Raw genomic sequence first — 57671 nt, forward strand, 5'->3', positions numbered from 1 at the left:
CGGGTGTCGTCCCCGGCGCTGCCTCCGGCGCTGTCTCCGCGCGCGCCGTCTCGGCGTCGGCTGGTGCCGTGCGGCTCGAGTCGACGTCAGGGGCGTCGGCTGCGGGGACGACGGCGTCGTCGCTGGACTTCTTGCGGCGGGAGAAGAGGGCCATATGAGCCAGCCTAACCCGCTCGCGAGACCTAGATCTTCTCGATCGGCGCGACCTTGATGAGCAGCTTCTTCTGCCCGGCGCTGTCGAAGCGCACGTGCGCGATGCGCTTCGCACCCTCACCGGTCACGGCGTCGACCCGCCCCTCGCCGAAGTCGACGTGCCGGATGCGATCGCCGGCCGTGAGCTCGAGATCGCCGTTGTCGCGCATCTTGGCCGTGACGCGATTGGGGAACTTGTCCATCGCGGTCGAGAGCGGCTTGAGCGACTCTCTGCCGGGCAGCGCCTTGACCGCGAACCTGTCGCCGGAGCCGGAGCCGGACCCCGAGCCGCCGAATCCGCCACCGCGTCGGGCGTTGAGCGCCCGCGACTGCATGCCCCCGCGCGAGTTGACGTCGCCCGGCGACTGACGCCAGTCGATGAGCCCGGCGGGGATCTCCTGCAGGAAGCGGCTGGGCATGGCCACCGTGACCTCGCCGAACTGCGCACGGGTCATCGCGAGCGACAGGTGCAGTCGCTTGCGGGCGCGGGTGATGCCGACGTAGAACAGTCGACGCTCCTCCTGCGGACCACCGGGTTCTCCCGCCGAGATGCGGTGCGGGATGAGGTCTTCCTCGACGCCCGTGACGAACACGGCGTCGTACTCGAGGCCCTTCGCCGTGTGCATCGTCATCAGCGACACCGTGCCGGATTCATCGTCAAGGTCGTCGGCATCCGACACCAGCGCGACCTCGGTGAGGAAGTCGACGATCGTGCCCTCGGGGTTGTTGCGGGCGAAGTCGCGGGCGACGGCGACGAACTCGTCGAGGTTCTCGACACGCGCCTCGTCCTGCGGGTCGCGGCTCGCGCGGAGCGCATCGAGGTAGCCGCTCTTGGACAGCAGCAGGCTCAGGCCGTCGGCCACCGTGGTCGGCGCGGGCAGCTCGCCGGATGCCGGGAGCATGATCGCGGTCGCCTCGGCCAGCACCGCATCGAGCTGCGCGATCGCGCCTTGGATCTTCGGGCCGAAGCCGAGTTGCGCCGAGTTCGCCAGAGCGTCTCGGAAGGTGATGTCGTGCTCTTCGGCGAACCGCGCGATCGCGGTCTCGGTGACGTCGCCGATGCCACGACGAGGCTTGTTGAGGATGCGTCGCACCGACATCTCGTCGGCCGGGTTCGCGACCGCCACGAGGTAGGCCAGCGCATCCTTGATCTCGGCGCGCTCGTAGAACTTCGTGCCGCCCATGATCTTGTACGGCACGGCGGAGCGGATGAAGATCTCCTCCAGCGCACGCGACTGCGAGTTGGTGCGGTAGAACACGGCCATCTCGGAGTACGGCATGCCCGCCCGGCGCAGCACCTCGATCTCGTCGGCCACGAACTGCGCCTCGTCGTGCTGCGAGTAGCCGGTGAAGCCGATGATGGCGTCGCCGTCGCCCTTGTCGCTCCAGAGCTTCTTGTCTTTGCGGTCGAAGTTGTTGCCGATGACGGCGTTCGCGGCCGACAGGATGTTCTGCGTCGACCGGTAGTTCTGCTCGAGCAGCACGACGCGCGCACCCGGGAAGTCGCGCTCGAACTCGCTGATGTTGCGGATGTCGGCGCCGCGGAAGGCGTAGATCGACTGGTCGGAGTCGCCGACCACGGTGAGCGAGGCGCCGGCCTCGTCGGACCCCGCCGAGGGCTCGGGCTCGAAGATCATCATGCCGTTCGAGGCATACGGATCAGCACCCTGACCGGACACCGGTCGGGTCAGCTCGTGGATCAGCGCGTACTGCGCGTGGTTCGTGTCCTGATACTCGTCGACGAGGATGTGCCGGAAGCGGCGCCGATAGGTGTCGGCGACCTGCGGGAAAGCCCGGAAGAGGTAGACCGTCTGCCCGATGAGGTCGTCGAAGTCGAAGGCGTTCGCCTTCTGCAGCTGGCGCTGGTAGTCGGCGAAGAGCTCGACGAAGATGCGCTCGGCGGGGTCGCTCATGTTGGCCTGACGCGCGTACGACTCGGCATCGGACAGCTCGTTCTTGAGCTTCGAGATGCGCCCCTGTACAGCTGCCGGGGTGAGGCCGTAGGCATCGGCCTCGTGTTCTTTCACGAGTCGCTTGATGAGTGCCCGCGAGTCGCCCGAGTCGTAGATCGTGAACGACTTCGTGAAGCCGAACTGCTCGGCCTCGCGGCGCAGGATGCGCACGCACGCGGAGTGGAACGTCGAGATCCACATGCCTCGCGCCGCGTCTCCGATGAGGCCCTGCACGCGCTCGCGCATCTCGCCCGCGGCCTTGTTCGTGAAGGTGATCGCGAGGATCTGGCTCGGCCATGCCTCGCGTCCGCGCAGCAGCGACGCGATGCGGCGGGTGAGCACGCTCGTCTTGCCCGATCCGGCACCCGCGACGATCAGCAGCGCGGGTCCGCGGTAGGTGACGGCTTCGAGCTGCTGCGGGTTCAGTCCGGCGAGGAGATCGTCCTGCCCCTCGGCTCCTGCGGAGCGGGGGCCGACGGTTCCGGGAACGATGAGAGGGGCTTCGGTCATGGCGTTATGAGTCTAGGCGGCGGCACCGACACAGGGTGCCGGCCTCCTTCGAATCGCGCACCTGGTCGACTTTCGGGCCGGAAAGGGACCAGGTGCGCGATTCGAAGAGGGTGAGGCCGCCGTCAGGCCGCGCGGCGACGGCGTCGCACGGCGACAGCGCCTGCGGTGAGCAGCATCAGCGCCAGCGCCACAGCCGCGATCGGCAGCTCGGAGCCGGTGGATGCCAGGCCGCCCGCTCCCGCCGTGACGCGGATGTCGGCCCACCCCAGCAGCGTGCCGTCGGCCGCGTACACCGCGATCCGGTGGGCGCCCAGCGCGGCATCGGTCGGGATCGTGACGGTGAGGGCGCCGGATGCCGTGAGCGTGCCGGTGGCGAGGCGCACCGGGTCGGAGTACATCCAGACCGCGACGTCCGCGCCGGCATGCTCCTTCCCGACCGCGACGGTGACCTTCTGCCCGCGAGCCGCGACGGCCGGGTCGACGGTCGCACCGCCGCGGTTGTCGTCGGTCAGCCCGGTGCCGGGCAGCGGAGGCGTCTCGCCCCCAGGGTTTTCCCCCGGGTTCTCCCCACCGGGGTTCTCGCCGTCGACGCCCGGCAGCGTGCCCGTGCGCAGCGCCTCCGCGGCGAAGCCGTCGGCGAACCACCACACCGGACGCTGTCCGTCGACCGACAGCGAGGCCGGCGCCGTGGCGAAGCCCTCGTTGTTGATGTCGGGCATGCCGGCCGGACGCGCGTAGTGCGCGATGCCCGGCTCCGCGGTGCCGTTCAGCGTGATCTCGGCCGAGCGGCCCTGGCATCCGTCGTCGCAGACCGCCCAGAGCGTGTTCCGCACGCTGTCGTAGTCCAGCGCCATAACGCCGGCGAGACCGGGAGCGATCTCCGACACGAGCGTCGGCGTGCCGTCGTCCGCCAGCGAGAAGGCGTAGACGTGTCCGTTGTCCTCGACGGCGACGAAGAACAGGCCGTCGCCGTGACCGGCGTAGTCCGCCGGGTCGTAGCCCGCGCCGGTGTTGTCGTCGAAGAGCGTGCCGGCGAGCGCCGAATCCGGTACCCACTGCACGGCCTCCATGCCGAGGTTCGCGCCGACAGCCGGGAGCAGGGCCGTGAGGTCCCACTCCTGCGTGGCGACGAGGTCGCCGGCCGCGGCATCCGGGTCCACCTTCAGAACGACGTTCTGGTTCACGCCCTTCGCGTTGTTGTCGCGCTCGGAGGCGACGTAGACGCTGCCCGCGCCGTCGACCGTGATGCCCTCGGTGTCGGGACCCGCAGCACCCGGGTCGGCGGCGTCCTTCTGGAAGCGCACCCGCTTGCCCTCGTCCCAGCCGTCGACCTTCTCGACGGAGCCGTCGGCGTGCGCCTCGAGCTTCCAGATGCGTCCCTCGCCGTTGTCGACGGCCCAGAGGAAGGCGCCGTCCGCGGTCTCCTGCACGTCGAGACCCGAGCTGTCCTCGAGGAACGTCGGCACGCTGTCGAGCACCCGCACGTCGGCGGAGCCGGGCCACGCCGACACGGCGACCTCGCCGTCGCAGACGTTCGCGGCGCCCTTCGTGGATTCGGCAGTGACGGCGAACACCCCGGTGGCGTCGGGGCAGCGGCCCCACGTCGTCGCGGCGTGTCCTTCGCCCCACGTGGTCTCGTCGATCAGCAGTTCGCCGTCGAAGAGCCGCACGGCGTCGCCGCCGCCGAGGCCGAAGCCCAGCGCGTCGCGCTCGATGACGAGGTATCCGCCGGCGTCGATCGTGGTGCCGGCCGGAATCGCGGAGGCGTGCGCGTCGTCGTCGTCCTTCACGACGATGCCCGAGACGTCGAGCTCCGCGGTCGTCGGGTTCACGAGCTCGATCCAGTCGTCGGGCGATCCGCCGTCGGACTCGACCTCGTTGATGCGCACCGGGTTGCCGCAGGCGTTGCGCAGTCCCTTGGTCGAGACGGCGAGGTCGACGAACTCTCCGGTGCCGTCGGCGCAGCGCGCCCAGACGCCGTCCGCGTGCGCCGCATACACGTGCTCGTCGACGGTGTTGCCGCTCGCGTCGCGGATCGTCACGGTGTCGCCGTTGCCGAGCCCGAACACGAAGTCCGCCGGCTGATCGAACACGAAGAAGGCGCCGGGCGCGAGGGTCGTGCCGACCGGAAGGGGCGTGGTCTCGGCCGCGTGGCCGTTCGGGTCGTTGTCCATCACGGACCATCCGGAGAGGTCGACCGCCGTGGTGCCGGTGTTGACGACCTCGACCCAGTCGGTGGTGTCGCCGTTCGACTCGATCTCGTTGATGACCACGTCGGGGATCACGCAGGAGTTCGCGGCGCCGGGGGTCGGGTGGGCGAGCAGGAACGCGCCCTCGCCGTCGGGGCAGCGCGCCAGGGTCGCGGCCGCGAAGTCGCCGTCGATCGCGGCGTGCCCCGACCAGGGGAGGGTGTCGTCGATCATCGTCCCGCCCGCGTCGTAGAGGCGGATCCGGTCGGCGCTGCCGATGCCGATCGGGTCGCGGAACGCCGTCTCGACACCGTCGACGAGGCCGATCGTGCCCTCCTCGACGACGAGGAACGCGCCCGCCGCGATCGTCGTGCCCGGAAGGAACCGCCAGCGGTGGTCGTCGGAGTTGTCGCGGATCTCGTAGCCCGAGATGTCGAGCGCGTCGTCGCCGGGGTTGTGGAACTCGACCCAGTCGGCGGGCTGCGAGTCGACCTCGTTGATGACGATCGAACCGTCGACGGGGGGCACCGAGCAGTCGTTCGCCGCTCCCGGCGTCGCGGCCGTCGCGTGCGCCCACTCGCCCGTGCCGTCGGGGCAGCGCGACCAGTCCGACAGCGGCGCGGTGTTCTCGTACGCATACGCGTCGACCTCGGTGCCGGCCGGATCGAACAGCACGACCTCGTCGCCCTTGCCCAGCCCGAACGCGAAGTCGACGTCCTTCACCAGCACGAGGAACTCGCCGGGAGCGAGCGAGGTGCCCTCCGGCGCATACCCGAACGTGTCTCGCTTCTCGTCGGAGATGTACCAGCCGTCCAGGTCGACCGCCTCGGTGCCGGGGTTGTAGAGCTCGACCTGATCGGAGAGTCCGGTGGCCGCGTCGTCGTAGACGATCTCGTTGAGCACGAGGCCCGCGGCGGCGGGTGCGCCCAGGGCTTCCTCGGAAGGACGGATGCCGGAATCGGCGCCGACGGCGGCGACCGGTGCGGCGAGCAGGGCGGCGGCGCTGAGGGCGCACGCGGCCGTGACCGCCGCTGCGTAGTGCAGGCGGGGCATGGAGGACTCCTGGGTGGGGGTTCAGACGGGTAGGCCTCCAGACCACCGAGTCGGCGTGGCCGCACGTCGACTCGCGGATGCACGGGAGGTGAACGCCAGGTGGCCGTTCATCTCCGCATGACACAATCGGCGGATGCGCACGATCCTCAACATCATCTGGGTCATCCTGGCCGGATGGGCCCTCTTCCTCGGCTACATGCTGGCCGGCATCCTGCTGTGCATCCCGATCGTCACGATCCCCTGGGCCATCGCCTCGTTCCGCATCGCGCGCTACGCGATCTGGCCGTTCGGCCGCGAGGTCATCAGCAAGCCGACGTCCGGAGTCGGCTCCTTCCTCGGCAATGTGCTCTGGGTCATCCTCGCCGGCTGGTGGCTCGCGATCGGGCACATCATCTCGGGCCTCGCGCTGTGCATCACCATCATCGGCATCCCGATGGGCATCGCCGACTTCAAGATGGTCCCGGTCTCGCTGATGCCGCTCGGCAAGGAGATCGTCTCGACCCGCAAGGGCGCGTTCGACCGCACCCTCGGATCCTGACGCGCGATTTCTGCGGCCGATGGGAACTTCTGCGGCCCGAACCGCCGTCAGAGGCCGCAGAAGTTCGGATCGGCCGCAGTTCTTGATGCCCCAGGCCGGCCGCCCGACCCGACGTCAGCTGCGGAAGAAGCTCACGCCGAGGTCGGGATGGTCGACGAACACGCCGTCGACGCCGGTGCGCGCGATCACGCCCCACTCCGACTCGTAGTCGCCGAAGGCGCCCTTGCCGCCGGGACCGCGGAACTCGGCCGCGAGGAACGCGTTCTCGGGACGGCACGTCCACGTGAAGACCTTGAGCCCGCGCGCATGCGCATCCGGGACGATCGTGTTGCCCCGGGCGAGCAGCATCTTCTTGTTCACGCTGATGCCGTCGACCTTGCCGACCAGCTCGTCGAGACCGTGCGGCGTGACCGTGGCCTTGTAGGTGAGCGCCTGCTTGCCCTGGGCGACCAGCAGGTCGGAGGGCCGCCCGGCCGCCTCGATCAGGTAGACGTACGATGCGGAGATCCCGCGTGCACGCAGTTGGCCGAGCACGGTCGACTCGAAGCACTCGATGATCAGCGGCAGCTCGCCCTCGGCCCAGCCCGCCTCGCGGAGCTCCCGGTCGATGAGCGGCGCGAGATCGAGGCCGATGCTGGCGAAGTACGTCGCGTGCTTGACCTCGAGCACGACGCCGATCTCGCGGCCGTGCTCGACCGAGCCGTCGCGCACGATGTCGAGCACGTCGCGCAGCCGGAGGATGGCCTGGGAATCGTCGAAGCTGGCGCTGGACGCACGCATCTCGGGCAGCCGCTCGCGCCCGCGAAGAGTCGACAGCTCGTCCCAGGTGAAATCCTCGGTGAACCACCCGGTCAGCGCCTGTCCGTCGACGCGTCTGGTCGTCTTGCGGTCGGCGAACTCCGGATGCTGCGCCACATCGGTCGTGCCGGAGATCTCGTTCTCGTGCCGGACGACGAGGACGCCGTCCTTTGTGGCGACGACGTCGGGTTCCACCGCATCGACCCCCATCGCGAGCGCCAGCTCGTACGACGATCGGCTGTGTTCCGGGCGGTAGCCGGGCGCACCGCGATGCCCGATGACGAGGGGGGATTTCCTGGGCACGCTCTCAGCGTAGAACACCCCGCGGCCCGCCCACCGCGAGTATCGTAGAGGAAAGCGACCTACGACCCCCTTTTGGAGTGAGGCCCACCAATGAGCAACTTCGCCTTCAACAACCCGGCGTTCAAGCAGCAGGATCCGCGCAATGTCGCGACCTACCCGGGCGGACCGCAGGCCGCTCAGGGCGCGCAGACCGCGTCGTTCCAGCACGGTGCGATGGACGTCGCCGCCAACGCGCAGCTCGAGGGAATGTACGCGGCTCCGCCCGCGGGCGCCATCGAGACCGACCGGATGTCCGTCGAGGACACCGTCTGGAAGACCGCCGGCCTGTTCGCCATCCTTCTCGTCACCGCAGCCGTCGGCTGGGTCTGGACGCTGGGCGGCGTCGCCGCTCCGGAGCGCGACCCGTACAGCGACTTCGCGCCGAACATGCTGCCGTGGATCGTCGGCGCCCTCGGCGGCTTCGTCCTCGCCATGGTCATCACGTTCACGTCGCGCCGGAAGGTGCGCCCTGCGCTGATCTTCGCCTACGCGGCCTTCGAGGGCCTGTTCGTCGGTGGCATCTCGGCGTTCTTCGAGGTGCTGTTCCCCGGCATCGTGATCCAGGCCACGCTGGCCACCGTTTCGGTCGTCGGTGTGACGCTCGCCCTCTTCGCCAGCGGCAAGATCCGCGCATCGAAGAAGGCCACCAAGGTCTTCATGATCGCCATGGTCGGGTACCTGGTCTTCTCGCTGCTGAACCTGGTCCTCATGTGGACCGGCATCAACCAGAACGCCTTCGGTCTTCTCAGCCAGGAGATCATGGGCATCCCTCTCGGACTGATCATCGGCGTCCTCGTCGTGATCATGGCGGCGTACTCGCTGGTGCTCGACTTCGACCAGATCCAGCAGGGCGTCCGCAACGGCGCTCCGCGTCAGTTCGGCTGGATGGGTGCCTTCGGCATCATGGTCACGGTCGTCTGGCTCTACGTCGAGATCCTCCGCATCATCGCGATCGTGCGCAGCAACTGATCACGAGCGCCTGCTGACCGCAGCGCGTCTCGAGAGGCCCGTCTCCTTCCGGAGGCGGGCCTCTTGCCATATCGGGACAGCCTGCGCAAGGGGATGCAGGAAATTCTCAACTCGTGGATAGTGGATTCACGAACCCCCGGCACCCCGGGATTCCTACACAGCAAGTAAGGAGCAGACCATGAGTTTCCTCGGATTCCTTCTTCTCGGCCTGATCGCCGGCGCCATCGCCAAGCTCATCCTCCCCGGCAAGCAGGGTGGAGGCTGGTTCATCACACTCCTGCTCGGTGTGGTGGGAGCCCTTCTCGGCGGATGGCTCGGTTCCGTGATCTTCGGCGTCGGACTCGAAGAGTTCTGGAGCCTGCAGACCTGGCTCGTCGCCATCGGCGGCGCGATCATCGTGCTGCTGATCTACGGCCTGATCGTGGGTCGCGGCAGCAAGGTGCGCGACTGACACACCTCCGTCACTGACGGACAGCAGTCCCCAGATGCCCGTCCTCTTCGGCAGCGAAAGCTCGCCGAAGGGGGCGGGTCATTTCTTTTCGCCGTGCGCCTTGCGCTCCAGGATCGCCCGCTCGCGATCGTTGCCGGCCAGGTTCGCGGCGACCGCGAACTCGCTGCGCGCCTCGTCGTCGCGTCCGAGCCGCAGCAGCAGCTCGCCCCGCGTCGCCGGCAGCAGGTGATAGCCCCGCAGCGCGCCGGACGACGACAGCTGGTCGATGATGCGCAACGCGGATGCCGGCCCGGTCGCCATCGCGACGGCAGCCGCCCGGTTCAGCTCGACCACGGGTGAGGGCGCGATCCGGCCGAGCGCCTCGTACAGCAGCACGATCCGGTCCCAGTCGGTGTCATCGATCGTCGCCGCGACCGCATGGCACTCGGCGATGGCGGCCTGCAGGCTGTACGCGCCTCGACCTCGACCGATGGCATCCGCGGCGGCCAGCGCCGCGCGTCCGCGCATGATGCGGCTGCGATCCCAGCGGCGCCGGTCCTGATCGGCGAGCAGCACCGGCTGCCCGTGCGCGTCGACGCGGGCGGGGAATCGCGCCGCCGTCAGCTCCATGAGGGCGAGCAGTCCGTGCGCCTCGGATTCACGCGGCATCAGGGCGACGAGGACCCTGCCCAGGCGAATGGCCTCGTCGCTGAGCTCGGGACGCATCCATTCCGGACCGCTGCTGGCAGCATGCGCCTCGTTGAAGATCAGGTACAGCACCCCCAGGATCGCTCCGAGTCGCTGAGCGTGCTCCTCGCGCGGCGGCAGTTCGAAGGGCGCGTGCGCGGCGGCGAGGGTCTTCTTCGCCCGCACGATCCGCTGCTGCACGGTCGCCGTCGGCACGAGGAACGCCCGGGCGATCTCCTCGCTCGACAGTCCGGCGACGACACGGAGCGTGAGCGCGACCTGGGCCTCCTTCGAGAGCACCGGGTGGCAGGCGATGAAGATGAGCCGCAGCACGTCGTCGTCGACGGCATCCGGGTTCCAGAGCATGTCGTCCGCCTCCGCCTGCTCCCGCTCCAGGTCGTGCCCGAGCGAGGCGATACGGTCGTCGAGGCGTTCTCGGCGGCGCCAGCCGTCGATGGCCTTGCGCTTCGCGACGGCGGTGAGCCAGGCCCCTGCGTTGTGCGGCACGCCGTCGATCGGCCATTGCCGCAGCGCATCCAGGAGCGCCTCCTGCGCGAGATCCTCGGCGAGACCGAAGTCGCCGACGATGCGGGTCAGCGCACCGACGATCCGGGCGGATTCGATGCGCCAGACCGCGGCGACGGCGCGTTCCGCGGACCCCTGATCGGGGGCGGAACGCGCCGTCTCGCTGTGCGAGGAATCGCTCATCACTGCCGTGCTCTCACTGCTGGGCGCGCTGAGCCTGCTCTTCGCGCCAGCCCTCTTCCTTCTGGATCCACTCGTTGTCGGCGGGGAAGTCCTCGACGCCGGTCACGCGACGCACCTCGAGGAAGTTGCCCGCAGTGAGGGGCGCACGACTCGCCCACTCGGCGGCCTCCTCACGGCTGGAGACCTCGATGATCCAGAAGCCGTTGAACAGCTCCTTGGTCTCTCCGTAGGGGCCGTCGGTGATGAGCGGAGTCTCGGCGCTGAAGTCGACCACGAAGCCCTCGGCGGCGTCGGTGAGCCCCTCACCGGCAGCCAGCACGCCGGCCTTGATCATGGACTCGTTGTACTTTCCCATCGCCTCGATGACCTGCTCGAACGGCATCTCCTTGTAGGCGTCCACTGCTTCGTCGGTCGCGCGCATGATGAGCATGTACTTCATGATGTTCTCCTTGTTCGAGGGGCCGTCTCTCGACCCTCTCATTACAGACGTCGAACGGGAACGCCCCGGATCGACATCCTCGAGAACTTTTTTCTGAATCTCTTTTTCGACGTGTTCCGGTCGCACTTTCGGCCGCCTCTCGCGCCCTGAAGCGGCAGGAACTGCGACCGGAACAGACGCAGGCGGCAGGAACTGCGACCGGAACGGACGCAGGCGGGCTCAGCGGCGGGAGGGACGCGAGACGGCGTCCCTGATCACCGCGGTGAGGGCGGCGAGCGAACGCTCCGGGCTCCACGCTGCGGCGACCGTCGGAGCCTCGGCGCTCAGTCGTGCGCGCAGCCCGTCATCCGTGAGCACTCGGCGCAGGGCCACGCCGAGCGCGTCGATGTCGCCGGCGGGCACCAGGACTCCCCCGCCCTGCTGCAGCACGTCTCGGATGCCGTAGCGCACGTCGTACGACACGACAGGGGCGCCGTGCAGCATCGCCTCGACCACACCGAGCGGCTGACCCTCGAAGGCCGTGGACGTGACGACGAGCGACGCGCGGTCGAGCACGCCGCCCGGATCGTCGGTGTATCCGGCGAGCACGACGCGGTCACCGGCGTCGAGCTCGTCGATCAGCGCCTGAAGCCGCTCCTGCTCGGGCCCGCCGCCCCAGATCTCCATCCGCGACCCCGGCACGTCTGCGCGCAGGAACGCCCGGATCGCATGATCGACCCGCTTGCCGGGAGCGAGCCGTCCGAGCATCACGACGAGACCGGGCTCTCGCACGTCGTCCAGGCCGTCGACGGGCGTGATCGGGTTGGGGACGACCGCGTGCGAGGCTGACGAGCCGAACCGGGCGACGACGTCGTCCCGCTGCGTCGCCGTCGGCCAGACGACGGCATCGAAGCGATCGGCCAGTCCGAACCAGCGCGTCCAGAGGGCGTTCGTCGGAGCATCGGGCGTGTACGGCGCCTCGAGGTGGATGGTGTGGATCGTGTGGACGATGCGCACGCGCGGGTCGGACCAGTCCGCGATGAGCTCGCCGATCTGACGCGACTCGCAGATCACGACGATCGTGCGATCGCCGAAGGATGCCGTCACGTGCGCGAGCCAGGCGCGGTACAGGCCGCGGAAGCCGCGCACGCCGCCGACGACCTCGCCGGATGCACCGTGGACGAGGACCGGTTCCTCGGTCAGGTGCCAGTCGGGATTGCCGGGGATCACCGGCAGCGCCGCGAACGCGCGACCCGCGGCATCCTCGAGCACGCGGTACTCGACGCCCGGGTCGGGCTTCGTCGCAGCATCCGCCGCCGCCAGCAGCCATTCCGCTGCTCCCCCGCCGGGCGCGACCGCCTCATCGAAGAGATTGCGCATCCGCGAGGGATCGGTCAGCGCACCCTGGGCGGCGAACGTCGCCCGGTGCTCCGCGTGCGCCGCGATCGTGCCGGGATCGAACGTGAGCAGCTGCGGCCCCGCACCGTCGGCGATGCCGGCACCGGCGAGCTGCCGGGCACGCGCGAGCGTGGCGATCGTGTACCCGCCGTCGAGCCCGGGGATCAGCCGGCTGGACAGCACGAGGTATTCGGCGTCCGGGAGTCCGGCCGCCGCGTCCGGGGACAAGGCGTCCCCTACTCCCACTCGATCGTCCCCGGCGGCTTCGACGTCACGTCGAGCACGACGCGGTTGACGTCGCGGACGCCGTTCGTGATGCGGTTCGAGATCTTCGACAGCACGTCGTACGGCAGTCGGGTCCAGTCGGCCGTCATCGCGTCTTCGCTCGAGACGGGGCGCAGCACGATCGGGTGACCGTAGGTGCGGCCGTCGCCCTGCACGCCCACCGAGCGGACGTCGGCGAGGAGCACGACCGGGCACTGCCAGATCTCCTGGTCGAGGCCGGCCTTGGTGAGCTCCTCGCGGGCGATCGCGTCGGCCTCACGGAGGATCTCGAGACGGTCGGCGGTCACCTCGCCGATGATGCGGATGCCGAGACCGGGGCCGGGGAACGGCTGGCGGCCGACGATGGCCTCGGGGATGCCGAGCTGGCGGCCGATCGCCCGCACCTCGTCCTTGAACAGGGCGCGCAGGGGCTCGATGAGCTCGAAGTCGAGGTCGTCGGGGAGGCCGCCCACGTTGTGGTGCGACTTGATGTTCGCGGTCCCTGCGCCGCCGCCGGACTCGACGACGTCGGGGTAGAGCGTGCCCTGCACGAGGAACTTCACCGGAGCGCCACCCGAGGCCTTCGCCTCGGCGACGAGGTCGAGCTGCACCTTCTCGAACGCGCGGATGAACTCGCGGCCGATGATCTTGCGCTTCTCCTCGGGGTCGGTGACGCCCTTGAGGTGACCGAGGAAGGTGTCGGCGGCGTCGACCGTGATGAGCCGGACGCCGGTGGACTCGACGTAGTCCTTCTCGACCTGCTCGCGCTCGCCCTTGCGGAGGAGGCCATGGTCGACGAAGACCGCGGTGAGCTGGTCGCCGATCGCCTTGTGCACGAGGGCGGTCGAGACGGCGGAGTCGACACCGCCGGAGAGGGCGGAGATGACGCGGGCGTCGCCGACCTGCTCGCGGATGCGCTCGATCTGCTCGGCGATCACGTTGCCGCTGTTCCAGTCGGAGGCGAGGCCGGCTCCCTTGTGCAGGAAGTTCTCCAGCACCCGCTGCCCGTGGTCGGAGTGCTTGACCTCGGGGTGCCACTGCACGCCGTAGAAGCCGCGCTCCTCGTTCGCGAAGGCCGCGACCTTGGTGGCATCGGTGGTGGCGAGCACCTCGAAGCCCTCGGGCGCCTTGGCGACCTGGTCGCCGTGGCTCATCCACACGTTCTGCTCGGCCGGCTGCCCGCCGAGCAGGGTTCCGCCGTCGCCCGAGATGACGGCATCCGTCGCCCCGTACTCGCGCAGGCCGGTGTGCGCGACCTCGCCGCCGAGGGTCTGCGCCATGTACTGGAAGCCGTAGCAGATTCCGAGGGTCGGGACGCCGAGGTCGAAGACGGCGGGGTCGAGGCGCGGAGCGCCCTCCTCGTAGACCGACGAGGGTCCTCCGGAGAGGATGATGGCGACGGGGTTTTTGGCCGCGATCTCTTCGGCCGTCGCGGTGTGCGGCACGATCTCGCTGTAGACGCCGGCCTCACGCACGCGGCGGGCGATCAGCTGCGCGTACTGCGCGCCGAAGTCGACGACGAGCGCGGGACGCTGCTCGGTCTCGGAATGCTCGGTCAACGGACACCTTCCGGGGCGGTGGCGGGGGCGGCCTCGGCCGCCTCCCTGGTGGCGAGATAGGTCTTCACGTCGCGGGCGACGATCGTCTCCATGATGAAGGAGAGCAGCGGGATGACTCCGCCGAGCGCGAGCAGGATGAAGCGCAGGAACGGCCAGCGCATCAGGCTCCACATGCGGAAGCACGCGAAGAGGTACACGACGTAGAACCAGCCGTGCGCGACGAGGATCGACAGCGACAGGTTGACGCCGTCTCCGGTCGACTCGAGGCCCTCAGGACCCTCGACGACCGGCGCGAACCAGAGCGCCCCGCCGGAACCGCCGGCGAAGAGCTCGAGATGGATCGGCGTGTACTTCAGCACCATCTCGGCGACCAGCAGGAGCAGCATGATTCCGGTGATGATCGACGCGATCTGGTAGAACTTCAGCGCACCGCGGATCGCCGGAAAGCTGGCGACTTTCGGTTCGGGCATGAGTCCAGTCTAGACGGCGTGAAAGGCGGATCGACGCCCGGGGAGAGCGCTCACGGCGCCGGCGGACGAGCGACCAGCAGCTCGCCGGCTCCGCTGACCTCGAGACGCCCGGCCGCCGCGGGCACGAGCACCGTCGCCCCGGCGGCGAGCGCCTGACCGGCGAGGGCGACCGCGCCGCTGACCACCACCACGATCGCGAATCCCGGCTCGATCACCGCGGCGCCGTGCACCGGCATCCGCATCAGACGGAAGTATCCGTCGGCATCGCGGGGGAACACCGAACCCGACGGCGGCGCCGCGTGCACGAGCGCTCCCATCTCGGCGGGACTCCGGGCCGTCCTGGTCACTGCGGCGAGCGCGAGATCGAAGCCGAGGCCGAGGTGGCCCTCCCCCGGTCCGTCGATCTCGAACCCCTCCCATTCGAGCAGGATCGACAGGTCCTCCGGCTGCTGCAGTTCGAGCAGCAGCACGCCGGCGCCGATCGCGTGCAGCTCGCCGGGCGGCACCCAGACCACATCGCCGGGCGCGACCTCGATGGGATGCAGCAAAGCGAGGAGACCGTCGACGTCCTGGCGCGCGACGAGGTCGGCGAGCGTCTCCGCCGCGACGTCGTCCCGCAGGCCGACGTGCACCGTGCCGCCCTCGAGGATGTACCAGGCCTCTGCCTTGCCGTGCGCACGCCCCAGGTGGGAGGCGGCGAAGTCGTCGTGCGGATGGGCGTGCACGGGCAGACGCTGCCCGGCATCGAGGATCTTCACCAGCAGGCGGGCGTCGGAGCCCCAGCGCTTCGCGTGCGCCTCGCCGAGCCACCCCGCGGGATCGGCCTCGATCGCGTCGCGCAGCAGCCGTCCGTCCGGGAGGGTGGTCAGACCGAGCGACTCCTCGCCGCGGATGGTCGTCGTGGAGCCGACCCAGTCCTCCGGCTCGCGCGGCGCGGATGCCGGCTCGCCGCGGAACGCGGAGATGCGGGCGCCGCCGCGGTAGAAGCGCTCGGGCGGACGATTGCTCGGCAGGACGATGGGGTTCACGACGGCGCTCCGTTCCGGGAGTGGGCGGCGAGGAATCCGCCCACGAAGGTGTCGCCGAGTCCGATGGTCGTCGGCGAGGGAACATCGAGCGAGAAGGCGGCGACCCCGACGGCATCCATCATCGCGTCTTCGACGGCCTCCACGAGAGCGGCTCCTCGCGCGTGGCGGTTCATCGCGGCGGTCTGCGCCGCGTCGGCACGCGTGAAACCGTCGCCGAGGCGGAAGCGGGTGGCCGCCACCCGCACCGCGCTGTCGAGCGCCGCACGGTGGCGCGCGGCATCCGGCCCGACGGCGAGCGCCCAGTACCGCGTGTGCACCACGAGCGCGGGGACGGGGATGAGCGCACGGATCTCGCCGAGCGCCCCGATCACCTCATCGGGATCGAGCAGGTCGACCGCTCGACCCAGGTACTCCTGCAGCTCGTCCTCGTTCATTCCGTAGACGTGGATGCCGGACAGCAGACGGCGCCGCACGGTCTCCGCGAAGGCGCGCGTGTAGAAGCCGGCGTCCTCGTAATAGACGAGGGCATCGCCGGGGAGGTCGCGCATCGCCGCCGCCAGGTCGTCCAGCCGCTGCACGAGGAGGTCGTGGTCCTGCATGGTGTTGAACCCGGAGATGAGGAACGCGGATGCTCCTTCGAGCGCATCGGCCAGCGCCGGGGCGATGGCCATCGCCCTGTTCGGCGGGTCGTTGGCGAAGATGAGCCGGTTGGCTCCGGGAGAGACGACCTCACCGTCCGCGAGCCGTACGCGGGCATCCGCCGGGAACTGCACGATGAGGTGCGGATCGAGCGTGTCGCGCTCGGCCGACGACACGATCGAGATGCTCTCGGGCAGCAGCCGACGCACGTTGTCGTCGATGCTCACCAGATGCTGCACGCTCGGGATGCCGAGGCTGTCGAGCACCAGCCCCGCCCGCACGCCGGTGCCGCCGAGGGTCACAGCGACCTCGAAGTGCGCGGCGAAGCGTTCGATGACGTCGGACGACGCGACGAACCGCTCCGCCCCCGCGCCTGTCGCCGCGAAGGCGAGGACCGTGAGCAGGAGAGAGCGCTCGTCGTCGATCGATGCGGTGGTGGTCAGATCGCGCATGCGCACATCGTGTTCGCGGGCGAGCCGTTCGAGCACGGCGGAATCCCACCGCAGCTCGTAGTCGACCGTTCCCCCGAGCCCGAGCACCAGCTTCCTGTCCACGCCGCCGATCATCCGCTGAGCGCCCTCCCCGTCGAATCGTGTGCGTCAGTACAGAGAGGCCTTGCCGTCTGCACCGAACAGCTTGATCTTCTCAGCCGCCGTGGCCTTCATGGCGGCGATCGGCTCGGGCTGGATCGCGTTCGGCTCGCGCAGACGCTCGTCGGTGCCGAGGATCTCACGCATGCGGTTGTGGTACGCCACCTTGATGTCGCTGGAGATGTTGATCTTGTTGACCCCCAGCTCCACCGCGCGGCGCAGCTCGGAGTCGGGGTTCGACGAACCGCCGTGAAGGACGAGCGGGATGCCGACGGCCGCCTTGATCTGCTCGAGCAGGTCGTGGCGCAGCTCGGGATTCTTCTCGGCCGGGTAGAGCCCGTGCGAGGTGCCGATCGCGATGGCGAGGCTGTCGACACCGGTCTCCTCGACGAAGCGCACGGCGTCGTCGGGGTTCGTGTAGATGATCTCGGCCGCGCCCGACTCGCCGTAGCTGTCGTTGGCGCCGATCGTGCCGAGCTCTCCCTCGACCTGGATGCCGACGGCATGCGCGGCTTCGACGACCTTGCGGGTGAGCGCGACGTTCTCGTCGAAGGGCAGCAGCGACGCGTCGATCATGACCGAGGTGAAGCCGGCCTGGAATGCCGTGATCATCTGCTCGTACGTGCCGCCGTGGTCCCAGTGGATCGCGACCGGCACGCTCGCCCGGTGGGCACGCGAGTGCATCGCCGGGATCAGATCGGTCGTGATGTGCGAGACCTCGTCGGGGTGGATCGCGATGATGACCGGGGCGTTCAGTTCCTCGCTGATGTCGATGATGCCGTTGAACATCGCCCAGTCGCTGATGTTGAACGCCGGGATCGCGAAGTTGTGTTCGTTGGCGACGTCGAGGATGGATTTACCGGTGTAGAGCACGTGTTTCTCCTGTTTTCGTGTTGGTCGTGGGTCCGGTCGGACGGCGGTCAGCTCTTCACGGAGCCGGCGGTCAGCCCGCTGATGAAGTAGCGCTGGAAGAAGAGGAAGAGCAGCAGCACGGGGATGGAGCCGAGCACGCTCATCGCCATGATCTGGTTCCACTCGTAGGAGTGCTGGCCCATGAGCAGCTGGATGCCGATCGGGACGGTGCGCATGTCGATCGTGCGCGTCAGAGTCAGCGCGAACAGGTACTCGTTCCACGCGATCATGAACGTGTAGATGCCGACCGACACGATGCCCGGCACCGAGATCGGGACGAGGATCCGCCACAAAGCGGTCATGGATCCGGCGCCGTCCACCCGCACGGCCTCGTCGAGCTCGCGCGGCAGCGTGTTGAAGTAGCCCGTCATCATGATGATCGCGTAGGGCAGCGTGAACACCATGTAGGTGAGGATGAGCCCCGCGTAGGAGTTGTAGAGACCGAGAGCCACCATGAGCCCGAAGTACGGGATCAGCAGCGTGATCGGCGGCACGGCCTGCACGCTCACGATCACCACGTTCAGGATGCGCTTGCCGCGGAACTCGAATCGGCTGAAGGCGTACGCCGCCTGGATCGCCACGATGAGCGTGAGGATCGTGACCGCCCCGGCGACGATGTAGCTGTTCAGGAAGAACCGCATCGTCTCCGGGTTCGTGAAGATCGCGGTGTACGCGTCGAACGAGAACGTGTCGGTGAGCAGCCGCGGGGGCAGCTCGAAGATCTGCGTGTTCGATTTGAACGAGCTCGACAGCATCCAGAGCACCGGGCCTGCGGCGAAGACCGCGCCGATGATGAGGCCGATGGACACACCCGCGGTGGCGACCCGGCGCCGGCTCTTGACGGTGAGAGCCATGGTCAGTCCCTCGCTTTCTGGTGACGGACGTAGAACACGGCGAGCACCATCGACATCAGCAGCACGAGCACGGCCGAGGTCGCGGCGAGCGAGAAGTCGTACTTGGCGAACGCGAGCTTGTATGTGAAGGTGCTGAGCACCTCGGTCACGTCGATCGGTCCGCCGCCCGTCGTCATCCAGATGAGGGCGAACTGCTGGGACGTCCAGATCAGGTCGAGAAGCACGAGGCTGATGATGATCGGCCGCAGCTGCGGGATGGTGACGTTCCAGAACCGCTGGATCGCGCTGGCTCCGTCGACGGTCGCCGCCTCGTTCAGCTCACCGGGGATGCCCTGCAGGCCGGCGAGCAGGCTGACCATGAAGAACGGGTAGCCCGCCCAGATGTTGATGAACGTGATCGTGCCGAGCGCGAGCTGCGGCGACGCGAGCCACTCGATGTCGGTGTTCAGCAGGAAGTTGATGACGCCGTTCGGCGCGAGCAGCATGCGCCAGAGGACGGCGATGACCGCGACGGTGAAGAGCCACGGCAGAACGTAGAGGGCCCGGAAGATCGCGCGGGCCGCATGGTGCAGGAGCGTGCTGTTCAGCATCATCGCGAAGCCGAGGCCGAGGATCAGGTGCGCGATCACGCTGCCGATGGTGAAGACGAGGGTGTTGCCGGTCGCCTTCCAGAAGCCGGGATCGCCGAGGATCTCGACGAAATTCGCGATGCCGACGAACTCGGGCGACTTGTTCAGGATGACGTTGTCCTGGAACGAGTACCCGATCACCATGATGATCGGCACGATCATCAGCACGAGCAGCAGGATGATCGTGGGCGAGAGGAAGGCGTAGGACTCGGTGGTCTTGCGCAGCTGACGTCGCCGGCGCGACAGCGGCACTCCGGTGACGATCACCTCGGTGTCGTCGGTCGTTCTGAGGCTCATGGGAACCGGTGCTCCTTGGTTGGTCGGGTGCCGCACCGCCGTGGCGGTGCGGCACCCCGTTCATGCGGGAGGCGGGAGGTGGGAGATCAGAACTCCGCCTTCCAGGCCTCCTGTGCCTTCTTGAGCGCATCGTCGATCGACTGCTGTCCGTCGAACGCGGACTGCAGCTGCTCGCCGAGCTGGCGCATGAGCTCCTCCGCGACAGGGAGACCGGTGAACTCGTTCGCCGGGTAGCCCGCCTGGTAGATCTCGAACGCCTTCTTGAACAGCTCGTCGTCCTCGACGAAGGCCGGCACCGATTCCGAGTTGCCCGGGAAGGCGTTGGCCATGGTCGACAGCTCGGAGTTCGTCTCCTCGCTCATCAGGAACGACACGAGCTTGAACGCGGCGTCCTTGTGCTCGGAGTTCTCGGCGACGCCGATCCCCCACGACGCGTAAGGGATGCCTCGTTCGCCGTCGTAGCCGTCCTCCGCGGGAAGCGCGGAGATCGAGAACTTCAGGTCGGGGTTGGTCTCGCGGATGAGGTTGATGTGCGCGAGCGAGTCGATCATCATGCCCGCGCGACCGTTGGTGAACTCCTCGACCTTGTCCTGCTCCTTCATCGTGAACGATCCGGAGGCGATGACGCCGTCGTCCCAGAGGCCGCCGATGTAGTCGACCGCGGAGGTGACATCGTCGTTCGTCAGGTCGGGCTGACCGTCTTTCAGCATCGATCCGCCCGATGCCCACACCCACGACATCACGTCGTTCTGCACGCCGTTCGGCGTCTCGAGCGACAGCGGGAGCACCCAGCCGGAGACGTCGCCGCCGAGCGCGGAGACCTTGGCCGCGGCATCCGCGAACTCGGTGCGGTTGGTCGGCGGCGCGTCGACGCCGGCCTGGGCCAGCAGATCGTCGTTCGTGAACATCGGGTAGACGAAGTTCACGACCGGGATCATGTAGGTGCTGCCGTCGACCTGGATCTGGCTCGCGAGCTGGCTGTCGTCGTAGTCGTTCTCCTCCATCAGCGCGGTGAGATCAGCGATGACGCCCTGCGAGGCGAAGTCGTTGACCCAGGCGCCGTCGAGACCGACGACGTCGGGCATGGTTCCGGATGCCGCTCCGGCGAAGAGCTGCTCCTTGGTCGAGGCGTACGGTCCGCTGACCAGCTTGACCGTGATGTCGGGGTTCGCCTCCTCGAACTTGTCGATGAGCGCGCGGAACTCGCCGTCGGGCAGCTCCGGTTCCCACCACTGGGCGAACTCGATCGTGACGTCTCCGCCGTCGTCGCCGCCACCATCGCCTGTCGTGCTGGGCGCGCAGCCCGCCACGGCCAGAAGGGTAACCGCTGCGGTCGCGGCGCCGACGATGTTCCGGGTTCGTCTGCGCCCTCGTCCCACTGTGCTCATCACTTCTCCTCTTCGAGATCGTGCCGCATCACGCGCTTCAATGCTTGTTCATGCGGTTTTGAGCCATGTTATGCCGACATCTGCATGGTCGTCAAGGAGGAGTTTGGGGTGTTTTCCGCGTTCAGGCCTGGAATGCCACGTCACGGCGCGGACGGGGACCACCCGCTTGAGTTGCTGTTTTCTGCATGACTATGCCGTGTTCATGCGGCGAATGTGCTAAAGATGAGGGCATGGATGCTTCAGGAACGGCGCGACGCCGACTCCCCGCGGGCAGAAAAGCCGATCTCGCCAGCTACGTCGAGCAGACCGGACAGGTCACCGTCGGCGATCTCGCCGAGCACTTCGGCGTCTCCATCGACACGATCCGCCGCGATCTCGATCAGCTCGATCGCGAGGGCGTGCTCGTGCGCACGCACGGCGGTGCCGTCAGCTCGGCGAGCGGACCGCTGAAGGATCGTGCGCTCGACGTGCGCATGCGGGTGCAGACCGAGGAGAAGGAGCGGATCGCGCGCCTCGCGGCGGGACTTGTCGAAGACGGCTCGGTCATCATGCTCAACGCCGGCACGACGACCCTCGCGGTCGCCCGCGCCCTGCGGAACCACCACGACCTGACGATCGCGACGAACAATCTCCGCATTCCCGGCGAGCTCTCGCCGTCGGCCTTTCGCGACCTGTACGTCTTCGGCGGAGCGGTGCGTTCCATCACGCAGGCGACCACGGGCCCCGTCACCTTCACGATGACGCCGGGAGGGCCCGAGGTCGACATCCGCTGCGATCTGGCGCTGATCGCCGTGGGAGCGATCGACGAGGCAGGGTATTCGACGTCGAACCTCGGCGATGCGGCGATGATGTCCGAGATGATGCAGCGCGCCGAGCGCACGGCCATCCTCGCGGACTCCACCAAGCTCGGGCGCCGCTTCTTCGCGCAGATCGCTCTGCTGGAGCGGGCGGACTACCTGATCACCGACGCTCCCCCGCCGCCGCGCATGGCCGCCGCCCTCGCACAGGCCGACGTGCAGGTGCTCACGCCCTGAGCGCTGCGGGTCCGCCATCCGATCGGTCAGGATTCGAGAAGTGCTCTCTGCGCGGCATCCGTAGCGTCGAGGACATGAACACCATCATCGATTCCGTCACCCTCGACGTCACCGACGTCGAGGCCGCCCAGTCCTTCTACGCAGCCGCCTTCGATCTGGGCGACCGTCTGCGATTCCGCGCATCGGATGCCGCCACATCCGGCTTCCGCGGATACACCCTCTCCCTGGTCGTATCGCAGCCCGGCGACGTGCATGCCCTCGTGAACGCCGCCGCCGCTGCGGGGGCGACTGTGATCAAGCCCGTCTCGAAGTCGCTGTGGGGCGTGGGCGGCACGGTGCAGGCGCCCGATGGGGCGATCTGGAAGATCGCCACCTCCGCCAAGAAGGACACCGCTCCCCCGAGCCGCTCCGTCGACGAGATCATCCTCCTCATCGGCGCCGACGACGTCGTCGCGTCGAAGACCTTCTACACGGAGCGCGGCATCCCCGTCGCGAAGAGCTTCGGTCGCAGCTACGTGCAGTTCGACACGGGGACGAGTCCTATCGGGCTCGGACTGTATCGTCACGCCTCTCTGGCGAAGGATGCCGGCGTGCCCGCTGCCGGCTCCGGCTCGCACCGGCTCACGGTCAACGGCGCGCTCGGAGCAGCGGTCGACCCCGACGGATTCGCCTGGGCACCCGTGGAGGTGTACTCCTGAGCCGTCCGAACAGCGGCAGAGGCCGTCCGGATCTCTCCCGACGGCCTCTGCCCTGTCATCCCACGAGCAGGATCACCACCATCCGGTGAGCAGATCCCACAGCCAGTCGAGGATGTCGCCGATGATGCCGCCGATCCCTCCGGCTCGGTTGACCGTGACCGACGCTGTCGCCTCGTCACCGTCGGCCTGCGAGACCGCGACCGTGTACTTGCCCGGCTGCGTCTTCTTCGGAACCGTCACCGAGGCGGTGAACGAGCCGTCGTCCCCGACCCGGATCGTGCCGACCTCGACGGCCTGTCCCTTCTTCGGGCGCAGCTCGACCGTCACGGTCTCGCCGGGCTCGTAGCCCTCACCCGTGATGGTGAGCTTCTTGCCCGCCGTCACCTTGGAGGAGCCCAGCTCGATCGTGCCCGCGAACTCGGCGGGCTCTTCGTCGGCGATCGTGAACGGCACCTGCACGGTGGTCCCGGTGCTCGCGACGGCGACGGTGAGCTGCTGCTCCCCGAAGACGCCGGACGGCACCGTGAACGTGAGCGTCGCACGCCCGACCTCGTCGGTCGTGTCGACGATCGTGGGGTCGACCGCTCCGGCCGCGAGCTGCGCGCCGCCCAGCGAGAGCGTCACCTCACCCGGAGCCGGCTCTCCCGCGCTGAACGCGAGCGAGGACAGCGACACCGTCACCTGGTCGCCGGCGCTGTAGCCGTCGGCATCCGCCGGGCTGACCGCGACGCCGACCGCACGCTGGGCGTAGTCGGGGGTCGCGGTCTTGTTGGCGTCGAACCAGTCGACCATCGACTGCAGGTCGATCTTGCCCGTGTCGCGCTTGCCCGTGCCCTCCTTGAACGTGAGGAAGTTGTCTCCCCCCGCGGCGAGGAACGAGTTCGCGGCGACGTTGTAGCTCGCTGCGGGATCGATCGGCGTGCCGTCGAGAGTGATCGACGTGATCCGCGAACCCTGCGCACCGGCCGGGTCGTAGGTGTACACGAGCCCTTCGGAGACGCCGAGCTTCAGGAACGGACGCGCCGAACCCGCAGGCTGCCACTGCTCCTCGAGCACGCCCTTGAGCTGAGCACCCGTGAGCGTCAGCGTCACCAGCGTGTTGGCGAACGGCTGGACCGTCGCCGCCTCGCGGTAGGTGACGTTGCCGTTCGGATCGGATGCTCCGGTCGAGGCGTACGCGAGGTTCGCCCGGATTCCGCCCGGGTTCATCAGCGCGATGTCGGCACCGGTCGACCACTTCTGCACGTCGGCCACGAAGTTGCCGATGGTGGACTCGCCCCCGCGGTTCTCCGACCCGTTCGTCTGTCGTGCGCGGTTGAAGTCGGCCGTGATGTCGCCGACCTTGACCGCACCCAGCACGTCAGCCTCGGCCTTCGCCTGGGCGACGATGGCAGCGACCTCGGGATCCGCCGGGTACAGCGGAGCTCCCGCAGCGGTGAGGGGCTTGATCTCGTTGGTAATCGAGAGCAGCTCCTTCGTCTCGGGGTCGACCTGGAGGTTCATCAGACCCAGGTTCTCGCCGTACTGACCCGCCGACACGACCGGGCGGCCGTCGATGACGTGGTTGTAGGCGAGGTGCGTGTGCGCCGACACGATCGCGTCCACGTCGTCGTCGACGCCGTAGACGATCTCGCCGAGAGGCGAGTCCTCCGTGATGCTGGAGAGCTCTGTGCTCGACGCGCCCTCGTGCACCAGCAGGATGACGACGTCCGCCTCGCCGTTGGACTCGTCGCCGTCGCGCAGGTCATCGGCCACCGCGTTCACGGAGTCGACGATGCTGCGCACCTCGAGGTCCGCGATGCCTTCCGGCGACACGAGCGAGTCGAGGTCCTCGGTGACGGCGCCGACGAAGCCGACCTTGACGCCGTCGAGCTCCTTCACCCAGGCCGGTGCGAGCGCAGGCTCGCCGGTCTCGGTGACGAACACGTTCGACGAGATGTACTCCCAGTCCGCGCGGTCCTGCACGCGGTCGCGCAGGTCTTCCCAGCCCTGGTCGAACTCGTGGTTGCCCGCGGCGCTGACATCGAGACCGGCCGCGTTGAGAGCGTCGATGGTCGGGTTGTCGTCGTTGATGAACGAGGTGAACGTCGACGCGCCGATCAGGTCGCCGGCTCCGGCGAAGATCGTGTTCGGGTTCTCCGCACGGAACTGATTGACGGCGCCCGTCAGGACGGCCGCACCGGCTGCCGCACCGTCGGCTTCGATCCGACCGTGGAAGTCGTTGACCGTGACGACGTCGATGCTCACCGGCGGGATCTCCGAGGAGACGCCGACGATGATCGGGTCGTGGTCGCTGGAGCGGTAGGGCGTGCCCGCCTCGGAGGCGCCGAACGCGTAGCCGCGGTCGCTCCACTCCGGCGAGTTGATCCCCCACACCCCGGCACCGGTGATGGATGCGGCCAGCGACGGAGACGCGATCACGTGGTCGAGCGAGCCGAGCTCGCCGTCGAACGTGTACGTGTACTGTCCGGCAGCCTTGTCGGCGACGAGATCGCTCCAGCCGTTCGAGGTGAAGACGTCGATCGGGTCTTCCTTGCCGTAGGCGTTGAAGTCGCCGATCAGCAGCATGTCGCTGCTTCCGGTGGTCTCCTCGAGCTCGGCGGTGAAGGCCAGCACCGCGTTCGCCTGCGCGACGCGGTCGGCGTTGAAGAAGCCCTGGCCGTCGGCCGGCTCGGCACCGGCACCCGAGGGCGGCGACTTGGACTTGAAGTGGTTCGCGACCACCGTGACGACGCGGCCGTCGATGTCGAACGCCTGGGCGATCGGCTCGCGAGCGTTGCCCCAGACGGTCTCATCCGAGATCGTCGCGCTGTCGCCGACGGTCGAGACGGCGTCCTTCTTGTAGATGATCGCGTTCGTGATGTAGTCGGTCGTGGCCGCGTCGTTCAGGGCGTCCGGCGTGGGCACGTAGTCCCACACGTCGCTGCCGGCATCCTCGTTGAGACCTGCGACGAGGTCCTCGAGAGCCGAGTCGATCGGCTTGCCGAGCTTCACCGAGTTCTCGATCTCCATGAGCGAGACGATCTCGGCATCCAGTCCGTTGATCGCGGAGACGATCTTCGACTTCTGGATCGCGAACTCCTCGGCCGTCTCCGCTCCCCGGGCGTCGGGGTTCTCGGACGTCAGGGTCGTGAAGTAGTTGTACACGTTGAACGACGCGACCTGGGCGTCTCCGCCGACCTCGGGGGCCGACTCGGTGCGCGGGTTCGTCGCCTCGAAACCGACCTTGAGGTCTGCCGGGGAGGCGTCGTCGATCGGCACGACCGGCTGCAGCCGCCAGTCGTCGAAGCCCCACTGGAGCACGTAGCCGTTGTCGCCGAAGTCGACGGTGTCGCCGTTGCGGACGACCGTCTCCTCGGTGAAGTACGGCTGGTCGCCGGGGTGGCCGTTGTTGCTCACCTGGATCGACCAGCCGTCGTCGAGCAGCACGCGGTTAGCGCGGTTCGCCGCGGTGATGGCGGCAGCGGCGTCGCCGGGACGTGTGGTCTCGGTGCTCTTGACGTTGAGGTCCGATCCGGCGTTGAGCCAGAGCGTGCCGAAGTTGAAGAGCTGGTGGCTGGAGGCCAGGCGGTAGGTGCCCTCCGGAGCGACGTACATGTTCTCGTACTGCTCGCGGTCCGCCCCGCGCACGGTGTCGGGGAGCGGCGTGACGGCGGGGACGCCCGCGCCGACGGCGAGAACCTCGACGTCTGCGACGGCGGCGGGGTTGACCTGCGTCTGGCCGAAGTACTCGCTGACCGAGCCGGTCACCGAGACGAGGTCGCCGATGGCGAGTGTCGGGGCCAGCGCGTTGAGGAAGACGAAGACGCCGTCGGACGCGCCCGGTGTCGCGTCGGATGCACCGCCGGAGCCCTGCGTCTGGATGACGATGCCCTTGTAGCCGCCGGTGCGGTAGTCGGCGGTGACGACGCCTTCGACGGTGACCGTCTGACCGCTCAGCGGCGAGATGTCGGTCGTGCCCTGGACCTCGGCGATCGTGGCCGCGGTCGGCTCGGGATCGGGGTCCGGATCCGGATCAGGACCGGTACCGCCGGTGCCCTGCGGGGTGATGGTCGCGGAGAGCGTGAAGTCGGCGCTGTTGACGTCAGTGTCGACGCCACTCGTGCGGTTCAGCGACTTGACGTCGGTGTTCCCTGCCGGCGCCGTGGCGGCAGACGTCTCGAACGTGTTGGAGGTGCCGTAGCCGAGCACGTCGATCACACCGTCGACGCCCGCGACCGAGCCGGGCGTGAGCGTGACGGCGGCGGTGCCCTCGACGAGCGCGAGGGTGCCGGTGGTTCCGCTCGGCGTCAGCGTGCTGACGACGTCGGGGGCCGGAAGCTCGGCGCCGTTCGCGCCGTTGCTGTTGCCCTGCACCAGGTAGTAGCCGCCCGCGGGGATGACGCCGGTGAGGGGTGCCACGCCGTTCGACGCGCCGGTGCCGGTCGCCGACCGGTACTGCAGCGACATGCCGTCGAGGGTGATCGGGGCGGACGTCGGGTTGTACAGCTCGACGAACTTGTTCTTGAACGCGGCTCCCGCGCTTCCGCCGGAGAGGTACGCCTCGTTGATCACCACCCCCGTTCCGGCAGGATCCGCGAACGCGGGCACGGCGGTCAGCGAGCCGAAGCCCAGCGCTGCCACACAGGTCACGGCGAGAGCGCCGACGCGCCCCCTGTTTCTACGGTGCGCGACGGGAGCCATGCGGTTCCCGTCCTCTGGAGCGGACATCATCGGTGCGGTCTCCTCGGTCGGTGGTGCGACATCTCTCATGAATCTGTCACGGCGCGTACCGGGAACTCCCAGCCCGCACACATGTGAGCGAGCATACGGAGCGGTTCGGACATCCTCAATGGAGTTTTCCGATTGGTCACCCAGCGCTCACCGGACGTCCGCGACGACCCCCGACGAAGGTCCATATGCCGGCATTCCGGTGCGCACGTGCGCGGGCGAAGACGCGCAGATGCGCGCGTGATCAGGCGGTTTCCGCGCCCTGCGCGTCGTCGAACTCCTCGACCTCACGCTCCCAGGCGTCCTTCGCGAGGCGGTACCACAGATAGAACGCGAAGCCGGCGAAGATCGCCCACTCGACCGCATAGAAGATGTTCAGCCAGTTGACCGGGGACTGCTCCTCGGGGGCCGGTGAGGAGATGTCGACGAGACCGGCGATCGCGGTCGTCGACGCGAGGTACGGACGGTACACGTCGAGCTGCTCGGTGTCGTGCCAGCGGCTGAGGAGCGCCGCCGTCGACATCCGGTCCATCTGCTCGGGGTCCGTGCGCGGCGGAACCGATGGCCCCTCGTCCGAGATCACCCGGCCGCTGATCCGCACCTCGGCATCAGCGGCGTCGGCGTCGAGCTGCGCGACCGCGGCATCCGCCGACTTCCGGTCGGGCGCCCAGCCGATCGCGACCGCGATCGAGGTGCGCTCCGCCACGCGCAGCTGACCCGTGACCCAGTAGCCCTCGACGTCGTCGTTGAAGCGACTCGACACGATGAGGAAGTCGCCCTCGACCCAGGTCCCCGATGCCTCGACCCGCTGACCGACGAGGGGTTCGGGGAGGTACTCGCCGGGTTCCACGACCTCGGCGAGAGGGCGCACCTGCTCGGTCGCTCCTGCCGGCGGCGGATCCGTCTCGATCGCGCGCTCGAGCTGCCACTGCCCGAGCCATGCGAACACGCCGGCGACGACCAGGCACAGCAGCAGCATCCCGATCCACCGTCCCCGGAGCATCACCTCGCGGAGGGTCGGCGGGAACAGTGCGGGAGTGGTCACGGTGACGCGCGGGACCTCAGGCCTCGTACGGAGCGAGGACGACCTCGACCCGCTGGAACTCCTTGAGGTCGGAGTATCCGGTCGTCGCCATCGACTTGCGCAGCGCGCCGATGAGGTTCGCGGTGCCGTCGGCGACGGGCGCGGGGCCGTAGAGGATCTCCTCGAGCGTGCCGATGCCGCCGACCTCGACGCGACGGCCGCGCGGCAGCTTCGGGTGGTGCGCCTCGGGACCCCAGTGGAATCCGCGACCGGGCGCATCGGTGGCGCGGGCCAGCGCGACGCCGAGCATGACGGCATCCGCTCCCATCGCCAGCGCCTTGACGATGTCGCCGGACGTGCCGACGCCTCCGTCGGCGATGACGTGCACGTAGCGTCCGCCGGACTCGTCGAGGTAGTCGCGACGTGCAGCGGCGACGTCGGAGACCGCGGTCGCCATCGGCGCGTGGATGCCGAGGGTGGCGCGCGTCGTCGACGCCGCTCCCCCGCCGAAGCCGACGAGCACACCGGCGGCGCCTGTGCGCATGAGGTGCAGGGCGGCGGTGTAGGTGGCTGCGCCGCCGACGATCACCGGCACGTCGAGGTCGTAGATGAACTTCTTGAGGTTCAGGGGCTCGTCGACGCTCGACACGTGCTCGGCCGAGACCGTAGTGCCGCGGATGACGAACAGGTCGACGCCGGCGGCGGCGACCGTGTCGTAGTGCTCCTGCGTGCGCTGCGGGGTGAGCGAACCGGCAACGGTGACGCCCGCCTCGCGGATCTCGGCGAGACGGCGCGTGATGAGCTCGGGCTTGATCGGCTCGGAGTACAGCTGCTGCATGCGCACCGTCGCGTCGGCGTCGGCGAGGCCGGCGATCTCGGCCAGCAGCGGCTCGGGATCTTCGTAGCGCGTCCACAGGCCTTCGAGGTCGAGCACGCCGAGTCCGCCGAGCTGCCCGAGCATGATCGCGGTCTGCGGGCTCACCACCGAGTCCATCGGCGCTCCCAGCACGGGGATGTCGAACCCGAAGGCGTCGATCGTCCACGCCGTCGAGACGTCCTCGGGATTGCGGGTGCGGCGGGAGGGCACCACCGCGATGTCGTCGAACGTGTACGCGCGGCGCGCGCGCTTTCCTCGGCCGAGCTCGATCTCCATGGTCACCCGTCCAGCCTACCCGGCGCCCGGACGAGCCTGCGGCTGGGAGACTGGAACCGACCACAGGAGGAGCGCATGACCAGGGATCCGGCGGACGTCGTCGTCGTGGGCGGCGGGGTCATGGGATTGGCGACGGCGTGGGAGCTGACGCGGCGCGGCATCCGTCCGCTCGTTCTCGAGCGCTTCGCCCGCGGGCACCGCGAGGGGGCCTCGCACGGCGCGACGCGCAACTTCAACAACGCGTACGACGAAGAGCACTATCTCGACCTGCTCGTGCGGTCCCGCGAGGGGTGGGACGCGCTCGGTCGTGTCGGCGGCGAACCGCTGGTGCGCCTGCACGGGCTGGTCACGCACGGCGACGTCGACATCGCGTCGGTGCGCGCGCGCCTGGTCGAGCGGGGAATCGCCGCGGAGGTCCTGACCGCCGCGGACGCCGCCGTCCGCTGGCCGGGCATGCGATTCGACGACGACGTGCTCTGGTCGGCGGATGCCGGCGTCGTGCGGGCGGCCGACGCGCTGGTCGAGCTCGAACGGCGCATCGTCGCCGGCGGAGGCGAGGTCCGCTGGAGCACGCCGGTCGCCCACATCGGCGAGGACTCGGCCGGCATCATCCTCGATCTCGCCGACGGCGGCCGACGGCGGGCCGACACCCTCGTCGTCACGGCCGGCGCGTGGACCGCGAAGCTCCTCGGCCGACTCGGACTCCCCCGGCTCACGGTCACCGAGGAGACGCCCGCGCACTTCACCCCGCGGACGGATGGCGCCTGGCCCTCGTTCAACCACTACATCGATCCTGCGGCGTACCCCGGGACGGTGTACGGCATGCCGACACCGGGCGAGGGCGTGAAGGTGGGCTTCCACCGCGTCGGCGGCGAGGTCGACCCGGACGCGCGCCCGCACCGCGCGACCCACCAGGCGGCGCTGGCCGCGTACGTGCGCGAGTGGATGCCGGGCCTCGACGCGGCATCCGCCGTGCCGATCAGCTGCACCTACACCTCGACAGACGACGGCACCTTCGTGCTCGACCGCCGCGGACGGATCGTGGTCGGCGCCGGTTTCTCGGGTCACGGCTTCAAGTTCGCGACCGGGATCGGGGCGGTCCTCGCGGATCTCGCCCTCGACCCCGGCGCGCGCGCCGCAGAGGCCTTCCGGCTGCGCTGACGCTCAGCGGGCGCGCAGGACTCGCCGCTCATCCCACACCGGCACGTCGGACTCGTAGACCTCGGCGTCCGTGCCGAACACGAGGAACCGATCGAACGACCGCGCGAACCAGCGGTCGTGCGTGACCGCCAGCACCGTCCCCTCGAACCGAGCGAGCGCGTTCTCGAGGGCCTCGGCCGATTCCAGGTCGAGGTTGTCGGTCGGCTCGTCGAGCAGAAGCAGCGTCGCCCCGGAGAGCTCCAGCAGCAGCACCTGGAACCGGGCCTGCTGTCCGCCGGAGAGCGACTCGAACGTCTGCTGCGCCTGACGGACGAGGCCGTAGCGGTCGAGGGCCGAGCTCGCGGCATCCCGCGGCATCCCGGCACGTCGATCGTCTCCGCGATGCAGGATCTCGAGCAGCGTGCGCCCGACGAACTCCGGGTGCGCGTGCGTCTGCGCGAAGAGTCCGGGCACGACCCGGGCGCCCAACGTCACCGCACCCGTGTGGGGCACCTCTGTCAGCTGCTCCCCGGTGGACGTGACATGCCCGAGCGTCGCGTCGGGGTCGCTGCCCCCGCGGGCCAGCAGCCGAAGGAAATGCGACTTGCCCGATCCGTTCGAGCCGAGCACCCCGACCCGGTCGCCGTACCAGACCTCGGCATCGAAAGGCCTCATCAACCCGGTGAGCTCGAGCGCGGATGCCACCACGGCCCGCTTGCCGGTGCGGGCGCCCCGCAGGCGCATGTCGAAGTCCTGGCTCGGCGGGCGCTCCTCGGGCGGACCGGCCTCCTCGAACTTTCGGAGCCGGGTCTGGGCCGCCTGATACCGCGACGCGAAGCCGTCGTTCGCGGACGCCTTGACCTTGAGGTTCGCGACGAGGGTGCGCAGCTTCTCGTGCTGCTCGTCCCAGCGCCGACGCAGCTCGTCGAGCCGGTCCATCCGGTCGGTGCGCGCCTGGTGATAGGTCGCGAACCCGCCGCCGTGCACCCACGCGGTGGATCCGGCGCCGCCCGGCTCGAGCGTGATGAGCCGGTCGGCGGCGCGCGCCAGGAGCTCACGGTCATGCGATACGAGCAGCACCGTCTTCGGCGTCTGCCGCAGCTGCTCCTCGAGCCAGCGCTTGGTCGGAACGTCGAGGTAGTTGTCCGGCTCGTCGAGCAGGAGCACCTCGTCGGGTCCGCGCAGCAGCGCCTCCAGCGCCAGCCGCTTCTGCTCGCCGCCGGACAGGGTGGTGAGTTCGCGATACCGGGCACGCTCGTAGGGCACGCCGAGGGCCGCGACCGTGCACTGATCCCAGACGGTCTCGTGCTCGTAGCCGCCGGCATCCGCGTACTCCGCGATGGCCGAGGCGTACGCCATCTGCGTGTCGTGCTCGTCGCGTTCGATCAGCGCGTTCTCGGCGGCTTCGAGAGCATCGGCGGCCGAGCGGATGCGCGCGGGGGCGACCCGCACCAGGAGCTGGTGCACCGTCTCCCCCGCCTCGCCGTGGCCGACGAACTGGTCCATGACGCCGAGACCGCCGTCGATCGTCACCACCCCGTCGTCGGCGGCCTGGTCGCCGCGGATGATGCGCAGCAGCGTCGTCTTGCCGGCGCCGTTCGGTCCGATCAGCGCGCTCGTCGAGCCCGCGCCCACCCTGAATGTCGCTTCGTCGAGAAGCGGTCTGCCGTCGGGGAGCGTCAGCGACACTCCGGAGACATCGATGTAGCCCACTGTTCGAGGCCGTCCTTCCGCCCGCGAACAGCGAGCCGACCAGGCTATCAGTCCGCGCGGCTCAGCGTCTGCAGCACCTCGGTCCGCGGGGCCGAGGGGAGCACGAAGCGGAACTCCGTGCCGACGCCCTCCTGGCTCGAGACGTCCATCGTGCCGCCGTGGGCGAGCACGATGGCGCGTGTGATCGTGAGACCGAGCCCCACGCCCGGAACGGCGTTGCGCGTAGCCGTCGAAGCCCGGAAGAACCGGGTGAACAGCATCCCCTGCTCATCCTCCGGGATGCCGACACCGGTGTCGCGCACGGACAGCTCGACCCCGCCGTCGAAGGGCCGCACCGTGGTGGTGACGTGGCCGCCTCGCGGCGTGAACTTGATCGCGTTGGACAGCAGGTTGTCGAGTGCCTGGCCGATCCGACCGGCATCGACGAGCATCCGCACCGGCTCCGGCGCCAGCTCCGCCGAGAGCTCGATGCCCTCGCGCTGTGCGTGCGGGCCGGCGGATGCCACGGCGGAGCGCACGAGTTCGCCGAGGTCGATTTCCTCGCGATCCAGCGGGAAGCGCCCCGACTCGACCTGGGCGGTGAACAGCAGGTCGCCGACGAGGTTCAGCAGCCTCTGGGCGTTGCGCTCGATGATGCCGACGAACTCCTGCTGCTCGTCGGTGAGCGGCTGACCGGGATCGTTCTGCAGCAGATCCAGGAACCCGATGATCGCGCTCAGAGGCGTCCGCAGCTCGTGAGAGATCATGCCGACGAACTCGTCCTTCATGCGGGCGACCTCGACCGCCTTGCTCTCGTCCGTCACCACGAGCAGATAACCCTGCTGCGTGCCGGCGCCGTCCCTGTACGGGCTGACGGTGACGCGCGCGGGGACCGAGGTGCCCGCCCCCGTCACGACGTCGACGTCGCTCTCGATGTTCTCGCCGTCGTCGTCTGCCCGCGCGAAGAGCGCCATCATGCCGGGAGGGAGCGGCGAATCGGCGTCCGCACGCTCCTGGCGGGTGCAGTCGCCGGCGAGGGAGTTGAGAGACGACTCGGCGAAGAATCGATCGATGCGCACGTCGTCCATGGCTTCGGCGTAGGTCAGACCGAACAGACGCTCCGCACCGGGATTCCAAGCGGTGATCGTGCCTTTCAGATCGGTCGCGATGACCGCCTGAGCGGTGATCGACGACCAGAGCCCCTCGTACGACTCGACGAGCGAGCGGTATTGATGCTCCTTCTCCCGCAGCTGCACGATCATGGTGACGTTGTCGGAGAGCGCCGACGTGCGCTCGGCGACGAGCTTCTCGGCCTGCTCCGCCCGCACGCGCTGCTGCCGGGACAGCTCGTTGATCACCGCGGCCACCGCCGCGAAGACGAGGGGACCCACGACCCCTCGCAGCCAGTCGACATCGTTCCGGGGCGGATCGGCGATGTACGGCATGAGCAGCGCGAGGGAGGTCAGGCCGCCGACCACGAAGACCCAGCGGATGCCGGGGGCGGCGGCGATCCAGATGACGGGCAGCAGCACGAGCGAGGAGAACAGCGAGCCGGCCCCGCCGGTCCCGGTGCGGAAGAGTCCGAGCCCCACGATGTCGATCAGCGGGACGAGCAGGACGATCCATCCCTCGTACACCCGGCGGGCCGTCAACACGGCCGCCTGGAGGGTCGCGGCTGTCACCAGTCCGAGACCTGCGGCCAGAGCCATCGGGTGCGTCACCGGAAGATCCGCGATCACCCAGGTCAGCAGTGCGGCGGCGACGGCGGCGATGAAGGTCGGACCCTGCTTGACGAGCGGGCTCGGGTTGTCGAAGACCTGATACCACCGGTTCTCGGCGCGATCGAGCGGCGTCGCCCTCACCGCGTCACCCGCTCGACGATCGCGTGCAGGTCGGCACCGGTGATCGGCTTCGGCAGCGCGGCATCCGCGGGCGGGTAATCCGCGGCATCGAGCACGGAGCTGATGACCAGGAAGCACGCCGGGAAGCGCTCACGCACGAGCTGCACGCACTCCTGGCCCGAGATCCCGGGGAGGAGCAAGTCGATCACGGCGAGCACGGGATCGATCTCGTCGAACGCGGCGATCGCCGACTCCGCGTCGACCGCGACGAAGGCGTCGAACCCCTCGCGGTCGAGGTAGCGGCGCAGGAGCGCCGCCTGATCGACGGCATCCTCGACGACGAGGGCCAGCGGCCTCCCGCTCATCGGAGGAGCAGCTCTCGCACGACGACGATCACGACGACGACGGCGATCGCGAGGAGGGCCTGAGGGATCAGCCTCCGCTCTCGTCGAGCATCCGCGGCGATCTCCTGTGCTTCGACGTCCTGCGACGGCGCTTCGGTCATGAGTCGACCCGTCCGATCTTCTCGGTCTTGATCCACGAGGCGTCGGCCCGACGCCATTCCTTGATGTACGAGTCCACGGTGATCGCACACAGCAGGGAGCCGTATCCGCAGACGTAGAGCAATAGTCCCGCGAAGAACCGTCCGCCCGGTAGGGGTTCCACCGCGCGGGCCAGCCAGATGCCGAGCATGGAGATCGGCCCCCAGAGGTAGAAGATCACGGCCCAGACGAATCGGTTCTCGTCGGTGAGAGCGAACCCGAGCTGTGTCAGACCGTCTTCGAAGAGCCACGGGAAGAGCGCGATCGCCATGAGGATCAGCGCTCCGAGGCCGGGGAACATGATGACTTCGCGCCACGACTGGCGGCCGATGCGCGGGTCGAGCTGGGCGGCATACAGCATGGAGAAGATGTAGATGCATGCCGCGGCTACCCACATGAAGCGGAACACGAACTCCGCGATGTCGCTGTGCAGCACCAGCAGCACGAGCAGCGCCGTCGCCGCGAGGAGCATGAACGCGGGCAGGAGCAGGATGGTGAACCACGCCAGACCGAAGGAGAAGCTGCCCAGGTTGTGGAGGCGGCTCGGTCGGAACCACAGCTTGCGGTAGATCGAGGTCAGCTGCACATTGCCGCGGGCCCAGCGCAGGCGCTGCTTCCAGAGGCTGTCGACCGTGCGCGGCTCCTCGGCCAGCACGACGGCGTGCGGCTCGAACACCATGCGCCGCCCCTTGAGCTGCCCCTCGAACGTCGTCATGGTGTCTTCGGCGAGGGTGCCGGTCGGGATGCGTCCGCCGATCGCCTCGAGGTTCGCGCGGGAGTGCAGCTGTGCGCCGCCGGCGAGGCAGGCGATCGCACCGCCGACGTTCTGCACGCGGCGGGCCGAGAGCTGCCCGATGACGTATTCGATCGCGATGAAGCGCGTGAGGTAGTTGCGGTCGCGGCTGCCCTCGGCGATGTACGCGGTGACCGCGCCGACCTTGTCGTCGGCGAGATGACGGCTGAGCTTGCGCAGCGAGTCGCGGGCGAAGATGACGTCGGCGTCCATGATGAGCACGGCTTCGGTCCAGGCATCCGCGAGGACCACGTCGAGTCCGTGGTTCAGCGTGTGCGCCTTGCCCTCGCCGCCCTTGTCACGACGCAGGTGCACGACCCGGCCGGGGTAGGTCGCGGCCATGGCCGTGACGATCTCGGGTGTGTCATCGGTCGACGCGTCGTCGACGACGAAGACCCGGAGCCGTCCGTCGGGGTACTCGAGCTGGAGCAGCCGTTCGATCGCCGGCCCGATGACGAGCCCCTCGTTCCAGGCGGGGATCAGGACCGCGACGTTCGGGTGATACGGTGCCGCCTTCGCATAGTGGTTGCGGAACGCATGCAGCGGCAGGGTCAGGAACTGCAGGGCCGTGTTGATCACGGGCAGCGTTCCCACGAAGACGCAGACCAGCAGGATGATGACGATCGTGGTCTCGAGCCAGGTGAGGCCGGTCATCACGAGCGGTCCTCCCCATCGAGGAGCGCGATGACGCGCGAGTAGCGGCCGACGTCGGAGGCGACGTGGCTGTCGGTGGACGCCACGATCTCGGCTCCGGCCTCCCGCAGGGCCATGAGCGATCGGATGCCGGGGCACCCCCACTTCTCGTTGACCTCGACGAGGGTGTCGGTCTCGGCGGCGGCGCGCGCCCACGCGGCGATGCGCTCGTCTCCGAGATCGTCTTCGGAGAGCCCGATCTTGGGCAGGATCGAGAAGCAGTGCGCGAGCTGGTTGCCCGGGTACCGCCCCATCACAGCGATGAGCGCGGTGACGAACTGGTCGAGCACGTCTTCCGCAGCCCAGCCGGCGGCGATCCGCTCGCGCACGGCGGTCGGCCCGAGCGGCCCGTCGATGCCGGGGAACTGGTGGTCCGCGATGAGGATGCGATCGATGCCCTCGGGCAGCACGGGGATGTCGAGGCCGCCCGACGTATCGAGGATCTTCGCCTCGACCCCGGTGAGCACCGTGAGGCCCTCCGGCACGACGAGCGCGCGGACGGCCGCGAGGTACTCCGGCACCCAGGTCGTGCTCTGCCGCACGTGGTCGACGAGCCGAACGGTCGTCAGCCCCGCCGCAGCGGCCGCCGCGACGTTCTCGGCGAGGGTCGACACCGCGTCGTCGGAGAACGTCGAGTGCACGTGATGGTCTCCGCGCAGCGCGGCGTGGCTCACAGGTCCTCCTGGTGCCCCGCATGGGCCGAGACGAGCAGATCGTCGACCTCGACGATCACGTCTTCCAGGAAGCGCACCGAGGCGACTTCGCGGAAGGGGATCCGTACGGGGAGCTCGATGCCGAGGAACAGGTCGGCGACCAGCGACGGGATGTCCACCCCTGCCGCGATCGTCAGCGGGAGGGCGCCGGGGAAGCGGGGGTTGACCTCGAGCAGCACCGCGCGACCGGCGCGGTCTCGGCGCAGCTGCACGTTCGCGACGCCGACGAGGCCGATGGCCCGCGCGATGTCCGCCGCGGTGTCCTCGAGCTCGGGGTCGCGGACGGTCTGCCCCGCGATCGCCACGCCCGAGTCCACACGGGCGCGCGTACGCGGCACGGCGGCGACGACGTTGCCCGCGGCATCCGCGATCACGTCGACCGAATACTCCTCGCCCGGCAGGAAGTCCTGCACGATGAGCCCCTCGTCGGTCGGCAGGGCCTCGAGCGCCGCACGATCCGGCACCAGGCGGATGCCGCGGCTCCCGGCGCCCTGACGCGGCTTCGCGAAGACCGGGAACTCCCAGTCGATGCCTTCGGCGTCGGGTCCGGCGAGGACGGTGCGCGGCGTGCGCCCGGTCGGCGCGCAGCGCTCGGCGAGGGCGAGCTTGTCGAGTGCGGTGTTCAGCGTGTCGGCGGAGGGCGCGGCCAGCACGGCCGGCGCCAGCTCGTCCCGGCGCTCGGCGAGCGCGATCAGCTCCACGTCGACCGTCGAGATGACGAGATCGAGGGAGTCCTCCGCGACCATCCGCGCGATCGCGGGCACGAAGTCCGCGTCGCGTCCGGGCGGCACGAGGCGCCGCTGCTCCGGCGGCACCAGGTAGATGCCGCTCGCCCAGCCGTCCATGTCGGCGGCGAACACGGTCAGGTCGGAACGGCGGAGGAGCGAGCGGATGACGGCCACACCGGCCGGACCTCCTGCACCGGTCACCAGAACGCGCTTCGTCATCAGGTCTCTCTTCTCGTGAGTTCGTGGGCGCCGACGAACTCCGCCGTCTCGCGCACCACCTCGAGCGGCTCGACCGCCTTGCCACCGCCGAAGCGGGACCAGTAGCGGGCCGTCGCGGTGACGAAGTCGGGTTCGAGGTAGTCGCGGCTGGCGGTCTGCGAGCTGAAGCGCTCCAGCAGCCGCAGCTTCTGATCGAGGTACTGGTCGATCCGCACGAAGCGGGTCGGCCGGAAGTCGATGGTCGCCGACGGGCTCTGGTAGCAGGCCACCGTGCCGACGCGGCGCGTGGCCACGATCGTCGCCTCGCTCACCGCGCGGTGATCCTGGTGGCGGTCGTGGCTGGAGTGCGTGTAGACGATGGTCGGCTTGATCTCCTGCACGACCTCCTCGATCAGACGCACGGTGGCCCCGCCACCCGAGATCTCGGTGTCGATGAGGTCCTTGACGAAGAGTCGGGCGCCGAGCATGTCGGCGGCCGCGAGCGACTCGCTCTGGCGGCTGTCGGCGTCGCCGCCGCGGGCTCCCCGCGACAGCGTGAGGATGGTGATCGCGTCGCCCGCATGAGCGTGGGCCGCGAGGAGTCCGCCGACTCCGATCTCGACGTCGTCCGGGTGAGCCCCGATCGCGAGGACGACGTCCGCGGGCCGGGTCTCTTCGCGTCGACGTCGTCCTTCGGCGGCGAGGCGGGTGACGGCCTCGACGAGCTTGGTGTTGTCGAGGGGCTTGGTGAGGAACTCATCGGCCTGCGCGCGCAGTGCGGAGACGGCGTACTCGACGGAGACGTGCGCCGTCATCACGATCACGGGGACGTTCGGGCTCGTGCGTCGCAGCTCGGCCAGCAGCTCGAGACCACCCAGGCCGGGCATCTCGATGTCGGTGACGACGACGTCGGGGCGCAGCGCGGTCATGCGCGCGATCGCCGCGTGACCGTCTTCGGCGGTGTCGACGATGCAGCCTGCGCGCCTCTCGAGTACCGTCTTCACGAGCAGCGCGACGTCCGGATCGTCGTCGACGACGAGGACGCGAGGAGACTCCTCAACCATTTGTGCAGCTCTCCTTGGGGAATTCCCTGCCGGTGGAGCTGGCGTCGTGCTCTCGGTACCCTTCAGAACCGTGAGCTCGGGGAAGTCGAGCGGGTGTTATTCCTAAATATTGGCATATCGGAACGCCCTCCCGACGCTGCCGGTCAGGGCGAGCCGTCGCACACCGCGCGCAACGCTATCGATCAGGGCGTGCACGGCGCGATCACGGGGCGCACGCTCCCCGATGCACGTGCGTCAGCTGCTAAGACGCCGCGCGTGCGGCGCGCTTCTCCTGCTGATAGACCCGGATGGCCTCGTACCGCTCGGCCGACCGGGCCTGTCGCTTGGCTGCTTCGTCGGCGCGGTTCTTCGGCGGGGCCGTGGTCACGAGGTCATCGAGGAGGTGCCGAGCCGCGTGCGCGATCTCTGCGACGGCCCGGTCGAACACGGCCTGGTTGGCGCGCGACGGCGCATTCGTACCCGCGATCTTGCGGACGAACTGCAGGGCGGCGTCGTGACATTCCTCGTCGGTCGCGGCGGGCTCGAGGTTGTTCAGGGGCACGATGTTGCGGCACATACCGGCACGCTACGCCGGGCCGACGACGGACGGAAGAGGGCTATCGGGTCGACAGGATGGTGCGATCGACACGCGGCTCGCTACGCTCTGGCTACGAGAACCGGCGACGGCCGATCCGCCGTCTCCCTGGAAGAGGAGAGAGACATGACGATTCCCCCACCCCCCGACTCCCCGCAGAATCCATCCGCACAGACTCCCCCGGCCTGGAACGACGCACCCGCGGATCCCGCGGCCGGTTACGCGCCGCCCGCTCCGAACAGCGGCGCCCCGTACGGCGGCGCCCCCTACGCGTCCGCCCCCGTGTCGCCCCCGGGACGCGTGCTGTCGATCATCGGCCTCGTGCTCGCCTTCGTCGCCGCGCCGGTCGGCCTGATCCTCAGCATCGTCGCGGCCGTCAAGCTCGGAAAGGCCGGGGCGCCCAAGGGCCTCGCGATCGCCGGCATCATCGTCGGCGCCGTCTTCACGCTGCTCTGGATCATCGGAATCATCCTGTTCGTGACCGTGATCGGCGGCGTCATCGGCACGTGCGCGGAGCTCGGCCCGGGCGTGTGGGACGTGAACGGCGTCACCTACACCTGCGGCTGACCCCGCGGAGTACGAAGAAGGGACCGGATGCGGACAGCATCCGGTCCCTTCCTGTCGGGGTCGCCTACTTCTTGTAGTTCGGCGCCTCGACGACGATCTGCACGTCGTGCGGGTGCGACTCCTTGAGCCCGGCCGACGTGATGCGCACGAACTTTCCGCGCTGCTTGAGCTCCTCGATGGTGCGCGCGCCGACGTAGAACATCGACTGACGGAGACCGCCGACGAGCTGGTATGCCACAGCCGAGAGCGGCCCGCGGTACGGCACCTGGCCCTCGATGCCCTCGGGGATGAGCTTGTCGTCGCTCGGGACGTCGGCCTGGAAGTAGCGGTCCTTCGAGTAGGAGGTCTGCTTGCCGCGGGTCTGCATCGCGCCGAGCGAGCCCATGCCGCGGTACTGCTTGAACTGCTTTCCGGACTGGAAGACGATCTCGCCCGGCGACTCGTCGGTGCCGGCGAGCAGCGAGCCCAGCATCACGGCATCCGCGCCGGCGACGAGCGCCTTGGCGATGTCGCCGGAGTACTGCAGACCGCCGTCGGCGATCACGGGCACACCGGCGGGCCGCGCGGCCAGCGATGCCTCGTACACGGCCGTGACCTGCGGCACGCCCACACCGGCGACGACGCGGGTGGTGCAGATCGAGCCGGGACCGACGCCGACCTTGACGGCGTCCACTCCGGCGTCGATCAGAGCCTGCGCACCCTCGCGGGTCGCGACGTTGCCGCCGATGATGTCGATGTGCTCGAAGGTCTCATCGGCCTTCAGACGACGGACCAGATCGATGACGCCCTGCGACTGGCCGTTGGCGGTGTCGACGACCAGCACGTCGACACCGGCGTCGCGCAGCGCCTCCGCACGCTCCCACGCATCGCCGAAGAAGCCGATCGCCGCACCGACGCGCAGTCGGCCCTGGTCGTCCTTGGTGGCGAGCGGGTACTTCTCGCTCTTGTCGAAGTCCTTGATGGTGATGAGACCGGCGAGCGTGCCGTCGGCGTCGATCAGGGGCAGCTTCTCGACGCGGTGCTTCGCGAACAGGGCGATGACCTCGCCGGCCGCGACGCCGACCGGGGCGGTGACGAGGCCCTCCGAGGTCATGACGTCCTTCACGAACGTGGTCTGGCGCTCGAAGCCCGAGACGAAGCGCATGTCGCGGTTGGTGATGATGCCGACGAGCTTGCCGTCGTCATCGATGACCGGGAGGCCCGAGATGCGGTACTTCGCGCAGAGGGCGTCGACCTCTTCGACCGTGGCATCCGCCGTCGTCGTGATCGGATCGGTGATCATGCCGGACTCGCTGCGCTTGACCCGGTCGACGTGCGCCGCCTGATCGGCGATCGAGAGATTGCGGTGTAGGATGCCGATGCCGCCCTCGCGCGCCATCGCGATCGCCATGCGCGACTCGGTGACCGTGTCCATGGCGCTCGACAGCAGCGGAGTGGCGACCGAGATGCGGCGCGTGATCCGCGACGACGTGTCGGCCTCGCTGGGGATCACGTCGGTGTGCCCCGGGAGGAGCAGCACATCGTCGTACGTCAGTCCGACGAAGCCGAAGGGATCGTGCTGGTCCATGGAAGCTCCTCCTGCGCGAGTCGCGCGAATCCGAGTGCGAGTGCGGTCGACAGCGTCCGGCGCGGGCCGGAAACCCGTATGAGGATTCTAAGCGAGATGAGCCCGTGAACATTCCCGGGGTCGCCGCCGACCAGCCGGGAGAGGGCCGGTGTAGGCGAATCGGGAAACGCACACTACGCTCAAAACGTCTTCGATCGCTGCGGTTCACACCCGATGCCGCAGGGAAAGCACTCACAGTGGAGGTTGCGTGGGACCCACATCAATCGCCGTACAGAGAAAGCGACCCTGGGTGGTCGCTCTCCTCGGCATCCTCATGGCGCTGACAGCGTTCCTGATCCTGCCCCCGTCTCCGGCATCCGCTGAGACCACCGACGACGGCCAGGAGGTGACCGACTTCTACTTCGCCGGGGTCATCACCTTCGACGACGAGCCTGTCGAAGGCGTCGGCATGCAGATCGAGGGCAACGGTTTCAAGGGCGAGACCGAGACGGATGCCGACGGCAAGTGGCGCCTGTACGTGCCCGAGAAGGACACGTACACGCTCACGGTCGACGAGGAGTCCCTGCCCGACGGCGTGATCGTCGACGCGAGCCTGCTCCCACCCGGCACGCAGCCGATCGCGGGCACGTCCGCCTCCTTCGAGGTGGAGTTCGGCCTCACCGGCACCAAGATCATGAACCTGTTCCTGGGCGAGGGGCAGCGGGTCACGGTGTCGGTCCTCGACCAGCTGCTCTCACGCCTCGTCGGAGGTCTGAACTTCGGTCTCCTCCTGGCGCTCGCCTCGATGGGTGCGGCGCTGATCTACGGCACGACGCGACTGTCGAACTTCGCGCACGCCGAGATGGTGACGTGGGGCGGACTCGTGGCGCTCGTCACGACCACCTTCTGGCATCTTCCGCTGTGGGCGGGCATCATCGCGGCGGTGATCGGCGGCGGGCTGTTCGGCTGGGCGCTCGATGCCGGCATCTGGCGTCCGCTTCGGCGACGCGGGCTCGGCGTCGTGCAGCTGATGATCGTCAGCATCGGACTGTCGCTGGCGCTCCGCTACGCCTTCCAGTACCTGATCGGCGGTGGCACCCGGCAGCTTCCGGGCGCCAGCCCGGCGCCGATCCAGTTCGGCCCGATCTCGCTGTCCTACATCGACATGATCGGCATGGCCGTGAGCATCGTCGTGATCGTCGGGGTCGCGTTCTTCCTCACCCGCACCCGCATCGGCAAGGCGACCCGCGCGATCTCCGACAATCCGCAGCTCGCGGCCGCATCCGGCATCGACGTCGACAAGGTGGTCCGCTACGTCTGGATCCTCTCCGGCACCCTGGCAGCGATCTCCGGCGTCCTCTGGGGCTACTTCCGCCCCGGTGTGAAGTGGGACATGGGCGCGCAGATGCTGCTGCTCATCTTCGCCGCCATCACGCTGGGAGGCCTCGGCACCGCGTTCGGCGCTCTCGTCGGGTCGCTCATCGTCGGCATCGCGGTCGAGGTCTCGACGCTCTGGATCCCCTCCGACCTGAAGTACGCGAGCGCCCTGGTCGTCCTCATCGTGATCCTCCTCGTCAGACCCCAGGGACTGCTGGGCCGCAGGGAAAGGTTGGGCTGACCGCCATGGACTTCGGAAGCATCTTCTCCAACACCGCCGTCTACCTGTTCAGCCCGGTCACCCTGGCGTACGCGCTGGCGGCCACCGGTCTCGCGATGCATTTCGGCTTCGCCGGTCTGCTCAACTTCGGTATGGCCGCCTTCATGGCGATCGGCGGCTACGGCTACGCCATCTCCGTGCTGACGTTCGGTCTCCCGTGGTGGATCGGCATGCTGATCGGCCTGCTCGGCGGCGCGCTCTTCGCGGTGCTCCTCGGCATCCCGACGCTGCGCCTGCGGGCCGACTACCTCGCGATCGCGACGATCGCCGCCGGTGAGATCGTGCGCCTGCTGTTCACCACGCAGGTGTTCGACGAGTACACGAACTCGGCCGACGGTCTCGCGCAGTTCAACGGCGGTTTCCGCGACGCGAACCCCTTCCCCACCGGCACCTACGGGTTCGGTCCGTGGACGTACAGCGCCGACGATCTCTGGAACCGCGTGTTCGGGTTGATCGTCCTGCTCGTCGCGATCCTCCTCGTGTGGGCGCTGATGCGCAGCCCGTGGGGCCGCGTGCTCAAGGGCATCCGCGAGGACGAGGACGCCGTGCGCTCGCTCGGCAAGAACGTCTTCGCCTACAAGATGCAGGCGCTCGTCGTCGGCGGTGTGATCGGCGCCGCCGGAGGGATCGTGTTCGTCCTCCCCTCCGCCGTGGTCCCGGGCAGCTACACGACCTCGCTGACCTTCTTCCTGTGGACCGTCCTGCTCCTCGGCGGTGCGGCCACGGTGTTCGGTCCGACGCTCGGCGCGATCCTCTTCTGGATCGTGTTCGCCTTCATGGCGAACCTGCTGCCGTCGATGGCGAAGGCGGGCATCCTGCCGATGTCCGACAGCCAGGCCTCGACGCTGGTGTTCATCTTCATCGGCATCGCGCTGATGCTGCTCGTGATCTTCCGCCCCCAGGGCATCCTCGGCGACAAGAGGGAGATGACCTTTGTCAAGTGAACTGACCCCCGAGCCCGCCGAAGCGCCGGCCACGGGAAGCATCCGACGCCCGAAGACCACCGGTCTCACCAAGGGAGAGGTGAAGCCGGGCGTCGCCAAGGTCGATCCGATCCTCGTCGCCGACGCCGTGCAGCGGCGCTTCGGCGGACTGACCGCCGTCGACGTCGACCACCTCGAGATCCCGCGCGGCGCCATCACGGCTCTGATCGGACCGAACGGCGCCGGCAAGACGACGCTCTTCAACCTGCTCTGCGGCTTCGACAAGCCCAACAGCGGCACCTGGTCGTTCGACGGCAAGAACCTCTCCGGAGTGCCGTCGTTCAAGGTCGCCCGCATGGGTCAGGTGCGCACGTTCCAGCTGACCAAGTCGCTGTCGCTGCTCACGGTGCTCGAGAACATGAAGCTCGGCGCCCCGCATCAGCGCGGCGAGGGCTTCTGGGCGAGCCTGTTCCCGTTCCTGTGGCGCAACCAGGACACCGAGATCGAGGGAAAGGCGCGCGACCTGCTCGCCCGCTTCAAGCTCGATGCCAAGGAGAAGGACTTCGCCGCCTCGCTCTCCGGCGGGCAGCGCAAGCTCCTCGAGATGGCCAGGGCCCTGATGAGCGACCCGACCCTGGTGATGCTGGATGAGCCGATGGCCGGCGTCAACCCGGCGCTCACGCAGTCGCTCCTCGATCACATCCTCGACCTCAAGGGTCTGGGGATGACCGTGCTCTTCGTCGAGCACGACATGCACATGGTCCGCCACATCGCCGACTGGGTCGTCGTGATGGCGGAAGGTCGTGTCGTCGCCGAAGGGCCGCCCGACGAGGTCATGGCGGACCCCGCGGTCGTCGACGCCTACCTGGGCGCGCATCAGGACGTCGATCTGGGTGCCGTCACCGGCCGCATCCCCGTGGTCGCCGATGTGGATGCGGTGAAGTTCCGCGAACAGGTCGAGGCCGAGGTCGAGGCCGAGGAATCCGCCGACGACGCCGAGGAGAAGAAGGCATGACCGACCAGACGCCCGTCCGCAACGAGATCAAGAACGACGACGTCATCGTCGAGTTGAAGGATGTGCACGCGGGCTACCTGCCGGGCGTGAACATCCTCAACGGCGCGAACCTCGTCGCCCACAAGGGCGAGCTGATCGGCATCATCGGCCCGAACGGCGCCGGCAAGTCGACCCTGCTGAAGGCCATCTTCGGCATGGTGAACGTCCGCGACGGCGACGTCACGCTCCACGGCGAGAGCATCATGGGCCTCAAGGCCGACAAGCTCGTCCAGCGCGGCGTGGCCTTCGTGCCGCAGACGAACAACGTCTTCCCGTCGCTCTCCATCGAGGAGAACCTGCAGATGGGGCTCTACCAGAACCCCAAGATCTACGCCGAGCGCCTGGAGTTCGTCAGCAGCATCTTCGCCGAGCTCGGCAAGCGGCTCAAGCAGCGCGCCGGTTCGCTCTCGGGCGGCGAGCGGCAGATGGTGGCGATGTCCCGCGCCCTCATGATGGACCCATCGGTGCTGCTGCTCGACGAGCCCTCCGCCGGCCTCTCCCCCGTGCGCCAGGACGATGCGTTCATCCGCGTCTCCGACATCAACAAGGCGGGCGTGACGACGATCATGGTCGAGCAGAACGCGCGGCGCTGCCTGCAGATCTGCGACCGCGGCTATGTGCTCGACCAGGGCCGCGACGCCTACGAGGGCACGGGCCGCGACCTCCTCAACGACCCGAAGGTGATCGGCCTGTACCTGGGAACGCTCGGAGAAGACGCCGCCTGACGCTTCTTCTCGCCGCCGACCGGCCCCTCTGCATACGAACCGGCCCCTTGTGTTCGCACACAAGGGGCCGGTTCGTGCATAGAGGGGGCGCTCGGCAGGGAACCGACCCATGACGAAGGCCCCGGATGCAGCATCCGGGGCCTTCGCGTGTGATCAGTTGGTGCGGGTGATCAGGTTGTCGGCACCGTACTTGTAGGTACCGATGGACGCACCCTGCGGGTCGCCGTTCTCATCGAACGTGATCTCGCCGGAGTAACCGTCGTAGTCGGCCGTGCCGCCGTCGTTGATGATCTTGGCGCAGTCGGCGAAGCTGGTGCACTTCTCTCCGTCGCCGGAACCGCCCGAGACCTCTTCCATCTTGGCCGCGATGTCCGCGCCCTCGGTGGAGCCTGCGGCGAGCGACGCCAGAGCCACGAGCACGACGGCGTCGTACGCCTCGGCCGCGTAGGTGAAGTCGTTCACCTCGGGGTTGCCCTCGCCCGTCCAGAACGTCTGCAGACGGTCGGTGAAGTCATCCTCGAGTGCCGGACCCGGCTTCGTGCCCTGCGCGCCCTCGAGCGAGAAGGAGAAGTTCGTGTCGGGCGAGGAGCCGTAGTCGGACAGGTTGCCGTCGACCAGGTACCACTTGTCCGGCGAGATGCCGGCGTTCTGCAGCAGCGGGGCGATGGTCTTGAACTGGTCGAACGACACGATCGCGACAGCATCCGGGTTCGCAGCCTTGATGGTCTCGACCTGAGCGTCGAACTGACCGTCGCCGACGTTGTACGACGCATCGGCGACGACCTCGCCACCGGCGCCCTCGAACGTCGACTTGATGTTGTCGAAGAGACCGGTGCCGTAGGCGTCGTTCTGGTAGATGACGCCGAGGGTCTTGTGGCCGTCTTCAGCGATCAGGTTGCCGAGGACCTCACCCTGCAGCAGGTCGCTGGGTGCGGTGCGGAAGTAGAGGCCGTTGTCGTCCCAGTCGGTGAAGTCGGGACCGGTGTTGGAGGCCGAGATCTGCAGGATGCCCGCGCTGACGTTTCCGTCGAGGATGAGGCGCGAGACACCGGATGCCGCGGCACCGACGATGGCGGTCACGCCCGCGCCCTGGAGCTTGGTGATCGAGGTCTCGTACGCCTTGGTGTCGGTGTCGCCCTCGTCTTCGGCGGTCAGGTCGATGGTCACGCCGGCGGCGGCCTCGTTGACCTCGGAGACGGCGAGTCCGACGCCGGATTCCATGGGCGGGCCGAGGAACGACAGCGAGCCGGTCTGGGGCAGCAGCGAACCGAGCTTGAGCGTCAGGTCTGCTGCGGGCTTGTCTCCACCGCCTTCCGAAGGCTCGGCGTTCGGCGTGCTGCTGCAGCCGGCGACCACGATGGCGGATGCGCTGAGCAGCGCGATCCCCGCGAAGATCTTCGCGCTGCGCGAACCCTTCAATACGTTCATGTTGCTCCCTTGCGTAACTGAGCGCGGATTGTGACCGCGATCGGGTGCTCTAACACTAGAGCGAGATGCTCGCGCGCAGGTGTCGGCAGTATCTCAGTGCGTTAACGATCCGATACCGAGTCCTGGCCGCGATGGGCCCCAGGATCAGGCGACTCCGGGCTCCGCGACACGACGCCCGCGTCGGGCCGCCAGGAGGAGGTCGACCACGAAAACCGCGATCGCGATCCACACGATGATGAATCCGGCCCAGCGTTCGGCCGGCATCGGCTCGCCGAGCACGGCGACGCCGAGGATGAACTGCATCACCGGGGTGACGAACTGGATCATGCCGATCACCGTGAGGTCGATCCTGCGCGTGCCCGCGGCGAAGAGCAGCAGGGGCACGGCGGTGACCACGCCGGCGAACCCGAGCACCAGGGCGTGGCCCCAGCCGTTCTGCCCCATCGTGATGCCGGCCGGCGTCTGCGCCACGATGATGAGCTGCACGATCGCGATCGGGATCAGCCAGAACGACTCGAGCGTGAGGCCGCTCACTGCGTCGACCGCGGGGCCGATCTTCTTCTTGATCAGGCCGTAGACGCCGAACGACGCGGTCAGGGTCAGCGCGATCCACGGGAAGGCGCCGTAGGCGACGACGATCACGACGACCGCGATCGCGGCGATGGCGATGGCCGCCCACTGGAGCCGGCGGATGCGCTCCTTCAACACGAAGACGCCGAGCAGCACCGTGGTGATCGGGTTGATGAAGTACCCGAGGCTGGTCTCCACCACGTGGCCGGTGAGCGTGCCGAGCACGAAGACCTGCCAGTTGACGTAGATGAGGAGGCCGGCGAGCGCGGTCCAGCCGAGGAGCTTCGGCTGCCGCAGGATCACGCCGAACGCCGCCCAGCCGCGCGTCACCGTCAGCAGCAGGAGGCAGAAGACGAGCGACAGCAGGACCCGCCAGGCGACGACCTCCCAGGGGCCGGTGGGCACGAGGAGCAGGAAGTACAGCGGGAGGATGCCCCAGAGCAGATAGGCGCCGCCCGCGTATGCGACTCCGGCGGTCCGAGTGGCGCGGGTCGTCGTCTCAGGGGGCACTGGACAACCCTATTGCCGGGCGCGGAGTCCGATCGCCACGAGCGCCTCGCGGTGCGGACTTCGGCAGGAATCGGATGCCGCGTGGCGGAAAGCAGAAGGGACCCGGATGCCGTGGCATCCGGGTCCCTTCGAGGACTGCGGGGTTCAGCGGACGACGACCGCGAGGACGTCGCGGGCCGACAGGACGAGGTACTCGTCTGCGCCGAACTTCACCTCGGTGCCGCCGTACTTGCTGTACAGGACACGGTCGCCGACGGCGACGTCGATCGGAACGCGGTTGCCGTTGTCATCGATGCGGCCGGGGCCGACGGCGATGACCTCGCCCTCCTGGGGCTTCTCCTTGGCAGTGTCGGGGATGACCAGGCCACTCGCGGTGGTCTGCTCGGCCTCGACCTGCTGGATGACGATGCGGTCCTCGAGCGGCTTGATGGAAACCGACACGGTCTACCTCTTCTTTCTTGACGCTGACACGAAAGACTTGTTCGCACTCTCAACCCGAGAGTGCTAATCCAGTCTAGGCGCTCGGCTGGCACTCACGCAATGCGAGTGCCAACCGGCCGCCGACTCGACGGCACAGCCCGGGGAATTAGGCTGAGGACGTGGAGATGTCCGAGCTGCGAGCGCTGCTGACCCCCGAAGGGCTCGCGCTCCTCGACGAGGTGGGGCTGATCGAGTCGACGACCGACGTCGCACGAACGGTCTCACGCCTGCGGGCGGCCGGGCACTCCCCCGACCTGGTCTCGGCGGTGGTCGGACAGGCGCATCTGCGCTCCCGGGCGACCACCAAGTTCGGCGCGTTCGGGGCACGGATGCTGTTCACCCGCGCCGGCCTGGAGCAGGCGACGCGGCTCGCGGTCGCGGCACGGCATGCACAGAGGATCCGCAGCGCCGGGGTCACCCACGTCGCGGACCTCGGCTGCGGCATCGGCGGCGACGCCCTCGCCTTCGCCGGCGCCGGTCTCGACGTGCTGGCCGTCGACGCCGACGAGGTCACCTCGGTGATCGCCGCCTACAACCTCGCGCCCTTCGGCGACTCGGCCGTCGTGCGCCACGGCACGGCCGAGAGCACGCTCTCTTCGGTCGCGGAATCCGGAGCGGTCTGGATGGATCCTGCCCGGCGCACCGCCGGACACAGCGAGACCCGCCGCGTCTCCGCCGACGACTACTCGCCGTCGCTGGACTGGGCGTTCGACGTCGCAGCGCGTCGGCCGACCGGCATCAAGCTCGGCCCGGCGCACGACCGCGATGCCCTCCCCGACGACGGCGAGGCGCAGTGGGTGAGCGCCGACGGCAGCGTCGTCGAGCTGGTCGTGTGGAGCGGCGCCCTCGCGCGGGAGGGCGTGCGCCGCGCGGCTCTCGTGATCCGCGGCGAGCGCTCCCATGAGCTCACCTCGAACGGAGACGCCGACGACGTGCCGACCCGTGACCTCGGCGCGTTCCTCCACGAGCCCGACGGGGCGGTCATCCGCGCCCGGCTGATCGGCGACGTCGCACGCAGCCTCGACGCCGGCATGCTCGACGAGCACATCGCCTACCTGACCTCGGATGCAGCCGTCACGAGCCCTTTCGTGCAGTCGTTCCGGGTGCGCGAGACGATGCCCGCGAATCCCAAGGCGATCAGCGCCGTGCTGAAGGCGAACGGGATCGGGCGGCTGGAGATCAAGAAGCGCGGCGTCGACATCGACCCCGCGGCGTTCCGGAAGAAGCTCACGCTGCGCGGCGATGAGGAGGCGACGCTCATCCTCGTGCGCGTCGGCGACCAGCGCCGGGCGATCCTCGCCGATCGCGTGCCCGCGGTCGGCTGATCGCGCTCATCCCGGGGGTTCGCTCGGCACGGTCTCCTCGAGCGGTTCGCCGTCGTCTCCGCCCAGCGTGACCTTGTCGCCCGGGTTCGGGAACGAGACGGTCTGGGCGATGGTGAGATACGGCGTTCGGCTCTCGGTGTTCTGGATCCGCAGGTTCCAGGTCGTCGGCACCCCGTCGACGGTTCCCTCGACGTCGGTCGACACGCCCCGACCCGCGGCGTCGATGTCGGCGCTGCACACCGTCCTGCCATCGATGCCGTCGACGATCATGCAGTACTCCACCGTCGAGTCGCCCGCCGAGAAGCGGGTGCCCAGCCAGACGGGCTCGCTCTGGAACTCCCCGACGATCAACAGGCCGGCATTGAACCCCTGAGAGACGAGTTCCGTCGCTCGATCGCGCTCCGCGCCGCGGAACTGACTGATCATCGCCAGATCGGGCGACCACCGCTGGATCGAGACCATCGGCTCACCGGTGGTCGAGAGCATCAGGTAGGCGTTCACGCTCGCCCCCGGAGCCACCCCCGACTCGGCATCGCTCCCCGCATTCGGCGGCACCATCACCGAGGCCGACAGCCCGAACGGAACGATGTCGGCCTCCTGGCACGCCTCGGACGACGCCTGCGCGATGTCGATCACCACGCAGGTCTGGGCGCCGCCGTCCTTCGTCGCGTACCAGACCAGGGCGTCCTCGTCCTGACCGACCGCACGCAGGGTGCCCGCGTCGTACTCGCCCTCCCGGTAGAGCTCGGCACGGCGCTCCTGCTGATCCGCCGTCAGGACGACGGTGCCGGGGCGCTGGCCGAAGAGCGCCCACCCGGCGCCCACCCCGATCGCCAGCAGCAGAGCGGATGCCGCCGCGACCACCCACCATCGACGGAGCAGTCCCGACGCCGTCCCTGTGACCTGCGGCTCCGCATCCGGTGGCTCGGGGTCCTCCGTCTCTGAGCCGGGCCCGGAGACATCGGCCTGGGCGCTGCGCCGGCTGTCGAAGTCGAACGGCACGGCGTCGACCAGCCCGATCTCCGCCGCCGGAGCCTCGGACGGCGCGATCGTCTGCTCCTGCCGCGCGCGTTCGAGGTCGCGCAGCCTCCTCGCGTCGGCATCCGTCAGTCCGCCGTCGCGTCCGTACGCCTTCTGCTGCAGCGCGCGCAGTTCCTCGGGATCAGTCTCCGCCGGCACCGGTCTCACCTCGCTCGCGGGTGATCACGAGGTACGTCGGCCCCGTGTTGGGCGACATCTCGAAGGTCGTCGCTTGCCCGCTCAACGGATCGACGACGTTGAGCACGAGCCCCGATTCCTGGTCCATCATCGTCTGCGCATCGACGCAGACCCGGGGCGACGATTCGCTCGCGCCGTCGTAGATCAGACACTGCGCCTGCGAGTCGATCACCGTGGCGGTCCAGACGGGCACGTCCCCGTCGTAGCCGGCCACCCAGATCGAGTTCGGATCGTAGCCGTCTTGGGCGAGCTGTGCGGCGATCCTCGTCTCCTCGTCGCTGGCGTAGGTGATGCCGGACGAGCCGGGCGACTGATCCCAGGAGTCCATCCGCACGACGGGTTCGCCCGACGGCGCGAAGAAGAGCGAGGCCATGACCTCGCGTCGCACCGACTCGCTGATCTCCACGATGAGCTGGCCGAAGATCCCTTCGTCGTCGACGATCTCGGTCGGCTGACAGCTGGGCCGGGTCCGTTCGCCGTTGCTCAGGATGATGCAGGTCTTCTCCCGCTCGTCCTGCGTGGCCATCCAGACGACGATGCCGTCCTCGGCCGCGACGGCCCGGACCGATCCGGAGTCGTACACGCCTTCAGCGAGCAGGGCGGTCTGCCATTCCTGCTGCTCCGGGGAGAGCGCGACGGACGGCGGGATCACCCGACCGAACGCGAGCCAGCCGATGCCTACGCCCACGGCGAGCACCGCGACGGCAGCAAGCGCGAGGGGGCGCCAGAACGCACGGATCGACGGCAGAGCGGATGCCGAGGGAAGCGCCTCCTCCGCCCCTTCAGCGGATTCGGCGGGTGCGGACCCGGAGGCGCCCGCCGTTGCGGTCCCCTCGGGCGCAGCGGCCCCCAGGCCACGAGTCCCGACCGACGAGGTCGGGACGGGCTCAGGCGCCGAGGCCTCGCGCCGGTCAGCGGGCACCGTCTCGCGATGCGCAGCCGCGCCTGCCTGGAGCTCGGCCAGACGGTCGGCCTCTCCCGGCGACAGCTCGCCGTCGCGCCCGTAGGCCCGCACCTGTAGTGCGCGCATCTCCGCGAGCTCGTCGGCGCCCAGCATCCGACTATCCGAGCCGCTCGAACTGCATGCCGGCCCACACGAGCCAGCCCAGGCTGTAGACGGTCGCGCACAGACCGAGGACGAGCGCCCAGCGCGCGATGGCACGGCTCTCGACCGGGCGCCGCAGCGACATGATCGCGGCGATCACCGAGACGACAGCGACCGGAATGCCCCAGCCGACGAAGAACGAGGCGCCGAGTGCGACGATGGCGGCGAGGAGGGCCCAGGGCGCCAGACGGGTGTCGTCGATCGCGGCGGTGGCCGTCGTCGGCTCCCACTCGGTGTCGTCGACCGCGTCGATGTCGGGCCCGCTCACGACCACGGGCTCGATGCCGACCGGGCCGGTGGGGAGCTTCGTGTAGCCGTCTCGGCGAGCACCGGGGATCCTCGTCGCTCCCACCGGTCGCTCGACCTCGCTGCTGGGCCCCTCGATGCTCGTGTGCGGGGCAGGGACCGACCCGTCGGCCTCGGGCGTGCGCGGAACGTCGGTCATGCCGGCACCGCTTCGGCGATCTGGATCTCGGTGACGGGGAGGGTCGAGTCCGCGCCGAACGCGAGGGTCGAAGGACGCCGCCCCGAGGCGATCAGCTCGGCGGCCAGCGCAGCGATCATCGCGCCGTTGTCGGTGCACAGAGAGAGAGGCGGGATGCGCACGGTCACGCCCGCCGCTCCGGCGCGCTCGAGCGCGACGTCGCGCAGACGCCGGTTGGCGATCACCCCGCCGCCGAGCAGCAGCCGCGGAACACCGAGGTCCGCGCACGCCGCGAGGGCCTTGGTCACCAGCACGTCGACGACGGCTTCACGGAAGCTCGCCGCGACATCCGCGACCGGCAGCTGCGCGTCGGCCGGGTTCTCGGCCTCGAAGCGCTCGACCCAGCGCGCGACCGCGGTCTTCAGCCCGGAGAAGGAGAAGTCGTAGCGGTGCTTCGCAAGATCAGAGGCACGGGAGAGCCCGCGCGGGAACCGGATGGCCTCGGGATCGCCGGCGATCGCCGCCCGGTCGATCTCGGGACCCCCGGGGTACGGCAGCGAGAGGAGACGGGCGACCTTGTCGAAGGCCTCACCGGCCGCATCGTCCATGGTCTCGCCGAGCAGCTCGACATCGGTGGTGAGGTCGCGCACGTGCAGCAGGGAGGTGTGCCCGCCGGAGACCAGCAGCGCGATGGTCGGATACTCGAGCGGCTCGGCATCCGGGGTGAGGATGTCGGCGGCGATGTGCCCGACGAGATGGTTCACGGCATACAGCGGCTTGTCGAGCGAGACCGCGAGTCCCTTCGCCGCGCCGACGCCGACCATGAGCGCACCGGCGAGCCCCGGGCCGCTGGTCACCGCGACGGCATCGAGGTCGTCGAGGCCGACGCCGGCTTCGGCGAGCGCCGCATCGATCGACGGCTGCAGTGCCTCGAGGTGCGCACGAGCGGCGACCTCCGGCACGACGCCGCCGAAGCGGGCATGCTCGTCCATGCTCGAGGCGATGGTGTTCGAGAGCAGGGTGCGTCCGCGCACGATGCCGATGCCGGTCTCGTCGCAGCTCGTCTCGATGCCGAGCACCAGGGGCTCACTCATGCGTTCGCCTCCTCCGGCTCATCGGCGGACCGGGGCTGCCGACGCAGATCGCTCCGCATCACGATCGCGTCCACGTCGTCCGGCTGATAGTAGCGAGGCCGCCTGCCGATCTCCTCGAAGCCCTCGGCGAGGTAGAGCCCCGCCGCCGTCGGATTGTCGGCTCTGACCTCGAGGAAGATCTCGCGCGCGCCGCGCTCCCGTGCGGCTGCGAGGAGCGCCCGCAGCAGCGCTCGCCCCCTCCCCTGTCCGCGGTGCTCGGCGAGGAGGGCGATGGTCTGGATGTCGGCATCCGGGCTCCCCTGCAGCGCCCGCACGCCCCCGTACCCGATCACGACGCCGTCGTGCTCGTCGACGAGGTACTGTCCGTGCGGGCTGGCGAGCTCGTCCGCCATGGTCTCGGCGCTCCACGCATCGGTCGGGAAGGATCGGTTCTCGATCAGCATGATGGCGTCGAGATCGGCGGCGGTGGCGGGGCGGAGGGTCACGATCCGACCTTCTTGGGCGCTCCGGGCAGCGTGACGTCGGGGTGACGCATGTAGAGCGGCTCGTCGCCGGCAAGGGTGCGACCTGCGGCGAGAGCGCGGGCGCCGACCCGGGCCAGATCGACGGCGGAGAGCGCGGCGACATCGATCCGGCGGACGCCCGCCAGATGCGCGTCGGCATCCACGGCCTTCACCAGGACGGTGTCGGTCAGGATGTTCGGCACGCCGTCGGCATCCGCCCCGTCGAACACCGTGATCGCGACCTCGCGGCGGCGGGCGTCCGTGACGATCGCGAACGGACCGGTCTCGGTCTCGAGGGCGGTGCGGGCGGCCGCGAGATGACTGGGGACGGCGACGACCGGGATGCCGCGGCCGAGGGCGAACGCGCGCGCTGCGGCGATGCCGATGCGGAGACCGGTGAAGGGCCCTGGGCCCATTCCCGCGACGACGTGCGTGATGTCTCCGGGACCCGCCTCAGCCAGCACTTCGGCGAGCAGGACGCCGATGACCTCGGCATGGCCGAGAGGATCCGCGGTCGCCGCCTCGGCGCGTCGCGTCCCGTCGGAATCGATGAGCGCGACGGCGGTGCCCAGAGAGGTGTCGACGGCGAGGATCACTCCTCCAGGGTAGTCCGCGGCGAGGGGGATCTGCTCGACACCGCCTGGAGCTCGGATGCCGGTACGTCGAGTGCCGTCGCGCGGTTCCAGCGGTCGCCGCCGCCCTCCCGCGCCCGCACTGCGGCAGCGCCTGCGCCGGCGGCCAGGGCGTCGTAGTCGAAGCCGAGGACCGCCACCAGCGCCCAGCCGATGCTCGCGGAGGCGCGGATGCCGTGCACCGGCGCATCCCTCTCGATGACCGAGACCCGGGTGAGGATGTCGCGGATGTGGGATTGGACGACCTCTTCGCTGCCGCGGATCAGCACGAGCGCCCGCGCGTCGTCGATCCGCACCGCGTCCGCCGCGGCGGGGAGCGCCTCCTGGATGTCCTCATGGAAGCGATCCGCGATCATGGCGAACGCGGAGCCGGTGGAGGCCTCGCGCAGATCGGCCGGATCGTCCAGGCGCACATCGAGGATCGACCAGCTCTGCTCGTTCTGGGCCTGCGCCTTCTGCAGCCGGCGGCGGACGCCGGCGATCGCCGCCGCGGTATCGGCCGGAGCGACGCCGTCCGCGCGCACCATCAGCACGAGGGTGAAGGCGGCGCAGGTGCTGACGACGAGCGTGCCGACCGCGTTCATGCCCCGCAGGGCGCTGAGCTGGGCGGCCGTGTTCGCCGCGTCGGTGAGCAGCGCCGAGACGCCGCTGGCCAGCGCGACGAGGAACAGGCCGCACGATGCCAGCGCCAGCGGCATCGTGATGTCGCGCGCAGCGGGCCGGCCCCGCCACAGCTCGAACGCCACCAGGGCGGCGAAGACGCCGCACACCAGGAAGACGATGTGGAAGGCCAGCAGGTACCACGGCGACCCCGCCGTCACCACCAGCACGGTCGGAGCGAAAGCCGCGAACACCGCCACCGGCCACCACGGGGTGCGGTGGCCGCGATGCATCCGCAGGCCGATCCACACCAGCGGCTCGAATGACAGCAGCACCCCGGACGCCGCACCGCGCAGCGCCTGTTCGTCCGTCTGCTGCCCGGCGAGCCACAGGTAGGCGCCGAGCACGCCGAGACCGAAGGCCGCGCCCCAGGTCACGGTCGCGCGGCTCGGCCGCGCCAGCGTCGCCAGCCCGAACACCAGGGCGGCGAGCACGGTCACGACCGCGACCATGCTGGTCGTGACGTCGACCGCCACGGGGACGAGTGCCATCGCGCTCACGCCAGGACCTCCTTCACCCGCCGAGGCGGGAAACGCACGGTGACGGCCGTGCCCACACCGATACTGCTCTCGACGCGGATGCTTCCCTCGTGCGCTTCGACGATGGCTCGCGCGATCCCCATGCCGAGCCCGGTCCCGGCGACTCCGGCGAGCACCGCGCGATCCGTGCGGAAATACGGCTCGAACACGCGGGACAGCTCATCCGCGGCGATCCCTGTCCCGGTGTCGGTGACGACGAGCTCCGCCTGCCTGTCTCCGGTCCAGCCGAGACGCACCGCGATGCGTCCGCCGGCGGGCGTGTACTTCACGGCGTTGCTCAGGAGGTTGTCCACCACCTGGCGCAGCCGGAAGGCGTCGCCGTAGATCACGAGACGCTCGGCCCCTCTGATGTCCAGCTCCTGCCTGCTGCCGGAGATGAGCGGTGCGTAGGACGCCGCAGAGGCCTCGACGACCTCGCGCAGGTCGACGGGTTCGAAGGGCTCCTCCGGGGCCTTCCTCGTGGTCTCGAGCGAGCTCGCCACGAGATTCTCCATCCGCTCTCCCGCGTTGGCGATGACCTCGAGCTGCGTCGTGACCTGCGGGGGAAGGTCCTCCCGCTCGAGCAGCAGATCGACATGCCCGATGATGGCGGTCAGCGGATTGCGCAGCTCGTGCGACACGACCGCTCCGAGGGCCCGCCGCTCCTCCGCCGCCTCCAGCAGCTCGGTCACGTCATCGATCACGACCAGCGCGATGTGCTGTCCTTCCTTCGCGCTCGCGATCGTCCGCGTGCTCACATGCAGTGCATGCCAGTTCCCCGCGCCGTCGAACAGCCAGACACGTTCGTCCTGCAGCTGCTCGCCGCCGGTGGCGCGCGCGAGGATCGTGCGGGATGGCGGCACCGCTGCGCCGCGTCGTCGGTCGTACTCGACCGCCGTCGACGGCAGCGCCTCTCCGTAGCGGTCTCGGCCGTACAGGGCGCGATACGCGTCGTTCATCTGCAGGATGCGTCCGTCGCCGTCGACGACGATCAGGGCGACACCGAGGGCGTCGATCACCTGGGTCACGCGGCGCTGGTTGGTCTCCGCACGCTCGGCCGCCCGGTTCACCTGCTCCGACCGCCGCTCGAGCAGTCGGCGTGCGGCTCGAGAGCGCTGCGCGCCGATCCGCACGGTCACTCCGAGGAAGCTCAGAGTGATGACGACGGTCAACACGCGCAGCAGCACGTCGGCGGGCTCCCCGTCCTGCGCGGCGAAGACCACCAGGCATGCGGCGCTGAAGGCGACGCCGCCCAGCACCCATGGCATCGTGAAATAGGTCGCCAGCCAGGTGACGGGGAAGACCCACAGGAGCCCGAGTC

At 69.2% G+C, this 57671-nt stretch carries 50 protein-coding genes (1 of these 50 running past the window's edge); 12 read left to right on the forward strand and 38 right to left on the reverse strand.

What is annotated here, in order from left to right:
• Window positions 1-182: 182 nt before the first annotated feature.
• Both DW306_RS09920 and DW306_RS09925 read right to left on the reverse strand, forming a co-directional pair.
• Entirely contained in the window at window positions 183-2654 is a 2472-nt protein-coding gene (locus DW306_RS09920; protein WP_136055438.1) for a UvrD-helicase domain-containing protein, read from the reverse strand.
• A 122-nt stretch (window positions 2655-2776) separates the two neighbouring features.
• Window positions 2777-5896: a lamin tail domain-containing protein gene (locus DW306_RS09925; RefSeq protein WP_136055439.1), complete on the reverse strand. Its 3120-nt coding sequence runs from the start codon at window positions 5894-5896 to the stop codon at window positions 2777-2779.
• A gap of 133 nt (window positions 5897-6029) precedes the next feature.
• Here DW306_RS09925 and DW306_RS09930 point away from each other — a divergent pair, with 133 nt between their 5' ends.
• On the forward strand, window positions 6030-6434 hold the full coding sequence (locus DW306_RS09930) for a YccF domain-containing protein (RefSeq protein WP_136055440.1): 405 nt from the start codon (window positions 6030-6032) through the stop codon (window positions 6432-6434).
• A gap of 114 nt (window positions 6435-6548) precedes the next feature.
• On the opposite strand, the gene DW306_RS09935 is transcribed toward DW306_RS09930, so the two are convergent.
• Window positions 6549-7535 (reverse strand): glycerophosphodiester phosphodiesterase family protein, encoded by a 987-nt coding sequence (locus DW306_RS09935; protein ID WP_136055441.1) that lies wholly within the window; start codon window positions 7533-7535, stop codon window positions 6549-6551.
• Window positions 7536-7625: 90 nt separating this feature from the next.
• On the opposite strand from DW306_RS09935, the gene DW306_RS09940 reads away from it, so the two are divergent.
• Both DW306_RS09940 and DW306_RS09945 read left to right on the forward strand, forming a co-directional pair.
• Window positions 7626-8543 carry a Bax inhibitor-1/YccA family protein gene (locus DW306_RS09940; RefSeq protein ID WP_136055442.1) on the forward strand — a complete coding sequence of 306 codons (918 nt, stop codon included), beginning with the start codon at window positions 7626-7628 and terminating at the stop codon, window positions 8541-8543.
• A gap of 178 nt (window positions 8544-8721) precedes the next feature.
• Window positions 8722-8994: a GlsB/YeaQ/YmgE family stress response membrane protein gene (locus DW306_RS09945; RefSeq protein WP_136055443.1), complete on the forward strand. Its 273-nt coding sequence runs from the start codon at window positions 8722-8724 to the stop codon at window positions 8992-8994.
• Window positions 8995-9072: 78 nt separating this feature from the next.
• On the opposite strand, the gene DW306_RS09950 is transcribed toward DW306_RS09945, so the two are convergent.
• The 11 genes from DW306_RS09950 to DW306_RS10000 all read right to left on the reverse strand — a co-directional run bounded on the left by DW306_RS09950 (window position 9073) and on the right by DW306_RS10000 (window position 20814).
• Window positions 9073-10368, reverse strand: coding sequence for an RNA polymerase sigma factor (locus DW306_RS09950; RefSeq protein WP_136055444.1), 1296 nt, complete (start codon window positions 10366-10368; stop codon window positions 9073-9075).
• Window positions 10369-10381: 13 nt separating this feature from the next.
• Window positions 10382-10807, reverse strand: coding sequence for a YciI family protein (locus DW306_RS09955; RefSeq protein WP_136055445.1), 426 nt, complete (start codon window positions 10805-10807; stop codon window positions 10382-10384).
• Between the two features lie 219 nt (window positions 10808-11026).
• Complete coding sequence (locus DW306_RS09960; protein ID WP_136055446.1) at window positions 11027-12412, reverse strand: glycosyltransferase; 1386 nt, start codon at window positions 12410-12412, stop codon at window positions 11027-11029.
• A gap of 8 nt (window positions 12413-12420) precedes the next feature.
• Entirely contained in the window at window positions 12421-14007 is a 1587-nt protein-coding gene (gene guaA / locus DW306_RS09965) for a glutamine-hydrolyzing GMP synthase (protein ID WP_136055447.1), read from the reverse strand.
• Window positions 14004-14477: a DUF3817 domain-containing protein gene (locus tag DW306_RS09970; RefSeq protein ID WP_136055448.1), complete on the reverse strand. Its 474-nt coding sequence runs from the start codon at window positions 14475-14477 to the stop codon at window positions 14004-14006. Before DW306_RS09970 ends, guaA begins: the two co-directional genes overlap by 4 nt.
• 50 nt (window positions 14478-14527) lie before the next feature.
• On the reverse strand, window positions 14528-15505 hold the full coding sequence (locus tag DW306_RS09975) for a class I mannose-6-phosphate isomerase (RefSeq protein WP_136055449.1): 978 nt from the start codon (window positions 15503-15505) through the stop codon (window positions 14528-14530).
• Window positions 15502-16698: an ADP-dependent glucokinase/phosphofructokinase gene (locus DW306_RS09980; RefSeq protein WP_136055450.1), complete on the reverse strand. Its 1197-nt coding sequence runs from the start codon at window positions 16696-16698 to the stop codon at window positions 15502-15504. Before DW306_RS09980 ends, DW306_RS09975 begins: the two co-directional genes overlap by 4 nt.
• Before the next feature lie 45 nt (window positions 16699-16743).
• Complete coding sequence (locus tag DW306_RS09985; RefSeq protein ID WP_136055451.1) at window positions 16744-17607, reverse strand: ketose-bisphosphate aldolase; 864 nt, start codon at window positions 17605-17607, stop codon at window positions 16744-16746.
• A gap of 47 nt (window positions 17608-17654) precedes the next feature.
• Complete coding sequence (locus tag DW306_RS09990; RefSeq protein WP_136055452.1) at window positions 17655-18500, reverse strand: carbohydrate ABC transporter permease; 846 nt, start codon at window positions 18498-18500, stop codon at window positions 17655-17657.
• 2 nt (window positions 18501-18502) lie between these two features.
• Window positions 18503-19426 carry a sugar ABC transporter permease gene (locus DW306_RS09995; RefSeq protein WP_136055453.1) on the reverse strand — a complete coding sequence of 308 codons (924 nt, stop codon included), beginning with the start codon at window positions 19424-19426 and terminating at the stop codon, window positions 18503-18505.
• An 86-nt stretch (window positions 19427-19512) separates the two neighbouring features.
• On the reverse strand, window positions 19513-20814 hold the full coding sequence (locus DW306_RS10000) for a sugar ABC transporter substrate-binding protein (RefSeq protein WP_136055454.1): 1302 nt from the start codon (window positions 20812-20814) through the stop codon (window positions 19513-19515).
• Between the two features lie 230 nt (window positions 20815-21044).
• Between DW306_RS10000 and DW306_RS10005 the strand changes: the two genes are divergently transcribed.
• Together DW306_RS10005 and DW306_RS10010 are read left to right on the forward strand one after the other, a co-directional pair.
• The gene (locus DW306_RS10005) at window positions 21045-21848 is read left to right on the forward strand and encodes a DeoR/GlpR family DNA-binding transcription regulator (RefSeq protein ID WP_136055455.1); all 804 of its coding nucleotides are present in this window, start codon (window positions 21045-21047) and stop codon (window positions 21846-21848) included.
• Window positions 21849-21922: 74 nt separating this feature from the next.
• Window positions 21923-22546: a glyoxalase gene (locus DW306_RS10010; protein ID WP_136055456.1), complete on the forward strand. Its 624-nt coding sequence runs from the start codon at window positions 21923-21925 to the stop codon at window positions 22544-22546.
• Window positions 22547-22618: 72 nt separating this feature from the next.
• On the opposite strand, the gene DW306_RS10015 is transcribed toward DW306_RS10010, so the two are convergent.
• The 3 genes from DW306_RS10015 to DW306_RS10025 form a co-directional block, all read right to left on the reverse strand.
• Window positions 22619-27259, reverse strand: coding sequence for an ExeM/NucH family extracellular endonuclease (locus DW306_RS10015; protein WP_136055457.1), 4641 nt, complete (start codon window positions 27257-27259; stop codon window positions 22619-22621).
• A gap of 241 nt (window positions 27260-27500) precedes the next feature.
• Window positions 27501-28259 (reverse strand): SURF1 family cytochrome oxidase biogenesis protein, encoded by a 759-nt coding sequence (locus DW306_RS10020; protein ID WP_136055521.1) that lies wholly within the window; start codon window positions 28257-28259, stop codon window positions 27501-27503.
• A 58-nt stretch (window positions 28260-28317) separates the two neighbouring features.
• Window positions 28318-29433: a GuaB3 family IMP dehydrogenase-related protein gene (locus tag DW306_RS10025; RefSeq protein ID WP_136055522.1), complete on the reverse strand. Its 1116-nt coding sequence runs from the start codon at window positions 29431-29433 to the stop codon at window positions 28318-28320.
• Window positions 29434-29508: 75 nt separating this feature from the next.
• Between DW306_RS10025 and DW306_RS10030 the strand changes: the two genes are divergently transcribed.
• Window positions 29509-30594: an FAD-dependent oxidoreductase gene (locus DW306_RS10030; RefSeq protein WP_136055458.1), complete on the forward strand. Its 1086-nt coding sequence runs from the start codon at window positions 29509-29511 to the stop codon at window positions 30592-30594.
• A gap of 3 nt (window positions 30595-30597) precedes the next feature.
• Here the strand turns inward: DW306_RS10030 and DW306_RS10035 are convergent, their stop codons facing one another.
• The 9 genes from DW306_RS10035 to DW306_RS10070 all read right to left on the reverse strand — a co-directional run bounded on the left by DW306_RS10035 (window position 30598) and on the right by DW306_RS10070 (window position 39393).
• Entirely contained in the window at window positions 30598-32286 is a 1689-nt protein-coding gene (locus DW306_RS10035; protein ID WP_136055459.1) for an ATP-binding cassette domain-containing protein, read from the reverse strand.
• A gap of 47 nt (window positions 32287-32333) precedes the next feature.
• Window positions 32334-34127: an ATP-binding protein gene (locus tag DW306_RS10040; protein WP_136055460.1), complete on the reverse strand. Its 1794-nt coding sequence runs from the start codon at window positions 34125-34127 to the stop codon at window positions 32334-32336.
• A complete protein-coding gene (locus tag DW306_RS10045) occupies window positions 34124-34471 on the reverse strand; it encodes a response regulator (protein WP_136055461.1) in 348 nt (115 codons plus the stop codon). The genes DW306_RS10040 and DW306_RS10045 overlap by 4 nt, the downstream gene beginning before the upstream one ends.
• The gene (locus DW306_RS21290) at window positions 34468-34611 is read right to left on the reverse strand and encodes a hypothetical protein (RefSeq protein ID WP_168429283.1); all 144 of its coding nucleotides are present in this window, start codon (window positions 34609-34611) and stop codon (window positions 34468-34470) included. The genes DW306_RS10045 and DW306_RS21290 overlap by 4 nt, the downstream gene beginning before the upstream one ends.
• On the reverse strand, window positions 34608-36095 hold the full coding sequence (locus DW306_RS10050) for a glycosyltransferase (protein WP_136055462.1): 1488 nt from the start codon (window positions 36093-36095) through the stop codon (window positions 34608-34610). Before DW306_RS10050 ends, DW306_RS21290 begins: the two co-directional genes overlap by 4 nt.
• On the reverse strand, window positions 36095-36808 hold the full coding sequence (locus DW306_RS10055) for a PHP domain-containing protein (protein WP_136055463.1): 714 nt from the start codon (window positions 36806-36808) through the stop codon (window positions 36095-36097). Before DW306_RS10055 ends, DW306_RS10050 begins: the two co-directional genes overlap by 1 nt.
• On the reverse strand, window positions 36805-37794 hold the full coding sequence (locus DW306_RS10060) for an ATP-grasp domain-containing protein (protein ID WP_136055464.1): 990 nt from the start codon (window positions 37792-37794) through the stop codon (window positions 36805-36807). The genes DW306_RS10055 and DW306_RS10060 overlap by 4 nt, the downstream gene beginning before the upstream one ends.
• Entirely contained in the window at window positions 37794-38837 is a 1044-nt protein-coding gene (locus DW306_RS10065) for a response regulator (protein WP_136055465.1), read from the reverse strand. The genes DW306_RS10060 and DW306_RS10065 overlap by 1 nt, the downstream gene beginning before the upstream one ends.
• A gap of 241 nt (window positions 38838-39078) precedes the next feature.
• A complete protein-coding gene (locus tag DW306_RS10070; RefSeq protein WP_136055466.1) occupies window positions 39079-39393 on the reverse strand; it encodes a DUF2277 domain-containing protein in 315 nt (104 codons plus the stop codon).
• Between the two features lie 144 nt (window positions 39394-39537).
• Between DW306_RS10070 and DW306_RS10075 the strand changes: the two genes are divergently transcribed.
• Window positions 39538-39978 carry a DUF4190 domain-containing protein gene (locus tag DW306_RS10075; protein ID WP_136055467.1) on the forward strand — a complete coding sequence of 147 codons (441 nt, stop codon included), beginning with the start codon at window positions 39538-39540 and terminating at the stop codon, window positions 39976-39978.
• A 64-nt stretch (window positions 39979-40042) separates the two neighbouring features.
• Here the strand turns inward: DW306_RS10075 and guaB are convergent, their stop codons facing one another.
• A complete protein-coding gene (guaB, locus tag DW306_RS10080; RefSeq protein WP_136055468.1) occupies window positions 40043-41545 on the reverse strand; it encodes an IMP dehydrogenase in 1503 nt (500 codons plus the stop codon).
• A 289-nt stretch (window positions 41546-41834) separates the two neighbouring features.
• On the opposite strand from guaB, the gene DW306_RS10085 reads away from it, so the two are divergent.
• Genes DW306_RS10085 through DW306_RS10100 form a run of 4 tightly spaced genes read left to right on the forward strand, consistent with a single transcriptional unit; the run spans window position 41835 to window position 45883 of the window.
• On the forward strand, window positions 41835-43142 hold the full coding sequence (locus DW306_RS10085; RefSeq protein ID WP_136055469.1) for a branched-chain amino acid ABC transporter permease: 1308 nt from the start codon (window positions 41835-41837) through the stop codon (window positions 43140-43142).
• Window positions 43143-43147: 5 nt separating this feature from the next.
• Entirely contained in the window at window positions 43148-44125 is a 978-nt protein-coding gene (locus DW306_RS10090; RefSeq protein ID WP_136055470.1) for a branched-chain amino acid ABC transporter permease, read from the forward strand.
• 40 nt (window positions 44126-44165) lie between these two features.
• Window positions 44166-45119 (forward strand): ABC transporter ATP-binding protein, encoded by a 954-nt coding sequence (locus tag DW306_RS10095; protein ID WP_136055523.1) that lies wholly within the window; start codon window positions 44166-44168, stop codon window positions 45117-45119.
• Window positions 45116-45883 carry an ABC transporter ATP-binding protein gene (locus tag DW306_RS10100; RefSeq protein WP_136055471.1) on the forward strand — a complete coding sequence of 256 codons (768 nt, stop codon included), beginning with the start codon at window positions 45116-45118 and terminating at the stop codon, window positions 45881-45883. The genes DW306_RS10095 and DW306_RS10100 overlap by 4 nt, the downstream gene beginning before the upstream one ends.
• A 153-nt stretch (window positions 45884-46036) precedes the next feature.
• Here the strand turns inward: DW306_RS10100 and DW306_RS10105 are convergent, their stop codons facing one another.
• The 3 genes from DW306_RS10105 to groES all read right to left on the reverse strand — a co-directional run bounded on the left by DW306_RS10105 (window position 46037) and on the right by groES (window position 48832).
• On the reverse strand, window positions 46037-47311 hold the full coding sequence (locus DW306_RS10105; RefSeq protein ID WP_136055472.1) for an ABC transporter substrate-binding protein: 1275 nt from the start codon (window positions 47309-47311) through the stop codon (window positions 46037-46039).
• 144 nt (window positions 47312-47455) lie between these two features.
• A complete protein-coding gene (gene rarD, locus DW306_RS10110) occupies window positions 47456-48391 on the reverse strand; it encodes an EamA family transporter RarD (RefSeq protein ID WP_136055473.1) in 936 nt (311 codons plus the stop codon).
• Between the two features lie 144 nt (window positions 48392-48535).
• A complete protein-coding gene (gene groES / locus DW306_RS10115) occupies window positions 48536-48832 on the reverse strand; it encodes a co-chaperone GroES (protein WP_046012430.1) in 297 nt (98 codons plus the stop codon).
• A 158-nt stretch (window positions 48833-48990) separates the two neighbouring features.
• Between groES and DW306_RS10120 the strand changes: the two genes are divergently transcribed.
• Window positions 48991-50196: an SAM-dependent methyltransferase gene (locus DW306_RS10120; protein WP_136055474.1), complete on the forward strand. Its 1206-nt coding sequence runs from the start codon at window positions 48991-48993 to the stop codon at window positions 50194-50196.
• Between the two features lie 6 nt (window positions 50197-50202).
• On the opposite strand, the gene DW306_RS21295 is transcribed toward DW306_RS10120, so the two are convergent.
• The 8 genes in view from DW306_RS21295 to DW306_RS10160 are tightly spaced (at most 5 nt apart) and all read right to left on the reverse strand, a layout consistent with a single transcriptional unit that may run on beyond the window.
• Complete coding sequence (locus DW306_RS21295; RefSeq protein WP_168429284.1) at window positions 50203-51375, reverse strand: hypothetical protein; 1173 nt, start codon at window positions 51373-51375, stop codon at window positions 50203-50205.
• Window positions 51359-52471: a hypothetical protein gene (locus tag DW306_RS10130; RefSeq protein ID WP_136055475.1), complete on the reverse strand. Its 1113-nt coding sequence runs from the start codon at window positions 52469-52471 to the stop codon at window positions 51359-51361. Before DW306_RS10130 ends, DW306_RS21295 begins: the two co-directional genes overlap by 17 nt.
• Before the next feature lie 4 nt (window positions 52472-52475).
• Complete coding sequence (locus DW306_RS10135) at window positions 52476-52964, reverse strand: hypothetical protein (protein ID WP_136055476.1); 489 nt, start codon at window positions 52962-52964, stop codon at window positions 52476-52478.
• Window positions 52961-54037 carry a tRNA (adenosine(37)-N6)-threonylcarbamoyltransferase complex transferase subunit TsaD gene (gene tsaD, locus DW306_RS10140; protein ID WP_136055477.1) on the reverse strand — a complete coding sequence of 359 codons (1077 nt, stop codon included), beginning with the start codon at window positions 54035-54037 and terminating at the stop codon, window positions 52961-52963. The genes DW306_RS10135 and tsaD overlap by 4 nt, the downstream gene beginning before the upstream one ends.
• The gene (gene rimI, locus DW306_RS10145; protein ID WP_136055478.1) at window positions 54034-54522 is read right to left on the reverse strand and encodes a ribosomal protein S18-alanine N-acetyltransferase; all 489 of its coding nucleotides are present in this window, start codon (window positions 54520-54522) and stop codon (window positions 54034-54036) included. The genes tsaD and rimI overlap by 4 nt, the downstream gene beginning before the upstream one ends.
• Window positions 54519-55136, reverse strand: a complete 618-nt coding sequence (gene tsaB, locus DW306_RS10150; protein WP_136055479.1) for a tRNA (adenosine(37)-N6)-threonylcarbamoyltransferase complex dimerization subunit type 1 TsaB — start codon at window positions 55134-55136, stop codon at window positions 54519-54521. The genes rimI and tsaB overlap by 4 nt, the downstream gene beginning before the upstream one ends.
• Complete coding sequence (locus DW306_RS10155; protein WP_136055524.1) at window positions 55133-56323, reverse strand: hypothetical protein; 1191 nt, start codon at window positions 56321-56323, stop codon at window positions 55133-55135. The genes tsaB and DW306_RS10155 overlap by 4 nt, the downstream gene beginning before the upstream one ends.
• Before the next feature lie 5 nt (window positions 56324-56328).
• Window positions 56329-57671, reverse strand: partial view of a PAS domain-containing sensor histidine kinase gene (locus DW306_RS10160; protein ID WP_240747147.1) — the 3' portion only. It continues 259 nt past the right edge of the window; only the last 1343 of its 1602 coding nucleotides appear in the window; the start codon falls outside the window, past its right edge; the stop codon is at window positions 56329-56331.

The organism is Microbacterium sp. K24, assembly GCF_004794465.1.
GTDB lineage: Bacteria > Actinomycetota > Actinomycetes > Actinomycetales > Microbacteriaceae > Microbacterium.

What these genes read in the sequence shown, in the direction of transcription:
- DW306_RS09920 (WP_136055438.1), bottom strand. Translation starts at nt 2,654, where the DNA reads ATGACCGAAGCCCCTCTCATCGTTCCCGGAACCGTCGGCCCCCGCTCC.
- DW306_RS09925 (WP_136055439.1), bottom strand. Translation starts at nt 5,896, where the DNA reads ATGCCCCGCCTGCACTACGCAGCGGCGGTCACGGCCGCGTGCGCCCTC.
- DW306_RS09930 (WP_136055440.1), top strand. Translation starts at nt 6,030, where the DNA reads ATGCGCACGATCCTCAACATCATCTGGGTCATCCTGGCCGGATGGGCC.
- DW306_RS09940 (WP_136055442.1), top strand. Translation starts at nt 7,626, where the DNA reads ATGAGCAACTTCGCCTTCAACAACCCGGCGTTCAAGCAGCAGGATCCG.
- DW306_RS09945 (WP_136055443.1), top strand. Translation starts at nt 8,722, where the DNA reads ATGAGTTTCCTCGGATTCCTTCTTCTCGGCCTGATCGCCGGCGCCATC.
- DW306_RS09950 (WP_136055444.1), bottom strand. Translation starts at nt 10,368, where the DNA reads ATGAGCGATTCCTCGCACAGCGAGACGGCGCGTTCCGCCCCCGATCAG.
- DW306_RS09955 (WP_136055445.1), bottom strand. Translation starts at nt 10,807, where the DNA reads ATGAAGTACATGCTCATCATGCGCGCGACCGACGAAGCAGTGGACGCC.
- DW306_RS09970 (WP_136055448.1), bottom strand. Translation starts at nt 14,477, where the DNA reads ATGCCCGAACCGAAAGTCGCCAGCTTTCCGGCGATCCGCGGTGCGCTG.
- DW306_RS09990 (WP_136055452.1), bottom strand. Translation starts at nt 18,500, where the DNA reads ATGGCTCTCACCGTCAAGAGCCGGCGCCGGGTCGCCACCGCGGGTGTG.
- DW306_RS09995 (WP_136055453.1), bottom strand. Translation starts at nt 19,426, where the DNA reads ATGAGCCTCAGAACGACCGACGACACCGAGGTGATCGTCACCGGAGTG.
- DW306_RS10000 (WP_136055454.1), bottom strand. Translation starts at nt 20,814, where the DNA reads ATGAGCACAGTGGGACGAGGGCGCAGACGAACCCGGAACATCGTCGGC.
- DW306_RS10005 (WP_136055455.1), top strand. Translation starts at nt 21,045, where the DNA reads ATGGATGCTTCAGGAACGGCGCGACGCCGACTCCCCGCGGGCAGAAAA.
- DW306_RS10010 (WP_136055456.1), top strand. Translation starts at nt 21,923, where the DNA reads ATGAACACCATCATCGATTCCGTCACCCTCGACGTCACCGACGTCGAG.
- DW306_RS10015 (WP_136055457.1), bottom strand. Translation starts at nt 27,259, where the DNA reads ATGATGTCCGCTCCAGAGGACGGGAACCGCATGGCTCCCGTCGCGCAC.
- DW306_RS10020 (WP_136055521.1), bottom strand. Translation starts at nt 28,259, where the DNA reads ATGCTCCGGGGACGGTGGATCGGGATGCTGCTGCTGTGCCTGGTCGTC.
- DW306_RS10025 (WP_136055522.1), bottom strand. Translation starts at nt 29,433, where the DNA reads ATGGAGATCGAGCTCGGCCGAGGAAAGCGCGCGCGCCGCGCGTACACG.
- DW306_RS10030 (WP_136055458.1), top strand. Translation starts at nt 29,509, where the DNA reads ATGACCAGGGATCCGGCGGACGTCGTCGTCGTGGGCGGCGGGGTCATG.
- DW306_RS10045 (WP_136055461.1), bottom strand. Translation starts at nt 34,471, where the DNA reads ATGAGCGGGAGGCCGCTGGCCCTCGTCGTCGAGGATGCCGTCGATCAG.
- DW306_RS21290 (WP_168429283.1), bottom strand. Translation starts at nt 34,611, where the DNA reads ATGACCGAAGCGCCGTCGCAGGACGTCGAAGCACAGGAGATCGCCGCG.
- DW306_RS10050 (WP_136055462.1), bottom strand. Translation starts at nt 36,095, where the DNA reads ATGACCGGCCTCACCTGGCTCGAGACCACGATCGTCATCATCCTGCTG.
- DW306_RS10060 (WP_136055464.1), bottom strand. Translation starts at nt 37,794, where the DNA reads ATGACGAAGCGCGTTCTGGTGACCGGTGCAGGAGGTCCGGCCGGTGTG.
- DW306_RS10065 (WP_136055465.1), bottom strand. Translation starts at nt 38,837, where the DNA reads ATGGTTGAGGAGTCTCCTCGCGTCCTCGTCGTCGACGACGATCCGGAC.
- DW306_RS10070 (WP_136055466.1), bottom strand. Translation starts at nt 39,393, where the DNA reads ATGTGCCGCAACATCGTGCCCCTGAACAACCTCGAGCCCGCCGCGACC.
- DW306_RS10075 (WP_136055467.1), top strand. Translation starts at nt 39,538, where the DNA reads ATGACGATTCCCCCACCCCCCGACTCCCCGCAGAATCCATCCGCACAG.
- guaB (WP_136055468.1), bottom strand. Translation starts at nt 41,545, where the DNA reads ATGGACCAGCACGATCCCTTCGGCTTCGTCGGACTGACGTACGACGAT.
- DW306_RS10090 (WP_136055470.1), top strand. Translation starts at nt 43,148, where the DNA reads ATGGACTTCGGAAGCATCTTCTCCAACACCGCCGTCTACCTGTTCAGC.
- DW306_RS10100 (WP_136055471.1), top strand. Translation starts at nt 45,116, where the DNA reads ATGACCGACCAGACGCCCGTCCGCAACGAGATCAAGAACGACGACGTC.
- DW306_RS10105 (WP_136055472.1), bottom strand. Translation starts at nt 47,311, where the DNA reads ATGAACGTATTGAAGGGTTCGCGCAGCGCGAAGATCTTCGCGGGGATC.
- DW306_RS10130 (WP_136055475.1), bottom strand. Translation starts at nt 52,471, where the DNA reads ATGCTGGGCGCCGACGAGCTCGCGGAGATGCGCGCACTACAGGTGCGG.
- DW306_RS10135 (WP_136055476.1), bottom strand. Translation starts at nt 52,964, where the DNA reads ATGACCGACGTTCCGCGCACGCCCGAGGCCGACGGGTCGGTCCCTGCC.
- tsaD (WP_136055477.1), bottom strand. Translation starts at nt 54,037, where the DNA reads ATGAGTGAGCCCCTGGTGCTCGGCATCGAGACGAGCTGCGACGAGACC.
- DW306_RS10155 (WP_136055524.1), bottom strand. Translation starts at nt 56,323, where the DNA reads ATGGCACTCGTCCCCGTGGCGGTCGACGTCACGACCAGCATGGTCGCG.